This window comes from Arthrobacter sp. Ms25 (assembly GCF_059090365.1).
Genome location: NZ_JBNHFP010000001.1, coordinates 740486 through 794264 on the forward strand (window position 1 = coordinate 740486; position 53779 = coordinate 794264).

59 protein-coding genes (1 of these 59 only partly in view) are annotated in these 53779 nt (G+C 66.9%); 30 read left to right on the plus strand and 29 right to left on the minus strand.

Annotated features, from left to right (window positions below):
* The 3 genes in view from AC5RT8_RS03400 to AC5RT8_RS03410 are tightly spaced (at most 34 nt apart) and all read right to left on the minus strand, a layout consistent with a single transcriptional unit that may run on beyond the window.
* On the minus strand, positions 1-34 hold the beginning of the coding sequence (locus AC5RT8_RS03400) for a tyrosine-protein phosphatase (RefSeq protein WP_494094280.1). 761 nt of this gene lie to the left of the window's left edge; only the first 34 of its 795 coding nucleotides appear in the window; the start codon lies at positions 32-34; its stop codon lies off the left edge, out of view.
* Positions 27-641 carry a DUF2087 domain-containing protein gene (locus AC5RT8_RS03405; RefSeq protein ID WP_494094281.1) on the minus strand — a complete coding sequence of 205 codons (615 nt, stop codon included), beginning with the start codon at positions 639-641 and terminating at the stop codon, positions 27-29. The genes AC5RT8_RS03400 and AC5RT8_RS03405 overlap by 8 nt, the downstream gene beginning before the upstream one ends.
* Before the next feature lie 34 nt (positions 642-675).
* Positions 676-1014, minus strand: a complete 339-nt coding sequence (locus tag AC5RT8_RS03410) for a chorismate mutase (RefSeq protein ID WP_494094282.1) — start codon at positions 1012-1014, stop codon at positions 676-678.
* A gap of 133 nt (positions 1015-1147) precedes the next feature.
* On the opposite strand from AC5RT8_RS03410, the gene AC5RT8_RS03415 reads away from it, so the two are divergent.
* A complete protein-coding gene (locus AC5RT8_RS03415; protein WP_494094283.1) occupies positions 1148-1624 on the plus strand; it encodes a VOC family protein in 477 nt (158 codons plus the stop codon).
* On the opposite strand, the gene AC5RT8_RS03420 is transcribed toward AC5RT8_RS03415, so the two are convergent.
* Positions 1621-2397 (minus strand): SOS response-associated peptidase, encoded by a 777-nt coding sequence (locus tag AC5RT8_RS03420; protein WP_494094284.1) that lies wholly within the window; start codon positions 2395-2397, stop codon positions 1621-1623. The two genes, AC5RT8_RS03415 and AC5RT8_RS03420, sit on opposite strands and share 4 nt — an antisense overlap.
* Positions 2398-2532: 135 nt before the next feature.
* Between AC5RT8_RS03420 and AC5RT8_RS03425 the strand changes: the two genes are divergently transcribed.
* Positions 2533-2757, plus strand: coding sequence for a mycoredoxin (locus tag AC5RT8_RS03425; protein WP_494094534.1), 225 nt, complete (start codon positions 2533-2535; stop codon positions 2755-2757).
* Here AC5RT8_RS03425 and AC5RT8_RS03430 read toward each other — a convergent pair.
* On the minus strand, positions 2754-4982 hold the full coding sequence (locus AC5RT8_RS03430) for an MMPL family transporter (protein WP_494094285.1): 2229 nt from the start codon (positions 4980-4982) through the stop codon (positions 2754-2756). The two genes, AC5RT8_RS03425 and AC5RT8_RS03430, sit on opposite strands and share 4 nt — an antisense overlap.
* 226 nt (positions 4983-5208) lie before the next feature.
* Here AC5RT8_RS03430 and AC5RT8_RS03435 point away from each other — a divergent pair, with 226 nt between their 5' ends.
* From AC5RT8_RS03435 to AC5RT8_RS03475, 9 genes are all read left to right on the plus strand, one after another.
* On the plus strand, positions 5209-6294 hold the full coding sequence (locus tag AC5RT8_RS03435; RefSeq protein WP_494094286.1) for an S-(hydroxymethyl)mycothiol dehydrogenase: 1086 nt from the start codon (positions 5209-5211) through the stop codon (positions 6292-6294).
* Positions 6294-6935 (plus strand): MBL fold metallo-hydrolase, encoded by a 642-nt coding sequence (locus AC5RT8_RS03440; RefSeq protein ID WP_494094287.1) that lies wholly within the window; start codon positions 6294-6296, stop codon positions 6933-6935. Before AC5RT8_RS03435 ends, AC5RT8_RS03440 begins: the two co-directional genes overlap by 1 nt.
* 138 nt (positions 6936-7073) lie before the next feature.
* Entirely contained in the window at positions 7074-7739 is a 666-nt protein-coding gene (locus AC5RT8_RS03445; RefSeq protein ID WP_494094288.1) for an SDR family NAD(P)-dependent oxidoreductase, read from the plus strand.
* Between the two features lie 52 nt (positions 7740-7791).
* Entirely contained in the window at positions 7792-8619 is an 828-nt protein-coding gene (locus tag AC5RT8_RS03450) for an SDR family oxidoreductase (protein ID WP_494094289.1), read from the plus strand.
* Complete coding sequence (hxlB, locus tag AC5RT8_RS03455; RefSeq protein ID WP_494094290.1) at positions 8619-9206, plus strand: 6-phospho-3-hexuloisomerase; 588 nt, start codon at positions 8619-8621, stop codon at positions 9204-9206. Before AC5RT8_RS03450 ends, hxlB begins: the two co-directional genes overlap by 1 nt.
* Before the next feature lie 47 nt (positions 9207-9253).
* A complete protein-coding gene (gene hxlA / locus AC5RT8_RS03460; protein WP_494094291.1) occupies positions 9254-9877 on the plus strand; it encodes a 3-hexulose-6-phosphate synthase in 624 nt (207 codons plus the stop codon).
* A 475-nt stretch (positions 9878-10352) separates the two neighbouring features.
* Positions 10353-11546: a type 2 periplasmic-binding domain-containing protein gene (locus tag AC5RT8_RS03465; RefSeq protein WP_494094292.1), complete on the plus strand. Its 1194-nt coding sequence runs from the start codon at positions 10353-10355 to the stop codon at positions 11544-11546.
* A gap of 31 nt (positions 11547-11577) precedes the next feature.
* Positions 11578-12138: a TRAP transporter small permease gene (locus AC5RT8_RS03470; protein ID WP_494094293.1), complete on the plus strand. Its 561-nt coding sequence runs from the start codon at positions 11578-11580 to the stop codon at positions 12136-12138.
* The gene (locus tag AC5RT8_RS03475) at positions 12119-13621 is read left to right on the plus strand and encodes a TRAP transporter large permease (protein ID WP_494094294.1); all 1503 of its coding nucleotides are present in this window, start codon (positions 12119-12121) and stop codon (positions 13619-13621) included. The genes AC5RT8_RS03470 and AC5RT8_RS03475 overlap by 20 nt, the downstream gene beginning before the upstream one ends.
* 392 nt (positions 13622-14013) lie before the next feature.
* On the opposite strand, the gene AC5RT8_RS03480 is transcribed toward AC5RT8_RS03475, so the two are convergent.
* From AC5RT8_RS03480 to AC5RT8_RS03520, 9 genes are all read right to left on the minus strand, one after another.
* Positions 14014-15420, minus strand: coding sequence for an MFS transporter (locus tag AC5RT8_RS03480; protein ID WP_494094295.1), 1407 nt, complete (start codon positions 15418-15420; stop codon positions 14014-14016).
* A gap of 235 nt (positions 15421-15655) precedes the next feature.
* Positions 15656-16927, minus strand: a complete 1272-nt coding sequence (locus AC5RT8_RS03485; protein ID WP_494094296.1) for an MFS transporter — start codon at positions 16925-16927, stop codon at positions 15656-15658.
* Positions 16928-16945: 18 nt separating this feature from the next.
* Positions 16946-18157, minus strand: coding sequence for a cytochrome P450 (locus AC5RT8_RS03490; RefSeq protein ID WP_494094297.1), 1212 nt, complete (start codon positions 18155-18157; stop codon positions 16946-16948).
* A 71-nt stretch (positions 18158-18228) separates the two neighbouring features.
* Positions 18229-19083, minus strand: a complete 855-nt coding sequence (locus tag AC5RT8_RS03495; RefSeq protein WP_494094298.1) for an SDR family NAD(P)-dependent oxidoreductase — start codon at positions 19081-19083, stop codon at positions 18229-18231.
* 2 nt (positions 19084-19085) lie between these two features.
* Positions 19086-19379 (minus strand): 2Fe-2S iron-sulfur cluster-binding protein, encoded by a 294-nt coding sequence (locus tag AC5RT8_RS03500; RefSeq protein WP_494094299.1) that lies wholly within the window; start codon positions 19377-19379, stop codon positions 19086-19088.
* Between the two features lie 30 nt (positions 19380-19409).
* On the minus strand, positions 19410-20294 hold the full coding sequence (locus tag AC5RT8_RS03505; RefSeq protein WP_494094300.1) for an amidohydrolase family protein: 885 nt from the start codon (positions 20292-20294) through the stop codon (positions 19410-19412).
* 1 nt (position 20295) lies between these two features.
* A complete protein-coding gene (locus tag AC5RT8_RS03510) occupies positions 20296-21699 on the minus strand; it encodes an MmgE/PrpD family protein (protein WP_494094301.1) in 1404 nt (467 codons plus the stop codon).
* Entirely contained in the window at positions 21699-23165 is a 1467-nt protein-coding gene (locus AC5RT8_RS03515; protein ID WP_494094302.1) for an aldehyde dehydrogenase family protein, read from the minus strand. The genes AC5RT8_RS03510 and AC5RT8_RS03515 overlap by 1 nt, the downstream gene beginning before the upstream one ends.
* The gene (locus AC5RT8_RS03520) at positions 23159-23911 is read right to left on the minus strand and encodes an SDR family NAD(P)-dependent oxidoreductase (RefSeq protein ID WP_494094303.1); all 753 of its coding nucleotides are present in this window, start codon (positions 23909-23911) and stop codon (positions 23159-23161) included. The genes AC5RT8_RS03515 and AC5RT8_RS03520 overlap by 7 nt, the downstream gene beginning before the upstream one ends.
* A gap of 190 nt (positions 23912-24101) precedes the next feature.
* Between AC5RT8_RS03520 and AC5RT8_RS03525 the strand changes: the two genes are divergently transcribed.
* Positions 24102-25379, plus strand: a complete 1278-nt coding sequence (locus tag AC5RT8_RS03525; RefSeq protein WP_494094304.1) for a CaiB/BaiF CoA transferase family protein — start codon at positions 24102-24104, stop codon at positions 25377-25379.
* 86 nt (positions 25380-25465) lie between these two features.
* On the opposite strand, the gene AC5RT8_RS03530 is transcribed toward AC5RT8_RS03525, so the two are convergent.
* Positions 25466-26179, minus strand: coding sequence for a GntR family transcriptional regulator (locus AC5RT8_RS03530; protein ID WP_494094305.1), 714 nt, complete (start codon positions 26177-26179; stop codon positions 25466-25468).
* 345 nt (positions 26180-26524) lie between these two features.
* Here AC5RT8_RS03530 and AC5RT8_RS03535 point away from each other — a divergent pair, with 345 nt between their 5' ends.
* From AC5RT8_RS03535 to AC5RT8_RS03555, 5 genes are all read left to right on the plus strand, one after another.
* Positions 26525-27760: an NAD(P)/FAD-dependent oxidoreductase gene (locus AC5RT8_RS03535; RefSeq protein WP_494094306.1), complete on the plus strand. Its 1236-nt coding sequence runs from the start codon at positions 26525-26527 to the stop codon at positions 27758-27760.
* Between the two features lie 114 nt (positions 27761-27874).
* A complete protein-coding gene (locus tag AC5RT8_RS03540) occupies positions 27875-28699 on the plus strand; it encodes an N-acyl homoserine lactonase family protein (protein ID WP_494094307.1) in 825 nt (274 codons plus the stop codon).
* Positions 28700-28708: 9 nt separating this feature from the next.
* Positions 28709-29077, plus strand: coding sequence for an FmdB family zinc ribbon protein (locus AC5RT8_RS03545; protein WP_494094308.1), 369 nt, complete (start codon positions 28709-28711; stop codon positions 29075-29077).
* A 28-nt stretch (positions 29078-29105) separates the two neighbouring features.
* Positions 29106-29975 carry an SDR family NAD(P)-dependent oxidoreductase gene (locus AC5RT8_RS03550; protein ID WP_494094309.1) on the plus strand — a complete coding sequence of 290 codons (870 nt, stop codon included), beginning with the start codon at positions 29106-29108 and terminating at the stop codon, positions 29973-29975.
* Between the two features lie 125 nt (positions 29976-30100).
* A complete protein-coding gene (locus tag AC5RT8_RS03555; protein WP_494094310.1) occupies positions 30101-30919 on the plus strand; it encodes a DUF427 domain-containing protein in 819 nt (272 codons plus the stop codon).
* Positions 30920-30949: 30 nt separating this feature from the next.
* Here the strand turns inward: AC5RT8_RS03555 and AC5RT8_RS03560 are convergent, their stop codons facing one another.
* A complete protein-coding gene (locus AC5RT8_RS03560; RefSeq protein ID WP_494094311.1) occupies positions 30950-31339 on the minus strand; it encodes a VOC family protein in 390 nt (129 codons plus the stop codon).
* Between the two features lie 89 nt (positions 31340-31428).
* Positions 31429-32235 (minus strand): PIG-L family deacetylase, encoded by an 807-nt coding sequence (locus tag AC5RT8_RS03565; RefSeq protein ID WP_494094312.1) that lies wholly within the window; start codon positions 32233-32235, stop codon positions 31429-31431.
* A gap of 128 nt (positions 32236-32363) precedes the next feature.
* On the opposite strand from AC5RT8_RS03565, the gene AC5RT8_RS03570 reads away from it, so the two are divergent.
* A complete protein-coding gene (locus AC5RT8_RS03570) occupies positions 32364-33800 on the plus strand; it encodes a lipase maturation factor family protein (RefSeq protein ID WP_494094313.1) in 1437 nt (478 codons plus the stop codon).
* On the opposite strand, the gene AC5RT8_RS03575 is transcribed toward AC5RT8_RS03570, so the two are convergent.
* From AC5RT8_RS03575 to AC5RT8_RS03585, 3 genes are all read right to left on the minus strand, one after another.
* A complete protein-coding gene (locus tag AC5RT8_RS03575) occupies positions 33797-34570 on the minus strand; it encodes a pullulanase X25 domain-containing protein (RefSeq protein WP_494094314.1) in 774 nt (257 codons plus the stop codon). The genes AC5RT8_RS03570 and AC5RT8_RS03575 overlap by 4 nt on opposite strands.
* Before the next feature lie 100 nt (positions 34571-34670).
* Positions 34671-35411, minus strand: coding sequence for a lipoate--protein ligase family protein (locus tag AC5RT8_RS03580; protein WP_494094315.1), 741 nt, complete (start codon positions 35409-35411; stop codon positions 34671-34673).
* A 3-nt stretch (positions 35412-35414) separates the two neighbouring features.
* Positions 35415-36200 carry a thioesterase family protein gene (locus tag AC5RT8_RS03585; RefSeq protein ID WP_494094316.1) on the minus strand — a complete coding sequence of 262 codons (786 nt, stop codon included), beginning with the start codon at positions 36198-36200 and terminating at the stop codon, positions 35415-35417.
* Between the two features lie 103 nt (positions 36201-36303).
* Here AC5RT8_RS03585 and AC5RT8_RS03590 point away from each other — a divergent pair, with 103 nt between their 5' ends.
* Positions 36304-37278 carry an aldo/keto reductase gene (locus tag AC5RT8_RS03590; RefSeq protein ID WP_494094317.1) on the plus strand — a complete coding sequence of 325 codons (975 nt, stop codon included), beginning with the start codon at positions 36304-36306 and terminating at the stop codon, positions 37276-37278.
* Between the two features lie 11 nt (positions 37279-37289).
* Here AC5RT8_RS03590 and AC5RT8_RS03595 read toward each other — a convergent pair whose 3' ends face one another.
* Positions 37290-38843 carry an FAD-binding oxidoreductase gene (locus tag AC5RT8_RS03595; RefSeq protein WP_494094318.1) on the minus strand — a complete coding sequence of 518 codons (1554 nt, stop codon included), beginning with the start codon at positions 38841-38843 and terminating at the stop codon, positions 37290-37292.
* A gap of 81 nt (positions 38844-38924) precedes the next feature.
* Positions 38925-39629 (minus strand): SOS response-associated peptidase, encoded by a 705-nt coding sequence (locus AC5RT8_RS03600; protein ID WP_494094319.1) that lies wholly within the window; start codon positions 39627-39629, stop codon positions 38925-38927.
* A 91-nt stretch (positions 39630-39720) separates the two neighbouring features.
* Here AC5RT8_RS03600 and AC5RT8_RS03605 point away from each other — a divergent pair, with 91 nt between their 5' ends.
* Positions 39721-40050 carry a hypothetical protein gene (locus AC5RT8_RS03605; protein WP_494094320.1) on the plus strand — a complete coding sequence of 110 codons (330 nt, stop codon included), beginning with the start codon at positions 39721-39723 and terminating at the stop codon, positions 40048-40050.
* 2 nt (positions 40051-40052) lie between these two features.
* Here AC5RT8_RS03605 and AC5RT8_RS03610 read toward each other — a convergent pair whose 3' ends face one another.
* Genes AC5RT8_RS03610 through AC5RT8_RS03620 form a run of 3 tightly spaced genes read right to left on the minus strand, consistent with a single transcriptional unit; the run spans position 40053 to position 42180 of the window.
* Complete coding sequence (locus AC5RT8_RS03610) at positions 40053-40919, minus strand: NmrA/HSCARG family protein (protein WP_494094321.1); 867 nt, start codon at positions 40917-40919, stop codon at positions 40053-40055.
* Positions 40920-40967: 48 nt separating this feature from the next.
* Positions 40968-41312 (minus strand): hypothetical protein, encoded by a 345-nt coding sequence (locus AC5RT8_RS03615; protein WP_494094322.1) that lies wholly within the window; start codon positions 41310-41312, stop codon positions 40968-40970.
* 22 nt (positions 41313-41334) lie between these two features.
* A complete protein-coding gene (locus AC5RT8_RS03620) occupies positions 41335-42180 on the minus strand; it encodes an aldo/keto reductase (protein ID WP_494094323.1) in 846 nt (281 codons plus the stop codon).
* Positions 42181-42291: 111 nt separating this feature from the next.
* On the opposite strand from AC5RT8_RS03620, the gene AC5RT8_RS03625 reads away from it, so the two are divergent.
* From AC5RT8_RS03625 to arfB, 5 genes are all read left to right on the plus strand, one after another.
* Positions 42292-43281, plus strand: coding sequence for an NAD-dependent epimerase/dehydratase family protein (locus AC5RT8_RS03625; RefSeq protein WP_494094324.1), 990 nt, complete (start codon positions 42292-42294; stop codon positions 43279-43281).
* 86 nt (positions 43282-43367) lie between these two features.
* Positions 43368-43841, plus strand: coding sequence for a TM2 domain-containing protein (locus AC5RT8_RS03630; protein WP_494094325.1), 474 nt, complete (start codon positions 43368-43370; stop codon positions 43839-43841).
* A 249-nt stretch (positions 43842-44090) separates the two neighbouring features.
* Positions 44091-44513, plus strand: a complete 423-nt coding sequence (locus AC5RT8_RS03635; RefSeq protein WP_494094326.1) for a LexA family protein — start codon at positions 44091-44093, stop codon at positions 44511-44513.
* A complete protein-coding gene (locus tag AC5RT8_RS03640; protein WP_494094327.1) occupies positions 44506-45813 on the plus strand; it encodes a Y-family DNA polymerase in 1308 nt (435 codons plus the stop codon). Before AC5RT8_RS03635 ends, AC5RT8_RS03640 begins: the two co-directional genes overlap by 8 nt.
* Before the next feature lie 53 nt (positions 45814-45866).
* Complete coding sequence (gene arfB / locus AC5RT8_RS03645) at positions 45867-46289, plus strand: alternative ribosome rescue aminoacyl-tRNA hydrolase ArfB (protein ID WP_494094328.1); 423 nt, start codon at positions 45867-45869, stop codon at positions 46287-46289.
* Positions 46290-46309: 20 nt separating this feature from the next.
* Here the strand turns inward: arfB and AC5RT8_RS03650 are convergent, their stop codons facing one another.
* Complete coding sequence (locus AC5RT8_RS03650; protein ID WP_494094329.1) at positions 46310-46999, minus strand: M15 family metallopeptidase; 690 nt, start codon at positions 46997-46999, stop codon at positions 46310-46312.
* A gap of 122 nt (positions 47000-47121) precedes the next feature.
* Between AC5RT8_RS03650 and AC5RT8_RS03655 the strand changes: the two genes are divergently transcribed.
* Positions 47122-47688 carry an MOSC domain-containing protein gene (locus tag AC5RT8_RS03655; RefSeq protein WP_494094330.1) on the plus strand — a complete coding sequence of 189 codons (567 nt, stop codon included), beginning with the start codon at positions 47122-47124 and terminating at the stop codon, positions 47686-47688.
* 16 nt (positions 47689-47704) lie between these two features.
* Here AC5RT8_RS03655 and AC5RT8_RS03660 read toward each other — a convergent pair whose 3' ends face one another.
* Positions 47705-49105: a CoA transferase gene (locus AC5RT8_RS03660; protein ID WP_494094535.1), complete on the minus strand. Its 1401-nt coding sequence runs from the start codon at positions 49103-49105 to the stop codon at positions 47705-47707.
* 118 nt (positions 49106-49223) lie between these two features.
* Positions 49224-50219 carry a helix-turn-helix transcriptional regulator gene (locus tag AC5RT8_RS03665; RefSeq protein ID WP_494094331.1) on the minus strand — a complete coding sequence of 332 codons (996 nt, stop codon included), beginning with the start codon at positions 50217-50219 and terminating at the stop codon, positions 49224-49226.
* A gap of 101 nt (positions 50220-50320) precedes the next feature.
* On the opposite strand from AC5RT8_RS03665, the gene AC5RT8_RS03670 reads away from it, so the two are divergent.
* From AC5RT8_RS03670 to AC5RT8_RS03685, 4 genes are all read left to right on the plus strand, one after another.
* Positions 50321-50746, plus strand: a complete 426-nt coding sequence (locus AC5RT8_RS03670) for a VOC family protein (RefSeq protein ID WP_494094332.1) — start codon at positions 50321-50323, stop codon at positions 50744-50746.
* A gap of 126 nt (positions 50747-50872) precedes the next feature.
* Entirely contained in the window at positions 50873-51706 is an 834-nt protein-coding gene (locus AC5RT8_RS03675) for an SDR family oxidoreductase (protein ID WP_494094333.1), read from the plus strand.
* A 145-nt stretch (positions 51707-51851) separates the two neighbouring features.
* Positions 51852-52634 (plus strand): alpha/beta fold hydrolase, encoded by a 783-nt coding sequence (locus tag AC5RT8_RS03680; protein WP_494094334.1) that lies wholly within the window; start codon positions 51852-51854, stop codon positions 52632-52634.
* Positions 52631-53200, plus strand: a complete 570-nt coding sequence (locus AC5RT8_RS03685; RefSeq protein WP_494094335.1) for a DUF1697 domain-containing protein — start codon at positions 52631-52633, stop codon at positions 53198-53200. Before AC5RT8_RS03680 ends, AC5RT8_RS03685 begins: the two co-directional genes overlap by 4 nt.
* A gap of 15 nt (positions 53201-53215) precedes the next feature.
* On the opposite strand, the gene AC5RT8_RS03690 is transcribed toward AC5RT8_RS03685, so the two are convergent.
* Positions 53216-53770: a DivIVA domain-containing protein gene (locus AC5RT8_RS03690; protein ID WP_494094336.1), complete on the minus strand. Its 555-nt coding sequence runs from the start codon at positions 53768-53770 to the stop codon at positions 53216-53218.
* Between the last annotated feature and the right edge of the window lie 9 nt (positions 53771-53779).

A 53779-nucleotide genomic window follows, 5' to 3' on the forward strand; every position in this document is an offset into this window, starting at 1 on the left:
TATCGGGGGAAGCCGTATCGGGGGAATCAGGCAAAGTCCATTCCTTCCGCCGGGCGGGGACGGGTAAGCCAGTACTGGGTGCCTGCGGCGTCCCGGGCCACGATCCCTTCATCCACCAGGTAGCGGCGGATGGCAGCGGGGTCTGCGGTGAAGGCGGCCAGCCGGGTGGTGAGCTCCTTTTCCGTCAGCACCGGACGCAGCCCCGGCTCCGGCGGCCGGGCATGTTCAAAGACCTCCCCGGCCAGGAAATGGAGCAGTTCCAGCCGGTCGGAGCGTTTGCGCGGGTAGGACTCGAGCCGGCCGTTGACCAGGAAGCGCCGGGCAGAGGTCTCGGGCGGGCGTACCCCGGCAGCCAGCAGATCGGCGAAGACGGACGGTACGGGTTCCACCCCGCCACCCCCGGCGCGGAGCAGTCCGGCGTTCTGCAGCACCGCCAGCGACTTGGCTTCCGCAGCGGTGAGGTCCGCAGGGTCCAGGCGGGCGCCGTCGTCGGCCGCCAGCACGGCCCGGGCATACAGGTGCAGGCGGCGCCGGTCCGCCAGCGCCGCGGCTACGGGACGCCAGCGGTTTTCCTGCGGCGCCGGATGATTCATGGGTTCCACCGGACGGGACCAGCGGGCGTGGTGACCTTCATGGGCCATAACCTACCCGATGCTCCGGCCGGGGACCGTGCTCCTAGCTGCGGCTGAAGGCATCCAGCCGGCGCTGGGTCTCCATCTCGCGGCGGATCTTCAGTTCGTAGTCGATAAAGGCCTCGATCATGGCCTTGTACGTCCGTTCCACCACGTTGCAGTCGCCGTCCTGCTCTTCGGCCGCGTGGCGGACGTGGGCGATGACTTCTTCCATGCGCTTGGGCGAGCGGACGGCGTCGTCGTTGTCCTTCAGCCCGCCGGCGAGGCGGACAAGCCGCTGCCGCCGCCAGATCAACGCGACAATTTCCTCATCGATTTCGTCAATTGCTGCCCGGACGTCGTCCAGCTGTCCCGACCCCGATTTCTGTTCAGCTGCTCCCATGTTTTAAAAGTATCCGCCACCAACGGGCAGCAGCCGTAATTGCCGGACTGCGGCGGGCCCGGGCAGCAGGTTTCCGCCGCAGTGTTAAGGGCCGTAATGGGTATTCCCCGGCGGTTGGTGGCAGGATCAGCACATGTTTCCCTCCGTATCCGTGGTCACCGTAGGTGTGCGTGACCTTGAAGTGACATATGCGTTCTACGCCTCCCGGCTGGGCTGGACGGTGCTGCAGTACGTCCCGGAGGAGGTGCTCTTTTTCCAGGTCAACCACGGGCTGGTGCTTTCCTTCTTCCGCGCGGACCATCTGGCGGCCGAGGCCGGGCCGGTCGGCGACATCCGCGACGCCCCGCTGACCCTCGGCCACAACGTGGGCTCCCCGGCGGAAGTGGACACGGTCCTGGCCCGCGCGGCCGCCGCCGGCGGGGTGATCACCGCACCGGGAACCCAGATGAGCTGGGGCGGGTACTCGGGCTACTTCACCGACCCCGACGGCGTGCGCTGGGAGGTCTGCTTTAATCCCGGCCTGACGGTCGACGACGACGGCCGGGTGGCCCTGGCGGCCCCGGCTCCGGACGCCCTGGAGACGCCGGCACCGGACGGACAACCCGTTTAGAAGAGCACGTCCGTGTCTGCCGCGGCGGTGTCCGGATGCAGCAGGTACGCGCCGTCATTGCGGACGTTGCCCACGCCCGGATGGGCTGCGCCCAGCTGCCAGCCGGCGGCGGCCGCATAGGCCTGCCCGGTTGCCGCAGCCAGCAGCCCGGCCGCGGCCGTGCCGGTAAGCGCCGCGGGGTCGATCCAGGCAGCCATTGCCTCCGGGGACAGGGGCAGCGGCAGCCGGTCATGCAGGTCCGCCAGCTCCCGCAGCACCGGTTCGGGGCTGTCCGCCGGCGGTGACGCGACCGTGAGGATCGAGGTCGAGAGCAGCCATCGGTCCGGATCCTCCGGGGCCTTGGCCGGATCCCTCCACCATTCATAGAGTCCGGCGAAAAAGATGGGCCGTCCGTCGGTCCGGGAGACGTAAAACGGCTGCCGGGTCCTGCCGGGACCGGGCTTCCACTCGTAGTAGCCGTCCACGGGAACGGCGCAGCGCCGGGCGGCGACGGCGTCACGGAACGTCGGCTTCTCCAGCACCGTTTCGCTGCGCGCGTTGAATGCCCGCACCCCCACCGAGGCGTCCTTCGCCCAGCCCGGCACCAGGCCCCACCGGGCCACGTGCACCTGCCGGGCCCGCCGCCCGTCCACCAGGCGTTCGAGCACCACCGGGACGTCCGACGTCGGCGCCACGTTCCAGGAGGCGCGCAGCTCCAGGTTGGCGTCCGCTTCTGCTTCTGCTTCGGCCACCAGGTCCGCTGCGGCCCTGGCCATCACGTATCGTCCGCACATGCCTCCAGTCTGCCAGCGGGAATGCCTCCGGCCGGAATACTGTTAGACACAGGCAACGTGTCAACCGATCGACAAAGGAGCACCGCCGTGGCCGCCACAGCCGAAGCCTTCACCCCGGAAACCGGGACCATCACCATGTTCTCCACCAGCTGGTGCGGCTACTGCCGCCGACTGAAGTCGCAGCTTGACCGCGAGGGCATCGGCTACACCGAGGTCAACATTGAAGACGTGGAAGGCACCGCTGACTTGGTAGAGGCGCTGAACGGCGGCAACCAGACGGTTCCCACCGTGATCTTCCCGGACGGCACCTCCGCCACCAATCCCTCCGCCTCCGAGGTCAAGTCCCGGCTCGGACTCTAGCGCCGCGCCTCCGCGTTTGGCCCGGCTTCACGCCGGGCCAGCCGCGACGGCCACCAGATCCGCCGCCCGATGTCATAGGACAGCGCCGGCACCAGCAGCGAGCGCACCACCAGGGTGTCCAGCAGCACGCCGAAGGCGACGATGAAGGCCAGCTGCGCCAGGAACAGTACCGGGATCACGCCCAGGGCGGCGAAAGTCGCTGCCAGCACAATGCCCGCGCTGGTAATAACGCTGCCCGTGATCATCAGCCCGCGGACCACCCCTTCCCGGGTGCCGTGCCCGATGCTTTCCTCCCGCACCCGGGTCATCAGGAAGATGTTGTAGTCCACGCCCAGGGCCACGAGGAAGATAAAGCCGAACAGCGGGACGGCGGGATCCGCGCCCGGGAAGCGGAAAACGTGGTTGAAGACCAGGGCGGAAACACCCATGGTGGCGCCGAAGGACAGCAGCACCGTCAGGATCAGCAGGATCGGGGCCAGCAGTGCCCGCAGCAGCAGCATCAGCAGGAACAGGATCACCACCAGTACTACCGGGATGATGAGGTCCCGGTCATGCGTGGCTGCAGCATTGGTGTCGATGGTCGTAGCCGTTACCCCGCCCACCAGCACGTCCCCGATCCCGGCCACACTGTCCCGCACGGCCGTAACCGCCTCTTCGGCGGCGTCGGACTCCGCAGCGTCCTTCAGAGTGGCCTCCAGCAGGACCCTGCCGTCCACCACCTTCGGTGCACCCGAGGTTCCGGGCACCGGTGAGGCCTGCACCCCGTCGGCCGTCACCGGCAGACTCCCCGCCGGGGTGCCCGTGGCAGTCACGGCCAGGGAATCCACGCCGGGCACGGCAAGCACTGCGCCGGCGACGGCGTCCAGCTCGCGCTCGGGCGCGATGATCTGCGCCGGGCTGCCCGAGCCGGAGGGGAAGTGCTCTCCCAGGACCCGCTGGCCCTCCTTCGCGGAAGTCTGACCGAGCACAAAATCGCTCTGCGGCACTCCCGAGGCGCGCAGCTGCAGCAGGCCCGCGCATGCCACCAGCAGCACGACGGCGGGAATCGCCCACAGCCGGCGCGGGTGCGCCTTCACGGCCCGGGCAACGCGGGGCCAGAACCCCTTGGGTGAGCTGCCGTCCCGGTCCGGATGCGGGGAGCCGAAAGCGGGCCGGCGCGGCCAGAAGGCCGCACGCCCGGTCAGCATCAGCAGCGCCGGCAGCAGCGTCATGGCCGCCAGGAAGGCAAATCCGATGCCGATGGCCGCCACCGGACCCAGGGCCTTGTTGGAATTGAGGTCGCTGAGCAGCAGGCACAGCAGCCCGGCCACCACGGTGGCCGCGGAAGCCAGCACCGGTTCGATCGTTCCCCTGAGCGCCGCCCTGGTGGCATCCCACCGGCCTGCGTGGTCCCGCAGCGACTCCCGGTACCGGGAGACATACAGCAGCGAATAGTCCGTGGCGGCGCCGATGCCCAGGATGAACAGGATGCCCTGCACCTGGCCGTTGAGGGTCAGCGTCCCGGCTTTCGCCAGGTAAAAGACCACCAGGATGGCAGCCGACAGCGCGAAGACGGCGGTCAGCAGGACCAGGAACGGCAGCAGCGGTGACCGGTAGACCACCACCAGGATGACCAGCACCGCCACTGCCGCCACCAGCACCAGCGACGTGTCGATGCCGCCGAACGCCTCGGTGATGTCCGCCAGCTGCCCGGCCGGTCCGGTGACATAGCTGTCCAGGCCGGCGGGGATGCCGTCGCCGGCAACCCCGTCCAGGTCCTGCACGGTGGCCGATGCGCTGTCGTTGTCCTGCACCGGCACAAAGATTTCCGCTGCCTTGCCGTCGTTGGAGAACTGCGGAGGTGACACCGCGCCCGCAACGCCGTCGACCTCGGCCAAAGCGGAAGCCCTGGCGGTGATGAACGACCGGTCCGCCCCGGTCAGGCCGTCATTATTTGCATACACGATCACCGCCGGAATCGCGTCACTGTCAGTGAACTGCCGCTGCAGGTCCGCCACCTGCGTGGACTCCGAGCTGGCGGGCAGATACGAGGTCTGGTTGTTGTCCGCCACTTCGCTGATTTTGCCGAAGTACGGCCCGCCGATCCCGCCCACCGCCAGCCAGGCCAGCACCAGCAGCACCGGCAGCACGAAGATGAGCCCGCCGGTCCGGCGCCCCGTCCCGGAACGCTTCGTCGGGCCTTCGGGGGACGCCGGTACGCTGCTGCCGGACGCTGAGGCGTTCATTGGCCGTCCTTGGGGGGGGTAGTCGGTCCCGCCGGCGCGCTCGCTGCGGACCCTTTCCGCCTCCCATGCTAGGGCGGGAGCGGCGCTGGCGGCAGGCCCGGTGAGGGTTGCGCCGGAAGCGGAAGGGTAATTCCCGGCTTCGCCCCCGGTGAAACGCTTCATAGGATGGAAGACGGGATGCCGGATCCAGGCTTCCCGCCCGGACATCGAAAGAGGCAGCACACACATGGTTCATAAGGTTCAGGCCGTAGTCGTCAAGGAAAAGAACGCCCCCGTCTCGCTGGAGACCATCCTGGTTCCGGATCCCGGGCCCGGCGAGGCACTGGTGGACATCCTCACCTGCGGCGTCTGCCATACCGACCTGCACTACAAGCAGGGCGCCATCAACGATGACTATCCGTTCCTGCTCGGACATGAAGCCACCGGCGTCGTCTCCGCCGTCGGCCCCGGCGTCACCGAGGTGGCCCCCGGTGACCGCGTGGTGCTGAACTGGCGCGCCGTGTGCGGCGAATGCCGTGCCTGCCGCAAGGGCGAGCCGCAGTACTGCTTCAACACCGCCAACGCCACGCAGAAGATGACCCTGGAGGACGGCACCGAGCTGACGCCCGCCCTGGGCATCGGCGCGTTCGCGGAAAAGACCCTCGTGGCCGCCGGCCAGTGCACCAAGGTGGACGACGACGTCGATCCCGCCGCGGTGGGCCTGCTCGGCTGCGGCGTCATGGCAGGCATCGGTGCCGCCATCAACACCGGCGCCGTCCAGCGCGGCGAGTCCGTAGCCGTGATCGGCTGCGGCGGCGTGGGCATTGCCGCCGTCGCCGGCGCGAAGCTGGCCGGAGCCACCACCATCATTGCCGTAGACATCGACTCGGCCAAGGTGGACCTGGCCCTGGCGCAGGGCGCCACGCACGGCATCAACTCCAAGGAGCAGGACCCGGTCGAGGCCATCCGCGCCCTCACCGGCGGCTTCGGCGCCGACGTCGTGATTGACGCCGTGGGCCGCCCGGAAACCTACAAGCAGGCCTTCTACGCCCGGGACCTCGCCGGACGCGTGGTGCTGGTGGGCGTGCCGAACCCGGACATGTTGATCGAACTGCCGCTGGCGGACGTGTTCGGTCACGGCGGCTCGCTGAAGTCCTCCTGGTACGGCGACTGCCTGCCGTCGCGTGACTTCCCCATGCTGGTGGAGCAGTATCGGCTCGGCCGGCTGGACCTGGACGCGTTCGTCACCGAACGCATCGGCCTGGGCGACATCGAGGACGCCTTCACCAAGATGCACGACGGCAAGGTCCTGCGCTCGGTGGTGGAACTGTAATGTTCCGCATCGACAACGTGGTCACCTCCGGGACGTTTTCGCTCGACGGCGGCACCTGGGACGTGGACAACAACGTCTGGATCGTCGGCGACGACGCCCAGGTGATCGTCATCGACCCGGCGCACAACATTGACGCGGTGGCCGATGCCGTCGGCGACCGGGAAGTCATGGCCATCCTGCTCACGCACGGCCACGACGACCACATCCGCGCCGTCGGCCAGGCACGGGACCGGTTCAGCGCCCCGGTGTTCCTGCACGAGGCGGACCGGATGCTCTGGGACGCGGTGTTCCCCGACGAGGGACCGGATGACGTGATCGAGGACGGCGACACGTTCGAAATCGCCGGCCACACCCTGCGCGCCCTGCACACCCCGGGCCACTCCCCCGGATCGGTGTGCTTCTCGCTGGCCGCCGGCGAAGACGTGCCCGAGCCGGTGGTGTTCAGCGGCGACACGCTGTTTAACGGCGGCCCCGGCGCCACCGGCCGCTCCTACAGCGACTTCCCGACCATCATCGAGTCCATCAAGGAACGCCTGCTGACCCTGCCGGCGGAGACGAAGGTACTCACCGGACACGGGGATGCGACGTCCGTCGGTGCCGAAGGGCCGCACCTGGACGAGTGGATCGCCCGGGGGCACTAACCCCTCGGGGCAGGAAGGGGCGGACCGTGGTCCGCCCCTTCCTGCTTTCCCGTGCCGGATCAGGGGCCCGATGCCCTCAGCAAATGCCCCCGGTGAACCGGTCCGGAATTATACGGGCACCTAATCAGTTCCCTTAGTATGACGACAATCGCGATTATTGGAGCAGGACGGGGCCTTGGGGCCGCCGTCGCACGACGATTCGGCGCCGAGGGGTTCTCCGTCGCCCTCATCTCCCGCAACCAGGCCAAGCTGGACGCACTCGCCGAAGACCTCGGCAAGGCCGGCATCAAGGCCCGCGGCTTTGCCGCCGACGTCCGCACACCGGAATCGATCGCTGCGGCCCTGGAGGCCGCCGCCGAAACCCTCGGCCCGGTGGAGGTGCTGCAGTACAGCCCGCTGCCGCAGAAGGACTTTATGCGCCCGGTCCTCGAGACCACCCCGGCGGACCTGGTGGGTCCCGTCGAGTTCTCCATCTACGGGCCGGTCGCCGCGGTCCACCAGGTACTGCCCGGCATGCGGTTCCTCGGGGAGAACCGCGGCACCATCCTCTTCGTCAACGGCGGCTCCGCCGTTCAGCCCGGACGGAACGTCACCGGAACCTCGGTGGCCTTCGCCGGCCAGGCCGCCTACGCCCAGCTGCTGAACGAGGTCCTCGGCGAGGAAGGCATCCACGTCTCCCAGCTCATCATCGGCGGGCGGATCATCGAGGGCGATCCGGAGAAGGATCCGGACGTCCTCGCCGGCGTGCTGTGGGACCTCCACCACCGCCGGGACACGTTCCGCCGCCAGATCAGCGCGGACTGACCGCCACCGGAAAGCATGCAGTCCAATTTCGACACTTAGCAGGGAGTACAGCATGAGCAAGGTCTGGTTCATTACCGGAACATCACGCGGCTTTGGCCGCGAATGGGCGGAAGCGGCGCTGGAACGCGGCGACTCCGTTGCCGCCACCGCCCGCAGCACGGACAGCCTCTCGGCACTGGTGGATACCTACGGTGACCGCGTCCTGCCGCTTTCGCTCGACGTCACGGACCGGGACGCGGTCTTCGCCGCCGTCCGGCAGGCGCAGGAGCACTTCGGCCGGCTCGACGTCGTCATCAACAACGCCGGGTACGGGCAGTTCGGCATGGTCGAGGAGCTTTCGGAATCCGAAGCACGCGGCCAGATCGAGACGAACCTCTTCGGGGCGCTTTGGGTCACCCAGGCCGCCCTGCCGTTCCTGCGCGCGCAGGGCAGCGGCCACATCATCCAGGTCTCCTCCATCGGCGGCATCTCCGCCTTCCCTTCCGTGGGCATCTACCACGCCTCGAAGTGGGCGCTGGAAGGACTCAGCCAGTCACTGGCGCAGGAGGTTGCCGGCTTCGGCATCCACGTCACCCTGATCGAACCCGGCGGATTCTCCACCGACTGGAGCGGCAGCTCCGCGAAGCACGCCGAGCCCCTTCCCGCTTACGACGGCGTCCGGGAGCAGGCGGCGAACCGCCCGAGCCGCAGGGGCACGCCCGGGGACCCGCACGCCACGCGCGGACCGCTTCTGCAGATCGTGGACTCCGAGAATCCCCCGCTGCGGGCCTTCTTCGGCGAAGCCCCGCTGGCCATCGCCAAAGCGGACTACGAGTCCCGGCTCGCGTCCTGGGAGGCATGGCAGCCGCTGGCCCTCGAAGCCCACGGAGGCAGCAACTGATGCCCGGCCAATTCCCCCTGACCGTGGAGACCCCCGCGGTTCTTGACGCCGTGCGCCTCATCCAGGACGAGCTCGCCGCTGCCGCGGACGGCCTCCGGGAGGACCAGCTGACCGCGCTCACCGAGGAAATCCGGCAGGCCAAGCGGATCTTCGTCGCCGGCGGCGGGCGCAGCGGACTCGCCCTTCGGATGCACGCCATGCGCCTGATGCACCTGGGACTGACCGTGCACGTCGTGGGTGAGACAACGACGCCGGCCATCGGCGCCGGCGACCTGCTCGTCGTCGCCTCCGGATCCGGCACCACCGCCGGCGCCGTCGCTGCAGCGAAGACCTCCGTGTCCGTCGGTGCCCGGGTGGTTGCCCTCACCACGGACAGCGGATCAACGCTGGCGGAGACGGCGCACCGCGTGGTGGTGATCCCCGCGGCGCAGAAGACCGACCACAGCGGCGCTGCCTCCCGGCAGTATTCCGGCAGCCTCTTCGAACAGGCACTGCTCCTGGTGCTCGACGCCGCCTTCGCCGCCCTCTGGAAGGCCGACGGCACCCCCGCCGAGGAGCTCTGGCCCCGGCACGCGAACCTCGAATAGCTCGCTTCCCCCACAACTTTTCCATCCCCGCAACAAAAGGAAACACCATGAAACTGCAGCTCGCCATGGACGTACTGACCGTCGAAGATGCCCTCGAGCTCTCCGGAAAGGTCGCCGAGTACGTCGACATCATTGAACTGGGCACCCCGCTGGTCAAGAACGCCGGACTCTCGGCCGTCACCGCCATCAAGGAAGCCCACCCCGACAAGATCGTTTTCGCCGACCTCAAGACCATGGACGCCGGCGAACTGGAAGCCGACATCGCGTTCAAGGCCGGCGCCGACCTCGTGACGGTGCTCGGCGTCGCCGACGATTCCACCATTGCCGGAGCCATCAAGGCCGGCAAGGCCCACGGCAAGGGCGTTGTAGTGGACCTCATCGGCGTCGATGACAAGGCGGCCCGCGCCAAGGAGGTCACCGACCTCGGTGCCGAGTTCGTGGAGTTCCACGCCGGACTCGATGAGCAGGCCCAGGACGGTTATGACCTCAACACCCTGCTGACCGCAGGCAAGGAAGCCGGCGTGGCCTTCTCCGTCGCCGGCGGAGTGAAGCTCGCGACCGTGGCCGACGTGCAGGCCTCGGGTGCCGATGTCGCCGTCGTCGGCGGCGGAATCTACAGCGCCGATGACCCCGCCCTGGCTGCCAAGGAACTGCGCGCCGCCATCGGCTAACGCGCTGATCTCTCTCCGGCCCGGCTGGAGAGACTACGGAAGGCCGGCCCCTCGGGGCCGGCCTTCCGCCGCTTCCGGGGCGTTGCGGATCGCGGGAGGCATCCGCGGTCTCCGGTTGCTGCCCGTCGTACTTCGCGATCTGGTACTTCACGACGCCGAGAAGACGGCCGTGGTCATGGGTCCCGCCTTGGAAGACCCGGATAGTGTCGACTGAAACATGCCGCAATTCGGCAGAGTCCCCCGCATGTTCGCATTTTTAGGAGTATCCAAAACCTACTGTCGACACTATGCTAAGTTTGTGAGCAACATCACGTCTGCATACTCGTTTGTTGCGTCCACAACGAAGTGGTTGGCGGCCGCAGTGTCAACGCCAAAACCATGGGCCGTCCGCGGCCGACTCCTAGGGAGGAAGACATTGGGAATCTTCACAGCAATCCGCCCGGCAAGTAAGCAGGGACACCGGACACTATCTATCGTGGCGAGCGTAAGTGCGGTTGGCTTGCTTGCCGCCTGCGGCGGCTCCGGATCCACTTCGGCAGGTGGCCCCGACCAGGACGTCACTATCTCAGCCTCCGCCCCCTACGGCCCGGACCACATCTTTACCAAAGCCATGGTCGCCTTCGGTGATGCCACCACCGATGCGTCCAACGGCAGCATGGAGTTCGAGTGGAACTACGGCGACTCCGTGGTCAAACAACCCGAACTCGCAGCTGCCCTTTCCGACGGCATCATGGACGTAGGGTTTGTCGGTCCGGCGTTCACTCCCGCAGACTTCCCGGTCGACGGCTGGGCATCCCGGCTCGGCATCGGAGGTGACACCCGTCCAGTGGTGGGTGTCCTTGCTTCCGCCGGCGCCATGATTGAATTCGGCCTCACAGAACCGGGCCTTGCCGCCGAGCAGGAAGAGTTCGGCCTGCACCCGGTCATTCCGCGCTTTCAACACTTCGATAACTATCAACTGCTTTGCAATAAACCCGTAGACAGTCTGGAAGCAGCAGCGGGCAAACGGGTAAGGGTCGGAGGAGCGGCCTACGCCGCTGAAGCGGAGAATCTCGGCATGGTCCCGGTTTCCCTGAGCGGCGCAGAAATCTACGAGGGTTTTGAACGCGGCATCGTGGACTGCTTCATGGGAGGCGAGGTGGATATGCTCGGCCTGGGTCTCTCGGACATCGGAAAGAACTACACCTCAGTCAACCTGCCCGGCTGGAACAGCGTCTCCGTCGACGCCGGAGGAATGTTCTACGAGGATCTCTCCGAAAGCCAGAAGAGCGCCATGAACGCCGGCATCCCGGCCTTCCTGGAGGAAATGTTCGGCGGCTACATCAAGCAACAGCACCAGTTCTTCAGCGAAGGTGCAAAGGACGGCATCGCGTTCCACGAGGCTGATACCGACATGCAGAAGAAAATCGACAAGCACCACGAAAGCGTGCTGGCCGATTTGAAGGCTACCGCACCGGAAGGTGTCGAGGACCCGGCGGCAACGGTCGAGCGTTTCACGGAGCTGCAGGCCAAGTGGGTCAAGATCGTCGAAGACCTGGGCTACGACCAGGGTGTGGAGACCAAAGCCGAATGGGTTGAAAAGTACCCCGAACTGCCCGAAATCGACCTTGCTCCCTGGATCGAGGCGTTGAACGAAGAGGTTCTGGCCGAGTACCGGCCCACGTCCTGAAAATCTCCTGAGGAATAGGTAGGGCAACGTAATGGCTAAAGGTACGGGAACGGGAGCGTTGGAGACGACGACTCTTCGGTTGACCCAGGCCCTGACGGTCCTAGCGGGCATCGCGGCGCTCGGGCTGGCGGCACACATGGTGGTGGACGTCTGCCTGCGGTTCTTTGCCAACGCACCCATTGAAGGCACCATCGAGTATGTCACGTACTGGTGGATGCCGGTGATGGTCTTCTGCGCAATGGCAATCACGCAGCGCCGAGGCGAGCATATCGACCTGCCCATGCTGTATGAGCGGCTTCCGCACAGGATGCGGGCGATGGCTACCGCGCTCGTCAACACCGCGACTCTCGTGTTTGTCGGGCTCATCGGGTGGTACGGGGTGGAAAACGCCTTGGCGCAAACGGCCGTCGGAGAATTCACCTCCGCCACAAACACCCTGGTCTGGCCAACCCGCTGGATCGTACCGGTCGGCATCGCGGTCCTGGTGTTGCAGCTCATTGTCGAAATAAAGCACGCGGTGCAGGCAGCACGCGGAAAGGAAATCCTGACCTCCCAGGAAGAGGTGAACAACGGTGACCTCCCAGCTTTCTAATGACGTCTCCGTTTCCCGGCCCGCAGGCATCGGGCGGAAAACGAAGCAACCGGTCAGCAGTATTTCCAGCGTCGCTTATTTGGCCCTCCTGGGCTTGGCTGTCCTGCTTGTCATCGGAATTTTCACCCTGGACGGCCGGGAGCTGAAGGCCAGCCTGGCTATTATCCTCATGCTGGACCTCCTCATCCTGAAGTTTCCCATTGCCGTAGCCATGGGAGCCTCGGGCATACTCGGGGTGTGGGCCATCAGCGGACAGCGTGCCGTGATCCGCACCTTGATGGACGTTCCGTACGGTACCGCGGCCAGTTGGTCCATGAGCGTGTTGCCGATGTTCATTCTTCTCGGCATGATCCTGTGGCGTTCCGGCGCCACCGCCAAGGTCTTCAACGCCGCGCGGGCGTGGCTTGGCTGGCTGCCCGCCGGCCAGGCGATTACCACTAACCTCGCGGGAGCAGGTCTGGCCGCCGCCAGCGGATCCACCATCGGCATCACCTACGCACTGGGCCGGATCGGCATTCCGGAGATGCTCCGCTCCGGCTACGACCGCCGCCTCGCCGTCGGGTCCGTCATCACCGCAGGCCTTCCCGGACAGCTCATTCCGCCGAGTCTGCTTATGGTCGTGTACGCAGGAATTGTCAACGCTCCGGTGGGCCAGGCGTTGCTGGCCGGTATCGTGCCCGGGCTAATGGTGGCTGCCGTCAGCATCATCATGATCGTGCTTTTGGCTGTTTTTGCAAAGGGCATGGTTCCGCGCGGCGCCAATGCCTCCCCCAAGACGAGCTGGGATGAACGGTGGCGGACGCTCACGCAGGTTGCACCCCTGCCGTTGCTGATCGTCATCGTCATGGGCGGCATGTACGCGGGATTCTTCACCGCGACCGAAGGGGCTGCCTTTGGTGTGCTGGGTGCGTTGCTCATCGCGCTGCTGTCCCTGGGCTGGAAGCGGTTCATCACCTCGGTCAGGGAGTCCGTCGTCGCCACTGTTGCGGCCACCGGCGCGATCTTCCTGGTCCTGATCGGGGCCGGGTTGCTCAACCGGCTGATGTCCATGAGCGGCATTGCCAACTGGTTCGCCGGAGTTGTTCAGGACGCCGAACTGGGCGCGGTCACCTTCACCCTGCTCTGCCTCCTGGTCTTCCTGATCCTGGGCATGTTTATCGAGCCCATGAGCATGATGCTGCTGAGTATCCCCATCCTCATGCCCACGTTGCTGGATCTTGAGATCAACCTTCTCTGGTTCGGCGTCCTGACAGTGCTGATGGCGGAACTGGGAGGCATTACCCCGCCCGTGGGCGTTCTCAGCTTTGTCCTTTACAAGCTGGTCCAGGACCCGGATGTGAACCAAGGCCAGAAGATCAGGCTTTCGGACATCTTCATAGCCGGTGCATTTGCATTGCCTGTCGTCGGTTTTGTGGTTCTGATGCTGTTCCTGTTCCCCGAACTTGTGACGTGGCTGGTTGACTCCGCCAGCGTTAAGGGCTGACCGCCGGTACTTAGTGCGCGGTTGCACGCTTCGGCGGGCAGGACAGTGTCCTGCCCCCCGAAGGCGTCTCCGGGTGGTCCGTGATCATAAGGGTGAAAGTTCGGCACGGCAGAAAAATCCCGGCGGGCATTGGCTGCCCGGCGGGATCCGCCCCGTCGCCCAGTGCCGGCCTCGATGGGGATAAGGTCTGGTGCCGACGCCGGCAAACCGGCGCTGCCCGCCGCTTCTCCCCGATCCCCCGACGCGCAGGATTCACGGGCACCCATTCGGCCCGGGTCCACGTAGAGAACCCCGGCCAGCCTCTGGCGCATCCCTACCGGTTTGGAGAGGGATACACCGGGGCTGCCGGGGTGGGTGCGTCACCAGCATCGCTGAGACTATAGCGGCCCGCGTCAGTCCAGGCGCGCCACCTGGGGATCCCTGTGGGGGGCGAAGAGGATCAGCACCCCACCCAGCAGGACAGGCACGACGCCGGCGATGAAGGCCGTGCGGGTCCATGCCTCTCCGCTGGACAACAGTGTGGTGACGATGAGCCCGGCGAGGATATTGCCGATCATTCCGCTGGCCGTGATGATGCTCGTTGCAGTGGCACGGATGGTTGAGGGGAAGCTCTCCCCCGTGAAGAACATCAGGGCCGAGAACGGGCCGATGAGGAAGAACAGGCCCACGCTGTAGAGCGCTACAACGGGAACAAAGTCGCCCTGGGGCAGCATCAGCATGGCTCCGTAGGATACCGAGGCCATGATCCAACCCAGCGCAATGGTATTGCGGCGGCCGATCCGGTCGCCTAACCAGCCGTGGAAGAGGTAGCCAAGGAAGGCCATCCCGTTGGAGATCAGCAGGATGAGGAGGGCATTGGTGAAGTTGATGCTCATGCCGGTTTCAGAGGTCAGCAACGACGTGGCCAGAATCTGGAAGACCAGGGCGCCCATGCCGTTCAGGAGGTAGGCGGGACCGATCGTCAGCATGGGGCGCAGGGATTCTCCCCGGAAGACCTCCATCACGGAGGTCCGCTCAATTTCTTGGACCTCGATGCCGAACTCGGCTGCCAAGGCCTTGGCCTCCTCGGTACGCCCGGCGTTTTGAAGCTTTTGAATCTGCTGGCGGGCGGCGAACTGCGGGCTTTCCTTCAGTTTCCGGGCGGCCCACGTAATGAAGACGGCCGGCACGGCAGCGACCACGAAGCACAGCTCCCAGCCACCGATCGGGAGCAGCAGGGCCACCGATCCTGCAGCGACCGCTGCGCCCACCGGCCAGCCGGACTGCACCAGTGAGTATGTCAGTCCGCGGCGGCGCAGCTGTGCGGGTGTGGCCGCGGTAGTGGCGTACACCTCGGAGAGGTACGTGGCATTGACGGCCATCTCCGCATAGCCCAGTCCGGCAACGGTCCGGATGAGCACCAGGGCCACCAGTCCGAGTCCGGCGAACAGGCCGAAGATCAGCCCCGTGGTGGCGGTCAACAGGGAGGCGACGGCGGCTCCGGCCACTGCGATGATCAGCCCCTTGCGGCGACCTACCCGGTCAACAACGCGGCCTAGGAAGTAGGCCACCACAGCCGTCCCGGCGGTGATCCATGTGTTGATGCCCGTGGCCCCCGATTCGTCGAGCCCGAAGTCCGCTGCGATAACGGGCAGCAGGTTGCCGAACAGGATGAAGTCATAGACGGCTCCCGCCCACGCGAAGAAGCACAGCCAGTTGGAAAAGCGGACGTCCCGCGGTGAGAACTTTGGTACGAGGTGGGCTCCGATGTCGGAAAATCCCTGCCAAGACCGACTCCTAGAGTCGACACTTAGTGTCACAGTAGTAACAGACTCTTCAGCTCCGGTCCCTTCCGGCGGTCGATCCGACGGTCTCTCTATTCGCCCGGAAGTATCTTTGGACACGCCCCAACTCCTTTGTATGCGTGACATGGATCGGAGCCTGGGATATAAGTGCGAGTGCTCCAAATCGCGGTGAGAACAGCACTATATGCACAGATGTGTCGACACATCTACTATTCGCACAATGTTTTCGAGAAGCGGGAGCCGGACTTTTTCAGGAAGCGGAGCGGACCGGTGCCGGTAGGAGGGTCCGGAACATTACGCCGGCCACGGCGACAAAGCTGCAGCTGATGAGGATCGTCGCGGTGGTCCCGATACCGTCCACGAGGGCCCCAAGGAGGAAGGGGCCGACGCCAAACCCGAGGTCCACGAAGAGGAAGTACCAGACGAACGCCGTGCCGGACTGCTGACGCGGCAGCAGCCCCATGGCGATGGTCTGTCCGGCGGGGAGGAGACTGCCGTAACCGATGCCCAGCAGGGCGGCTCCCAGAAACAGGACGGGAGGCGACGGTGCGGTCGCCACCAGGACGAGGGCCACGGCGTACAAGGCTGCCGAAGGATAGAAGACCGACGCCGGACCACGCCGGTCGATGATCTTCCCGGTCAGGAGGCGCACGAGGATAACCGCCGAGGCGTAGACGAGGAAAAAAGATCCGGCCAGGGCACCGAGCCCCAGGGCAGTAGTGTGGACGTCCATGAAGGCCGCGACGCCGGCATACGCTATCGACTGGAAAAAGGCGATCAGGCCAATCGGCAGGATACGACGCAGAGTCTCCAGCAGGGGCGGAGCTGCGGCCGGTGTAGGACCCGGTTCTTCCGGTGACCGCTGCGGGCCGGGTGCCGTGTTCTCCGGCCGGTGCGCACCTCGCACGCGCAGGAGCAACCCTCCTGCCAGGGCAGCCGCGAGGACAGTGGCAACTGCAACGAAGAGCGCCGAATAGCCGCCGTGAGCCACGGCATGCAGTCCGGCGAACGGCCCCAGCGCAGTCCCCAACGTGGCAGCGGTGCCAAAGTAGCCGACGCCCTCTCCTCGTCGCGCGAGGGGTAGGACGGACTGTGCGATTGATCCAACGGCCGAATGGGCCAGGCCGAAGCCGGCCCCATGAAGGAACCGCACCAGAAGCAGCACCCACAGAGGTTCGGCCGCGAGGTACAGCAGGGAAAACAGAAAGGAGAGCGGGGCACCGATGACGAACAGACGCATGGCCCCGACGCGTCCGAGGAGAACGGTCGAGAGCAAGCGGCAGGCCAATGCCCCCAGAACGAAGATGGACGCGGCCAGCCCCGCCGTGGTGCCGTCCGCACCGAACCTGCCGATGGCATAGACCGCCGTCGTGGTCATCAACATGTAGAACACGAGGTTGAACAGGAAGTTGACGACGACGGCGGTCAGGAAGGTCACCGACCACAGGGGCGGGCCATTGAGCGCTCGACCCAAGCGCTCTTCAGTGCCCCGTCCGGGGCGGACCCGTCTGGGTGTGCTCACCGGGTAACCTTCTGCGGGTCAGTGTTTCTTCGGGGTCAGCCGGATCGGGACGTACTCGTGTCCGAAGGCCTGGTAGTTCAAGGCGCGACGGGGCTCGCCCACCAGCTCAATGGTTTCAACCCGCTCCAGCAATGCGCGCAGCAGCGTGCGCGCCTCAAGGCGGGCGATGAGGTTGCCGGCGCAGGTATGGATGCCGAATCCAAAAGACAGATGGCCGTTGGACATGTCCCGGTCAATTCTGAATTCGTCCGGGTCCTGGAACTGCCGCCCGTCGCGGCCGGCTCCCAACCACATGGTGAGAATCTTGCCGCCCTCGGGGATGCGGATGCCGCCCAGCACAACCTCTTTCTTGGCGATCCGGCCCCCGTAACGGGAGGCGGGATAGAAGCGGATGGCTTCCTCCCAGGCATTCTCCACAAGGTCCGGATTCGCTTTCAGCTTCTCCCATTCCCCCGGGTTGTCTGCAAAGGCGCGGAACATCGACGCGATCGAGGCTGTAGTGGTGTCGAAGCCGGCGGAGAAGATGGACTTCAGAATCTGCTGGGCGACCTCCCCGGAGAGCTTTTCCTCATCTGCCATCTTGTAGAGGTCGGCGCCGATGCTGCCTTCCTCCTGAAGCTCGCGGTCGGTGTTGGTCTCGATCCAGTCCTGTGCCTCGGCTGCCCGGGCCAGCTTGGCCTTCTGGAAGTCGTTGGCGGGTCCGAAGACGTTGAAGACGCCGTCACCGAAGGCGAGCAGGGCTTCCCTGCCCTCCTCCGGCAGTCCCAGGACATCGGGGAATACCTTGAGGACGTATCGTACGGAGAGGTCACGGAAGCCGTCGATCTCGGCCGGGCCGTCCGCGAGGATCTCGTCGATCATCTTTTCGGCCTGTTCCTTGAAGTACGGTTCGAACTTCTTCAGGTTGTCGCCGGACAGCACTGCCATGGCGGCGTTTTTGGAGATCGTATGGGTGGGCGGGTCCTCAAGCACCAGGACGGTGGGGCGGAACGGGTTGGGTGTGTAGAAGGGGCGGTCCGCGGAGCCGATCCTGCGCCAATCCCGCAGAGCCTTCTGCAGTTCCGCGAAACGCGTGATGGCGTAGTAGTCGTACTTCTCCACGTAGACAACCGGCGCGAGTTCGCGGGCCAGGCCGTCATAGTGGTGCGGATCGTTGAGTGCCTCCATGGAGAAGGGATCGCCGTCGAAGACGGGCGCGTCCCGGACCTCATCGCTTACGTGTGCAGTCATGGTGCTGTCCTTTGGTAGTGCCGGGTCTTCCCCGGCGGGGTGTGGGAGAGGGATGCTGTTCGGGTGTAGCTTCAGGCTCCGGCCGTCCGCGGGGCCGGCGGGGTTCCGGTTTCCATCCAGGCAAGCCGGGTCCTTACCCCCTGGACGGCGATGTCCGGGTGAGTGAGGATGAAGAATCGGTTTTCGCGGATGGACTCGGCCACCATGTCGGCGACTTCCGCAGGCTCCATTCCGGCCTCGGCGGTCTTCCGGGCCAGGTTCTCGATAACCTTTCGGCGCTCCGGGTCTGTGGACACCGTCACCGAGTCCGGCTTGTTCCGCTCCGCCTCGGTCATCCTGGTCTTCACCGGCCCCGGTGCCAGGACAGAGACCCCCACCGTGGAGCCATGCGAACGCAGCTCGATCTCCAACGATTCGGAGAAACCCAGGACGGCGAATTTGGAGGCGCAGTAGGGGGCCATCGTCGGGGTGCCGGTGGCGAACGCGGCCACGGACGCGGTGTTCACGATGTGTGCTTCGGGGCGTTGTTCCAGCAGCGGCAGGAAGATCCGGCATCCGTTGAGTACTCCGAAAAAGTTGACATCCATGACCCACCGCCAAGCCTGCTCAGTGACGTCAATGATCGGACCGCCCGTCTCGACCCCCGCGTTGTTGCACAAGATGTCGACCCCTCCGAAGGCTTCGACGGTTTTGTCCGCCAGCTGCTGCAGGCTCTCTGTGGAACTGACGTCCGTTCGTACCCCCAAGACCCTTTCGCCGGTTGGGTCCATGTCCCGCACCGCCGTGTCCAGCGCGGACTGTTCAATGTCGGCGATGACCACCTTTGCCCCGTCCGTCAGGAAGCGCCGTGCCATGGCAAGGCCCATGCCGCTGGCGCCGCCGGTGACCACGGCAACCTTGCCGCTGAAGTCCCTGATGCCGGGCATGCCTAGATGTCCAGTTCCAGCCGGGGACCCCGGCAACGGGAGACACAGATCATCATGGTTTCATTCGCCTGCCGCTCCTCTTCCGAGAGGACCGAATCACGGTGGTCGACCTCGCCGGAGAGCACCGGGGTTTCGCACGTCCCGCAGGTACCTTCCCGGCAGGAAAAGATGACCGGCTCGCCGGCCTCCTCGAGGACCTGCAGGATGCCTTTGTCCGCAGGCACCTCATAGGTTTTCTCCGACAGCGACAGATGCACCGTGAACGGGGCATCTGAGTGGGTGATGGTGTCATTCATGGTCGTGGCCTTTCCAATAATTGCGGCGGTTCAGGATAGGTTGAAGAGACGGATGGCGTTGTCCTTGAGGATGAGCGGGCGCACCGCGTCCTTGAAGGGAGCCTCGGCGAATTCCGTCAGCCACCGGTCGGGGGTCAGCAGCGGGAAGTCGCTGCCGAAGAGCACCTTGTCCTTGATCAGCGAGTTCGCGTGCTGGACGAGCTTGGGGTCGAAGTACTTCGGGGACCAGCCGGACAGATCGATGTACACGTTCTGCTTATGGCGGGCGACCGCAAGTGCCTCGTCCTGCCAGGGGAAAGACGGGTGCGCAAGAATGATCTTCAGATCGGGGAGGTCCACGGCGATGTCGTCGTAGTACATGGGGTTGGAGTACTTCAACCGGACCCCGCCGCCCCCGGGCGAGGTACGCCCGATTCCGGTCTGGCCCGTGTGGAACAGGGCTACCTTGCCGCGCTCGGCAATGACCTCGTAGAGCCTGTACGCCACCGGGTCGTCCGGTGCGAAGCCCTGCACACTCGGATGGAACTTGAAGCCCTGGATCCCGTGGTTGTCCATAAGGTCGATGGCTTCGGCAATTCCGGCCTTGCCGCGGTATGGATCGATGCTGGCGAAAGGGATGAAGACGTCGTCATGCTCCCGGGCCGCTTCGGCTACTTCGTAGTTCGGGACGGGCTTGTCCCCCATGTAGCGCTCGGAGTCCACACCGAACAGGACCGCCATGATCCTGCGGCTACGGTAGTACTCTGCCGTGCCGGCGATATTGATGTTGATCAGATCCGTCTTCCACCGCTTGGCCTGATCGGCCTTGGTGGCGTTGCCTGTCTCGTCATCGCCGTGGTCGTGGCTGCTGTTCAGTGCGTGGGCGTGGACATCGATGGCCACCACGTCATCCAGCGCAAGTCGTTCAGTCGTCATGTCAGTCAATCCTTTGTGCCAGGCCAGCTGTTGCGGGCCGGTCGTCTGTTTTTGTTGCGGGGGCCGATGCAGCCAGGAGGGCTGCTACGGGTGTGCTGCCGGTACCCGCCAGCCGTGCCAGTGCGGCGGCGCGGCCGCCTCCCAGCACGGGGCCCGCCAGGCTGGTGAATTTGTCCATGAGGGTCCCGCGAAGTACCTCAAGGTCCTCAACTGGTCGTCCCCGGTCCACCCGGTGAACCACCGTCTGTCCGGAAGACAACTGTGCTTCCAGGACAATGCGTGCCTCATTGCCCGCCAGCTCCTGCGCGTACTGCAGGGTGATGCGGGAGAGCAGGGACCGGTACGCGCCGCCGGTCAGCACATCCGGGCGATACGTGGACTCGTCCGCCATGTCATGGCCGCCGAGGGCCAGCGCCGTCGTGGCGTGCAGGCTGAACTTTGCGTCCAGCCCTGTCCGTGGATCCGCAATGGCGCACACATCCCGAAGTTTCGGGCTCACCGTCAGCGTGACCGCCTCAACCTCCTCCGGCGGGATGCCCGCAGCCCGCAGCCGCAGTGCTGCGTCCACGGAGGCCTGGGTCATGAAGCAGGACGCATAAGTCTTGTAGAGCATGCCTTCAATCGCCCACGCGGTGGCCGGAACCTCCACGGAGGAGGGATTGCCGCCGTGAATGGCAATGAACCCCTTCGGCCCAAGCATGCCCTGGCCGTCCGAATGTGCCCCGGCGGCCGCCATTCGCCCCGCCAGGGCCCCTGCCTGGGCGGCGTTCGCCGCGTGCAGGGGTTTACCGGCGGTTCCGAACAACTCGCGCAGTCCGCTGGCTTGGGTGGCGGCCAGGTCCAGTGCGGTAACCCACTGGTCCCGGCTCAAACCCAGCAGGTGGGCCACGCCGGCCGCAGCGGCAAGTGTGCCGACGGTGCCGGTGCCGTGCCAGCCGTCGTCGTAATGACCCGGCATGACGTACCTCGCAACCCAGGCACCGATTTCGACGCCGGCAGCCAGCGCCTCGACGACGTCCGCCACGGTGGCTCCAATTTCCGCTCCGAGGGTGATCATCGCCGGCAGGACCGCGGCACTTGGATGGCCGGACATGGCCGGCAGCATGTCGTCGAAATCAAGGGCATGCCCCTGTACACCGTTGAGCACCACGGCATCCCGCCATCCCACGGACAAGCCGGTGCCGATGACCGTCGCATCACCGACACCGGGCGCCAAGGCCTGGAACATCTGCCGTGCCTCCGGAGTGTTTCCTCCGGCGACAGTGCAGCCGAGCCAATCGAGAAGGCTCAATGTCCCGACCCCGCGTGCGCGACTGGACAGCCCCGCGGAGGTGACGCCGCGGGCCCGTTCCACAGCCTTGACCCAGGCTTCTCCGGGGGTTGATGCCGTGGGCTCGTGGACCATCAGAGCTTGATGCTGACGGTCTTGGTCTGCAGGTACTCGGACAGGGCGTGGGTTCCCTTCTCACGGCCGAAACCGCTGTTCTTGTACCCGCCGAAAGGTGCTTGGACTCCCCCGGCGAAGAAGTCGTTGACGGTGACCTGACCCGCCTCAATCTGCGCCGCCACACGATGGGCACGGCCCAGATCGCGGGTCCAGAGACCCGCCGTCAGCCCGTACTTGGTGTCGTTGGCGATCCGCACGGCGTCCTCTTCGGAGTCGAAGGGGATAACGCTCAGCACGGGCCCGAAGATCTCCTCCTGTGCAATGCGCATCGAGTTGTCCACCCCGGTAAAGATGGTCGGCTGGATGAACTGGCCCTGTGCCAGCTCCCCCTCGGTGGCTGCACTGCCGCCGACGACGGCGCGGGCACCTTCCGTCTTTCCGATCTCCAGGTATTCCTGGATCTTGGCGTACTGGGCGGCCGTGGTGATGGCGCCCATGGACGATCCGGAGGCAGCCGGACCGAGTTTGACCTGGCGGTTCAGGGCGACAAGGCCTTCAACCACTTCATCGTGCAGGGAGCGGTGCACCAGCAGGCGTGATCCTGCGGCGCAGACCTGGCCTGCGTTGATATTGATGGCCATCAGAGAACCTGGAATCGCGGCCTTGAGGTCGGCATCCTCGAAGATGATGTTCGGTGCCTTACCGCCGAGTTCAAGGGTCAGCGGATTGAGGTGTTCCGCAGCCGCCCGCATGATGGCCTGGCCCGTGGGCACCGATCCGGTGAAGGTGATGCGGGAAACGTGCGGATGGCTCACCAGCGCGGCACCGGTGGTGGATCCCAGACCGGTGACGACGTTGAACACCCCGGCAGGCAGTCCGGCCTCGAGGGCCAGCCGGGCCATGACGAGGGTGGAGATGGAGGTGTCCTCTGCGGGCTTGACCACGGCGGTGTTGCCGGCGGCGAGGGCCGGGGCCACACCGCGCGCCGCCTGCTGGAAGGCGGCGTTCCAGGGAACAATGTGCGCGGTGACGCCGAACGGCTCAGGACGGGTGTAGGAGATGTGGGTGCCCGGCAGGGGAATGGTTTCGCCGCCCAGCTTGTCAGCCATTCCGGCGTAGTACTCGAAGTACCGTGCCGCGGTGATGACGTCGAAGGTGGCGTCCATCCGGGACTTGCCGTTGTCCAGGCTCTCCAGGGTGACCAGCAGGTCTTGGTTCTCCAGGATCTTCCGGCTGATCGCCAGGAGGATCCTGCCCTTTTCCACGCCGGGGAGGTCGCGCCAGGCCGGGAAGACTTCACGCGAGTTGGCCACGGCCTGGTCGACGAGAGCCTGGCCGCCTTCCTGGATGACGGTCAGGACCTGGCCGTTGGCCGGATTACGGGTCTCGAAGGACGAGGCGGCCGATTCGCCGACCTCCTCGCCGTTGATAAAGGAGCCGTAGAACTCCCGTACAGCCGAATCAGTGGTGGTAGCGGTCAGCAAAGGGAGCCTCCGTCAACGGGCAGGTTGTGGCCGGTAATCATGCCGGCTTCGCGGGATACGAGGAAGAGCGCTGCGTTGGCCATGTCTTCGGGGACGGCCAGGCGTTGCATGGGGATACCGGCGATGATCTTCGGCTGGATCTCATCCTTCAGGCCGCCGGGGGTGAACACATCCTGCATGGGCGTCTGGGTAGCGACCGGGCAGATCGAGTTGACACGTACGTCCGGGGCGAACTCGATGGCCAGCGCGCGGGTGAGCTGCACGGCGGCTCCCTTGGTGGCCGAGTAGGCGGAGTTGCCCGGGCGTGCGGTCAGGCCTGACAGGGAGGCGGTGATCAGCATGGATCCCTTCTCCTTGGCCAGATGCGGCATCGCAGCTCGGGCCATGTTCCACGGGCCGTAGACATTGACGTCCTGCATGCGGCGGAACACTGCCTCGTCCGCCTCGGCAAGGGGCTGGACCTTGGTCGCCAGGCCGGCATTGGCCCACACAATGGAGAGCTTCCCGAACTCTTCGAGGGCGGCGTTGACAGCCCTTTCATTGCCCTCTAGTCCGGAGATGTCAGCGGCAACGGCAATTGCCCGGCCGCCGTTGTTCCGGATGTCCTGGGCAGTCTTCTCCGCGGCTTCGCCGTTCAGGTCAACCACCACGACGGCGGCACCTTCCTGGGCGAATCGGATCGCTCCTGCCTGGCCCATTCCCGAGCCCGCACCAGTGATCACTGCCACTTCATCCTTCAGGCGCATAGTCCTGTCCTCCCACTCATAAAGTGTCGACGTTTTCGGCACATGTTCGATTTGAACCCTAACTATGAGACGTAGATCACGTCAAGTGTCGACATAAGGGCGACTTCCGGGTAGTTTTGGGGCAACAAATCACTGGAGATCCCCGTGCAGGCAACGGCACCGGCGTCACATGAAAGAGCAGGAGTCCTCCATGGCATCAGCACAACAGTCCGCAGCACGACCGCCCGGCCCCCTGGGCGGCGTTCGGGTCCTGGACTTCACCCAGTTCCTCTCCGGGCCCTACGGCGTGCAGATGTTGGGCGACATGGGTGCAGAAATCATCAAGGTCGAATCACCCTCCGGGGACCTGAGCCGCACCGTCCCGCCGCACTTCATCCGCGGGGACAGCGCCTATTTCCACACCATCAACCGGAATAAGAAGTCCATCGTCGTGGACCTCAAACATGAAAGCGCACCGGAACTGATCCGTTCGCTCATGGATCAGTGCGACATCGTGGTGGAAAACTTCCGACCAGGCGTTCTCGCCCGGCTCGGCGTCGATCGTGAAATTGAGATGGAACGCCGGCCGGAGCTGATTTGGGCCTCAATCAGCGGCTTCGGCCAGACCGGACCACTGCGGGACCTGACCGCCTACGACATGATTGTCCAGGCCCTCTCCGGCACCATGAGCCTCACCGGTGAGCGTGGAGGTGATCCTGTCCGGACAGGCCTGCCGATCGGCGACCTCGCCGCGGGCCTCCATGCCGTTATCGGCATCCTCGCAGCGCTGAACCGACGGACCCGGGAAGGGGTCGGGGACTACATCGACATCTCCATGCTTGACTGCTTGGTGTCGATGGTCGACTACCAGGCGACTTACTACCTGGAATCCGGCCAGGTCCCCGGACCCCAGGGCAGCGGCCACGATTCAATTCCCACCTACCGCATGTTCCAGGCCGGAGATGGCCGCGCGATCGTCACCACGGCGAATACCGAGCGTATGTGGCAGGCGATGGCCAAGGTCCTCGGATGCCCAGAGCTCATCGAGGATCCGCGTTTCGCCCGCAACGCGGACCGGCTGCGCAACAAGGAGGCGCTGTGGGCCATCATCGAGCCAGCGTTCCTGCAGCGCACGGCCGACGAATGGGTTGACTTGTTCAACGAGGCGGCCATCCCGGTCGGCACCGTCAACGACGTGGCCTCCGCACTTAACAGCCCACAGGTGGCCGCGCGCAACATGGTCGTCGAACTGTCCGACGGCGAGGGATCCACCGTGCGAACAGTGGGAAATCCAATCAAAATGGCCACACTTCCGGAAGGCCGCAACAGTTTCCCGCCTGCCCTGGGGCAGGACGGACCGGCTATCCTTCACTCCGTTCTGGGTATGGCCGAGACGGACATCGCCGCTTTGGTGGACAGCGGGGTGATACGCCCCCCGACTCCGGTTCCAACCGGCGCCGAGGACAAGGTGCCCGCATCAGCGCATTGATTCCGTAGCCGGCGGCCCGGCCCGGCGTCCGGAGAGGTGTCCACTCCGAACGCCGGGTGCGGATCACCTGCCATCAATCCCAGCGGTTATTCCCCGTGGGCACCCATACCGCCGGAAAGCGCCCGGTAGGCGTCGCGGATAATCGCTCCGGACAGGGCCCGTGCCAGGTCCCCGTCCCTGACCTTGTAGGCGAGGAACAGCCGATCGTGATCGGCCAGGGAGCGCTCCATTCGCAGCGGCGGTGACATTGATCGGCGGCGCAGCTGCAGGACCCGCAGGCCCAGGGAATCGATCAGCTCAGCCAGCACCGGATTACGGGCCACCGAGGTGACTGTGTCGTTGTAGCTGACGTTGGCCCAGAAATAGGCCTGGACATCGCCGGATTCGCACGCTTCCCGCATGCGTTCGAGGCCCTCCTTCATCCTAGCCAGGTCCTTGGCTGTCCGCCTCGCGCACACCAGCTCCGCGATGTTGCCACTGAGGAGGGACCGAACATCATAGATATCCTTCACCGGCGTGCGGGACAGGTCCACCACCGTCGGCCTGCGCCTGGCAGGAATCTCCACTAGGCCCTGTTTCTCAAGGAGTAACAGGGCCTCCCGAACCGGCGTGCGGCTGGTGCCGAAGCGCTCCGAGAGCTCCACTGAATTGACGTCGCTGCCCGGAGCCAGTGTGCCCTCGATGATACGGGTGCCGACATCCAGGGCGATCTTCGCGACGAGTGAGTCGGCCCGATCCTCCAACCGAAGCATCCGTGTCATCAGCTGAACGGAAAAGTCTTTCCCGTTTTCGTCCTCCATGAATTTCATTCCTGTCTCACACACCGTTGCGGGCAAAGCCGACACGTCGCCAGCCAGCAGCCCTGCCACGAAGGAAGTCTGTCTGTACGCGTGCCTCCACGCTAAACGCGCGGCACGTTGCCGTGGGTGTGCCACGCCGCGGCGCCCTCCCCTCGCAATTGCAGGCTTCGCCGGCCCCGCGAGCAGCTCCCCTCCCATTGTGTCGACACTAGGGTTGACCAAAACCCTACAATTAGGCAGTATGTGATCCAGTTCATAAAATAAAGGCGACAGTTTATGAGTCGTTGATCGGCAGGTGAAATGCGGCTCCTCCGCCTGCCAGGCAAATCGAGAGTGGGTTAGAGCATGAACGCAGTAGCGATCATCGGTGGGGGGCAAGCCGGCATCCAGGCGGCCGCTTCATTGCGTCAGGAGGGTTATGCCGGCGCACTCACGGTGATCGCCGCGGAAAGCGGCATCCCGTACCAGCGCCCCCCGCTGTCCAAGGAGTTCATGAAACCGGGACAGGAGGGAGACATCCTGTCCCTGCGGGAACCGGACTTCTACTCCACCCACGGCATTGACCTATTGACCGGGGTACGCGCCGATGCCATCGACCGGGCCGCCCATACGGTGGTGCTCGATAATGCCGCCAAGGTGCCCTACGACCGCCTAATCCTCGCCACCGGCACCAGGAATCGGCAACTTAGCTGCGGCGGATCCGATCTCCCGGGAATTCATGGCCTCCGCGAACTCAGCGACGCCAGGATGCTGCAGGAGGAACTCAGGACCGCCCGGAACGTCGTGGTCATCGGAGCGGGATTCATCGGCCTCGAGTTCGCAACCGCGGCCCTCGCATTCGGTGTTTCCGTCACCGTGCTCGAGTTTGCCCCGCGACCAATGGGACGGGCGCTGACCCCGGTGATGAGCGAATGGTTCGCCACGGAACTCCGGTCCATGGGCATCGACCTTCGGCTCAACGAGGGAATCCGGGAATTCATTTCCGGACCGGACGGACGAGTGGCCGCGGCGGTTTCCACCACAGGTGACACGTATGCAGCAGATCTTGTAGTGGTGGGTATCGGCGTCATCCCCAACGTCGAGTTGGCCGAAGCCACCGGCCTGGCAACCGGGAACGGCATTGTGGTCGACGAAACCTTGCGGAGTTCGGACCCGGACATCTTCGCGATTGGCGACTGCGCCGCCTTCCCCAGTGTCCATACCGGTGGCATGATCCGCCTGGAATCCGTGCAGAACGCCACTGATCAGGCCAAACACGTAGCAAAGGTGCTAACCGGTAATGAGAGTCCTTACGCTGAGCTGCCGTGGTTCTACTCCCACCAAGGCCCGCTGCGGCTGCAGATGACCGGTCTCCTGGGACCGGATGAGGACTATGTAGTGCTCGGTGATCCGGGCGCCCGCAGGTTCTCCATCCTTGGGTTCAGGGACGGCCTCCTCGCTGCCGTCGAATCGGTAAATATGCCCGGCCACCAGAACATCGGCCGCCGCCTCCTGACAACCGGGCCATGCGTCACCCTGGACCAGGCCCGCGAGCCCGGATTCGACCTTCGGCAGGCGTTGAAGGCCACAGCCCCCGCCTGAGCCCGGCCCGAAACCCGCCAGAACCATGACCATCCCGAACGTTTAGACCGGTCATACCTCCACACCCTCCGGCACCGCCCAATTGCACCTAGCCAAGATGGGATCCTCCTCACCATGACCTCTCCCGCGACCAGGTCCGCTTCGGCGGCCCAGACATCCTCCGCCACCCGACTGTGGGGACTGGACTCCCCCACCATGCGCATCGATGCCGCCCACCTCGTTATCGGCGCCGAAGGCACCGTGGACATTCCACTACCCTCCTACCTGATCGAGCATGAGCAGGGCCTGGTCCTCTTTGACACGGGAATGCACCCTGACGTGTGCGAGGATCCGCGCCTGGTTTTCGGCGACCGCCCGGAATCCACCATGGTCACCGGCTCCCCCGAGCAGCGCTTGGACAACCAGCTGCGGATGCTCGGATATGACACCACCGACGTCACTCATGTCGTACTCTCGCACACCCACACCGACCATGCCGGGGGGCTGTTCATGTTCCCGCACGCCAAGTTCTTCATCGGCCCCGGGGAGTACGACTATGCCAAGAACCCCCCTGCCGGGTCGGCCCATCTCGTCATGCATCAGGACATTCTGAGGGCCGAGATTCAGGACTTTGACTGGACGACCATCGATTCCCCCGAATACGACCTGTTCGGCGACGGTTCCATCCAGCTCCACCACTTCCCCGGCCACACGCCCGGTGAGCTCTCCACTCTGGTGCGCCTGCCGAGCCAGAACATCATGCTTACCGCCGACACCGTGCACCTGCGCGAGGCTGTCGACTGGCGTGAAGCCGATCCAAGCGACTGGAACCATGAGGTTGGACGGGACAGCATCGACCGAATGCTCGCAGTCACCGAACGGGAACAGGCAAGGCTCTGGATTTCGCACGATGAACGGGACTGGGCCGACTTCGGCGGTCCGCGTACGGAACTGAAGTAAGGACGTTCGATGAGAAGACTGTTCGATTACCGATGCCGGGCCTGCGGATGGCAGGGTGAGGCCTTTGTCACCGTCCCCGCTGCACCGACCCTCGACTGCGGATCCTGCAACGCCCAGGCGGACCGGGTGTACTCGATAGCTGGGCTTCTGCGGTCCGGGGCCTCCCTGAGCACCATCGCCCCCGCAGGTGGAAGCACCGAGTGCAAGGACAACCCCGACGTACCCGGCCTGTGCCATGTGGCCCCGGCAGCCCGCCGCTCGCTGATAGCCCAGCACCGCGGCGATGACCACACGCTGTCCCAGGAGCAGGCCAAACAACAACGACGCTTCGAAGAGAAGGGACCCGTGCCCCTCACCGACGTCATCCACGCCCACTGAACCACCCGACCAGGAATTGGAGTTGCCCGTGGAGGCAAAAACCACCGCGCAGGACGCACCCGCCCTGCCGCATAGCGATGAACGACGGCTGACCACCCTCGGCAACCTCTTCGACCTGCGGGGACGCGGGGTGGTTGTAACGGGAGGTGGCAGCGGTTTGGGCCTGCGGATGGGGACCGTCCTGGCGCAGACCGGCGCCACGGTGATCCTGATCGACCGCGATCAGGACAGTCTGGCGGCAGCTCAGGCAGCGTTGGCCGAGGACGGCCTGGCCGTCTCTGTCCGCGTCGTTGACATTACCGATTTTGATGAGATCGATGCGGCGTTCAAACAGATCGCGGTGGAATTGGGGCTCGACGTCGTATTCGCCAACGCCGGCATCAGCGCGGGCATCGGCCCCCGGTTGAAGAGCGGGCGTATCACCGATCTCGACCAGCAACGATGGCGGCAAGTGCTCGATGTCAATCTCAGCGGTGCCGCCTTCACCATGTCCGCCGCGGCCAGGCATATCCGGGACGGGGCCGGCCGCATCATTGTGACCTCATCCCTGGGCGGAGTACGGGCCGACCCGATGGTGGGCTATGCCTACGCCGCCACCAAGGCGGGAGTGGTAGCCCTGGTCCGCAACGCGGCCCTGGAACTGGCCCATCGCGGAATCAATGTCAACGCGCTGGCGCCGGGACTGTTCGACACGAATATCCGCAAGGCCAATCCCGTGGCCGAGGCAATGACCGGCGACTTCCGGAAAATCTCAGCTCTGGGCCGAGGCGGGGACCTGTCGGAACTCGAGGGGCTGGTGGTCTACCTCGCATCGAAAGCCTCCAGTTACATGACCGGGGCTGTGCTCAACCTGGACGGGGGTGGCCAGCACGTCGGTCCCAACCAGGTTGAAATCTAGAACCCCCGCCCTCCAGGATTAGGTGCACCCGGCTTTCGTTTCCAGGCTGGACTGGCATTGCGGGCCGGCCGCGGCCCTTTCCGAAGCCCCTTGAATCGGTTTCCCTGCCGCAAGACACTGGGCACATGGCACTGCAGATCAGCCCCACGTTCTGGAAAATCCTGCCCGAACTGCGCTACGAACCCACGCCGCGGCGCATCCGGGCCCAGCTCGGCGGCAACACCGTGGTGGATTCCACCGGCGCGGTGCTGGCCTACGAGCCGAGACGGGTCACGCCCATCTACGCTGTACCCGCCGCGGACATTGCCGCGGAGCTGGTTGCCGCGGATGCCCCGGAGCAGGACCCGCTGGCCGCGGTGCCCCCGGACGCCCTGATGGACCCGCGCTATCCGTTCTCCGCACACACCGCCCCCGGCCAGCCACTGGACCTGCACGCCGGATCGCACGAGCTGCCCGGCGCCGGGTTCCGTCCGGACGATCCGGACCTTGCCGGCTACGTGCTGCTGGACTTCAATGCCTTCGACCGGTGGCTGGAGGAGAACCAGGAGGTCCGGGGCCATCCGCGGGACCCGTTCCACCGGGTGGACGCCGTGCAGTCTTCGCGCAGTGTGCGGGTCCACCTGGGCGGGACACTGCTGGCGGAGACCCGCGAGCCGCTGTTCGTCTACGAGACCATGCTCCCGCCCCGCACCTACTTTCCGCGGAACGACGTCGACTGGGACGTCCTGAGCTCCTCGCTGAAACTATCGGTCTGCCCGTACAAGGGCACGGCCAACTACTGGTCCGTGACGGGCCGGCCGGAGGGCACCGACCTGGCCTGGTCCTACGAAACCGTGCTGCCCGATTCCGCGCAGCTGAAAGACCGGGTCAGCTTTTTCGACGAGCGCACCAGCGTCTTTGTGGACGACGTCCGGCAGGACATCAACTCACTGTTCCGGTTCTGACCAACCCCGACGGTCGGGTCCCGCCGGCGTCTACCCGTTATTGGCGGCAATCTGGATCAGGTTGCCCACTGTGTCCGAAAAGACCGCCGTCGTCATCGGTCCCATCTGCACCGGCGGTTGGGTGAAATCGACCCCCAGGTCCCGGAGCCGGTCGTATTCGGCCTGGACGTTGTCCACCTCGAAGGACGTGAACGGAATTCCGTCCGCCACCAGTGCCTGCGTGAACGGTGCCACGGCAGGATGGCCGGCGGGTTCAAGCAGCAGTTCCACGCCCCCTTCCTCCCCGGCAGTGCCCACGGTGAGCCACCGCGCACCGCCCGTCGGAACATCTGCGCGCTTCTCGAATCCCAGCACCCGGGTATAAAAGTCCAGTGCCCGGTCCTGATCCTCCACGAAAACGCTCGTCACCACGATTTTCATGTCCGCTCCTGTTCCGTCGCTGTCCGGCCGCTGCCGCTGTCCCGCCGGGCCCCAGTATGGGCGGCGCCCGGCGGATGCGGCAGGGTACTTCACTCCAGATCTTCGAAAACATCCCCGAGGACTGCCGCCCCCGGCGCCTGCGGCGGCCAAGCGATGGCCAGCATCTCGGAGCTGACGGTGCGTCCCCAGCGGTCATCGTCCTCCACGTCCGGCGGCACGCCGGGCGAGACCACGTGGCGCTGGGTCCGGTGCTCCATCAGGCCCGCCACCACCCGGTGAGCCACGCTGCCGACATCGACTTCGATCCCGATCAGCTCGTCCGGGATCGGATGCACGTCGTACACCCTGTCCTCGTGCCAGGGCGCCAGTCCGCGCCGGATCCGGCTGCGGTTCCACCGGTCCCAGGTTGAGCGGCGGACGCCGCCGTGCAGCAGGCGCTGCAGCCCGGGTCCGCCGTCGGCCTTCAGGCGCCCGAAGGCCGCGTCCGTTGCCGCGCCGACGGCAATGTGGTCGGGATGCCCGGTCAGGCCGTCCGGACCGAAGGTGGCGACGACGTCCGGCCGCTCCTGCGCCAGGATGCCGCCGATCCGTTCCACCAGCTCCCCGAAGGGAACCCGGGCCACCGCGCCGTCGTCATAGTCCAGCCATTCGTGGCGGTCCGGCGGCCTGCCGTGCGCCATCCAGGCGGCCTCCATTTCACGCCGGCGGATCTGCCCGAGCGGTTCGTTGACCGGAGGGTAGGACGGGTCGATCTGCCCGGCTCCGCCGTCGGTGGCGTGGACCAGGACGAAGCGGAACCCCGGATCAAATTCATGCAGTGCGACCGTTCCGGCCAGCCCGTAGGCGTCATCGTCGGGGTGGGCGACAACGAGGGCAAGGACATGTGATCCGCTCATTTCCGGCACCTCCCGGCAGAGGATTCCGCTACCGTTCCAGCGTAGGACTGCCGACATGGTGCCGCACCAGTCTCCCGGCACCGGGAACGGACGGCGCCGGTCCGACGCCGCAGCTAGGCTGGACTGCCATGGAGTGGTTCAGCGCCGAAGGATACGAATTCGCCCGCCAGGTCCTGCAGCGCGGCATTGCCGCGGTGTACCTGGTCGCGTTCCTGAACGCCGCCGCCCAGTTCCCGGCACTGCTGGGCGAGGACGGGCTGCTGCCGGCGCCGGGGTTCCTGGCCCGGATCAAGGGCCGGGGCATCCCCACCCTGTTCCACTGGCACTATTCCGACCGTTTGCTGCTCGCCGTCGCCTGGACCGGCGCCCTGGTGTCCGCCCTGCTGGTGGCCGGGGTGCCGCAGTCCGGTCCGTGGTGGCTGCCGATGCTCGCGTTCCTGTTGATCTGGGGGCTGTACCTGTCCGTGGTGAACATCGGGCAGACGTTCTACGGGTTCGGCTGGGAATCGCTGCTGCTGGAAGCCGGATTCCTGGCTGCGTTCCTGGGCTCCGACGACGTCGCCGCACCGGTCGCGGTGCTCTGGGCCTTCCGCTGGCTGGTGTTCCGGCTGGAGTTCGGTGCAGGCCTGATCAAGCTGCGCGGCGATAAGGTGTGGCGGGACCTCACGGCCCTGTACTACCACCACGAGACCCAGCCGATGCCGAATCCTGCCAGCTGGTTCTTCCACCACCTGCCGAAACCGCTGCACCGGGTGGAGGTGCTGGGCAACCATTTCGCCCAGCTGGTGGTGCCGTTCTTCCTGTTCTTCCCCCAGCCGGTGGCCTCCATCGCCGCGGCCGTGGTGATTGTTACCCAGTTCTGGCTGGTCCTCTCGGGGAACTTCGCCTGGCTGAACGTGCTGACCATCCTGCTCGCGTGCACGGCGATCAGTGATTCGGCCGTGCAGGCGGTGCTCCCCGCAGCGCAGTTCGCCGCACCGGACCCGGGGGCAACTCCCCTGGTGTTCGCCGTCGTCGTCGCAGCCGTGACCGCGGCGGTGCTGTACTGGGCCTGGGCGCCGCTGAAGAACCTGGTTCGCAGCAACCAGCTGATGAATGCCAGCTTCAACCGCTGGCACCTCTCCAACGCCTACGGCGCGTTCGGCAGCATCACCCGGCACCGGAACGAGGTGGTCATCGAGGGCACCAATGATCCGCCGGGGCCGGACGCCCGCTGGCAGGAATACGAATTTCGGGGCAAGCCCGGGGACCCGCGCCGGATGCCGCGCCAGTTCGCGCCCTACCATCTGCGGCTGGACTGGCTGATGTGGTTCCTGGGTCTGGGCGCGTCCGGCGCCTGGTTCCCCGAGCTGCTGCGGAAACTGCTCGCCGCCGACCGCCGGACCCTGCGCCTGCTGCGCAGGGATCCGTTCGGCGGCGTTCCGCCCCGCCGGATCCGTGCCCGGGTGTACCGCTACCGCTTTTCCACGCCCGCGGAACTGCGCCGCGAACGGGTCTGGTGGGTGCGGGAACCGGCCGGAATCCTGGTGGACCCGGTCGAGGGACCGGGACCGGATTCCGCTTAGGCGTTGACGTCGGACCTGGCGACCACGTGGTGGGTGGCGTGGTCATACAGGAAGGTCAGCGGACCGCCTGCGTGCCGCAGTTCCATGTTGCCGCCGTCGCGGTGTGCGTCGGCCCCGTAGTTCTCATCCCAGGAACCGTTCAGGGCCACCTTGTAGCTGTACGTGCCCTCGGGCAGGTCCAGCGTCAGCTTCCACAGTTCGTCGTGGCGGTCAAAGGCGAACTGCGCCCCGGCCGGATCCCAGTCCGCGATGCCGGCCGCAGTGCCGAAATCGCCGGCGAGGGCAACGGACTCCGGCTGCGGGAAGGACGGCTCCGGCGTCTCGGCCCCGGGGTGCGCACCATGCTGCTCGGCGGGTGCCGCGGGGACGGCCACGGCGTCGCGCAGGGCTTCTTCCACCACGTCCTCCGCCGGGGAGGCTGCTTCGGGTGCGGGCTTGCCGTGCAGGGCGGCGGACAGATGCGCCGGCTCCGGAAAGTCCTTGAGCGCCTGCCGGCCCTCGTTCGTGATGCTCCAGCCTGCGCGGGCTTCCTTGAGGATCCAGCCGGCCTTAACGAGTTTTGTGGTGGCATTCACCAGGGCGCGCTCACCGCGGGTGGTGCCGCTGGCCAGGGTTTCCGCCTCGCGTCCGGCAAGCGGCACACGGTCCAGTGCGGCGCCGAGTACCTTCGCCTTGCTGACCTTGCCGGCCGACGACGGGTCCTCTGCAGCGAGGATTTCAAGGACCGCCCGCAGCCGCAGCGCAGTGTTTTCAACGGTGTCTGAGCCCAATGGAATTCCTTTGTTACGAATGAAGATAGCGGCTTCTGATAAGCCCGCTGACCGTCTTCAACCCTATCGCCGGTAACCTCCGGGACGAAGTACCGCCGCCCTAGTGTTGCGTAACTCTCGCCCTCAGCCGGGCAAAAGACCCCTCGACAAGGGGCGCGTAGCCGGCATAGGCAGCCAGGACCGCGTCCTGCACCTGGGCAAGGTCCACCGCGGGGACCAGGTCCCGGGCGGCGCCGGCGGTGGCCGGGTTCCAGTCCAGCCCGAGTTCGGCGTAGCAGTCGGTGAGGACCCCGCGCAGCGGGGCTGCGTTTTCCACCACCAGCACCGAGGAAAACAGCCAGCCGCCGGCGACCACCCGCTGGGCGGTGCCCGCCAGTTTAATCCGTTCCCCGCCGGGCCCCTGGCCGTAGACGGTGAACTCCCCCGGACAGTACTCCCCGGGGATTTCCCCTACCCCGGCTTCCAGCCCGGCCTTGCGGAAGGCCTCGGCCAGGAGCTCGCCGAAGTCGGCGAACCGGCCCCGGGCACCCGGGAGCGCACCGGCGTCGGGCTCCACATGGTCCAGGATCAGGCAGCCGTCGTGGTAGGCGGCGGCCCGCCCGCCGGCCTTGCGCACCAGGGGTTCGAAACCGTGCTGCCGGCAGGCCGCCTGCGCCGCGGCGAACCCGGGCAGCCGGGCATCACGCTGCCCCAGCGCCACCGTGGGGCGGGGGCGGTAGATCCGCAGGGAAGGGCCGAGCCCGCCGCGGCGGACGGCGTCAAGCATGCCGAGCGCGAAGTCCAGGTCCTCCGCGGCTCCGAGGGAGTCGTCCTGCCGGAAGACCTCCAGGACGGCGGGCACGGGCTAGGCTCCGCCGAGCGGGCGGACGGTCAGGATCTGCTCGCTGCGCCCGAACGGTCCGTGGACGTCATGCAGGACGGTGGAGGTCAGGCCGATGCCGTCCGTGCCGAAGGTGACCCGGGTATCCAGGCCCAGCCACTCTCCGCGGGGGTCACGGTGCAGATGCAGCTGCAGGTCCACGTTGGGGAAAATGTAGCTGTCCCCTCCCGGCGGGACGCGGGTGGAAATGCCGTTGGCGGTGTCGGCCATACCCACCAGGCGGACCAGGTCGGGGGTGGGCATGCCTTCCACCATTTCGTGCGGAGTCCGCAGCCAGGCCCGGCCGCGGCCCGGACGCAGCCCCGGCAGCGCCCGCTTCTCCAGGGACTCGATGAAGGCGCCGGGCCACGCGGTCATACCTTCGTGGCCGTCGGCTTCCGCCGGACCCGGCATGGCGTCGTCCTCCACCGCCGCCACCTCCGCCGTCGAGCCGCGGGCAATGCGCCAGGCGGTGGCGCGCACGGCCGTGCGGCCCTCGGCCACCAGGTCCGCCTGTACCAGTTCGATGGTGCGGCCCGGACGCAGGACGGAGGTCTTCACTTCAAAGGCGGTCCGGGGGATCAAGCCGAAAATGTCGTAGCTGATCCGGGCCATGCGCAGTTCCGGCCGCGGACGGAACTGTTCCAGGCAGTGGGCGAGAAGGCCGGAAACGGGTGCCATGTGCTGCTCCTGCGGATTCCAGGCCCCCTGCGTGTGGATGGTGGCTTCATAGGCGCCGTTGCCCAGTGAGCGGTAATACGATTCAGCCACGTGCGTCGCTTCTCCCTGCCGGTTGCGGAAATCCGAGCCTTCAGGCTACCCCAGCCCGCCCGGACGGCTGGTCCCGGAACGTAACGCAGGGCACACTGGCCGAATGGAATATACGCATCTGGGCCGCTCCGGCCTCTCCGTGTCCCGCCTGTGCCTGGGCACCATGAACTTCGGCCCGAAAACGGAGGAGGCGGATGCCCACGCCATCATGGACTCCGCCCGGGACGCCGGCATCAACTTCTTCGATACCGCCAACGTGTACGGCTGGGGCGAGCGCAAGGGCTGGACCGAACAGATCATCGGCCGGTGGTTCGCCAAGGGCGGCGGCCGGCGTGAAGACACGGTCCTGGCCACCAAGCTCTACGGCTCCATGAGCGAACGCCCCAATGACACGTTCCTCTCCGCCCTGAACATCCGCCGCGCCCTGGACGCCAGCCTGCAGCGGCTGCAGACGGACTACATCGACCTGTACCAGTTCCATCACGTGGACCGGAACACGCCCTGGGACGAGATCTGGCAGGCCATGGAAGTGGCCGTCGCGCAGGGAAAGATCATTTACAACGGGAGCAGCAATTTCGCCGGCTGGCATATTGCCCAGGCCCAGGAAAACGCCCGCCGCCGCAACTTCTCCGGCCTGGTGAGCGAGCAGTCCATCTACAACCTGATCAACCGGTCCGTGGAACTGGAAGTCCTTCCCGCCGCGCAGCAGTACGGGCTGGGCATCCTGCCGTGGTCGCCGCTGCAGGGCGGGCTGCTGGGCGGGATCCTGGCGAAGGAGGCCGACGGCGGCGGGCGGCGTGCCGAGGGCAGGGTGCGGGACCTGCTGGAGAAGCACGAGGAGCAGATCCGCCAGTACGAGGATCTGGCAGCGGAACTGGACATCCTGCCCGGCGTCCTGGCACTGGCCTGGCTGCTGCACCAGCCCGCCGTCACGGCTCCGCTGGTGGGACCGCGTACCCAGCACCAGCTGGATGAAGCCCTCCTGGCACTGGACGTGACGCTGGACGCACGGACGCTGGCCCGGCTGGACGAGATCTTTCCCGGGCACTCGCCGGCCCCGGAGGACTATGCCTGGTGACCGGCGCCCGGCTACGCGGCGGTGAAGCCGGGCAGGGCGAAGAATCCCTGTGGATCCGCTGATGAGCGGATCTCCGCCAGGCGCCCGGCATTGCCGCCGAAGTACGCGGGGCCTGGATCGGCAATCGAAGGGTCGAGGTAGTTGAAGTACGCGCCCTTGCCCCACGACGGTTCCATGGCCGCACGCGATGCCCGGACGAAGGCGTCATACGGGGCAGGGTCCGCAGTGTCTTCGAACGTGGCGGTGTACTGGACCGTGGCGTAAGCGTCCCTGTGGGCGAAACCCGTGGCGTCGGCGGGCACGTCCCGCACGGCTCCGCCGAGCGCGTCGAGGGACACCGAAACCTCCCTTGCACCGGCCAGCTGCTGGCCGAGCATGCACCTCTCGACGAGCACGGCAGCACCGTTCCCGTCGAGCAGGTCCTTCGGTACGTGGGAGGCCGCGCTGAAGGCTTCCCGCTGCAGCACGCCGCCGTCGCCGGTGGTGCACTGCGCCACGGCCGCACCGGCGCACCCGGCGTAGGAAAACATGACGTCCAGGTACGGCCGGTCCGGTTGGACCGCGTTCGCCGTCGGCAGGACACCGGACCCCTCATGAAGCGCAGCCATATGTGCCTCCAGTTCGGCTGACGGGCCGGTCCACGTTGCGGTCAGCTGGATGGTCGGGGCGGCATGCCGGCCGCCGCTGAGGAGCTTTAACGTCGACCAGAGCCGGGGGTCGGCGCCGGGCGCCCACGCCTGCCAGGCCAGGATCACGGGGACCGCATCAGCGAAGGACCATTCCAGGAAGGCCGTGGTGATCGTCGGCGCGGGAACAGTCTCGAACGTCAGGGAGGTTACGACACCGACTTGCCCGCCTCCTCCGCGGCAGGCCCACAGGAGGTCCGGGTTCTCGTGGGCGCTCGCCGTCATCCGTGCGCCCTCTGCCGTCACCAGGTCAACCGAGCGGAGTGCATCCGAGGTCAGCCCGAAGGCGCGCGTCAGGACACCTACGCCGCCGCCGAGGGTCAGGCCGGTGATCCCCACCGTTGCGCAGGACCCGGCCGGGAGGGCACGGCCCTGCTGGCCCAGCGTCTCGTACACCTGGATGAGCGAGGCTCCGGCACCGATGGTGGCCGCGCCGTCGGCGGCGACGCTGATCTCCGACAACCCCCGCACATCGACGACGAGGGCCGCCTCGCCGCTCGAATAACCGGCATAGCCATGTCCTCCCGACCGCAGGGCAACCGGCAGTCCCGACGCGGTGGCGAAGGTGACGGCCTCCGCCACGTCCTGGGCCGATGCAGCTGAGAGCACCGCCAGTGGCCGGGCGCCGTCAAAGCGCGGATTCTCCACCAGGCGCACCGCCGGGTAGGCGCCGTCGCCGGGTAGGGACAGCTGCCCTTGGATACGGGAACGCAGGCCTTCCCAGTCGGGCGGTCCCGCGGAGGCCGTGGCTGTCCCGGACGGTGATGCAGCAGTCGTGGCCGGTGGTGACGGGGCCGGTCCGGCGCATGCACCGAGGCCGGCCACCGCTGCTCCCCCAAGGGCTGCTGCGAGTAGGTTTCTCCGTGTGATCTCCGCCATGGCGGACACCCTACGCCTGCGGCTGCCTGCTGTTCGGACCTCCCGGCGGCGCGTCCCGGACGGGGTCTGCCTCAGGGAGCGTCAGGCGCTCGCAGGCTCAATCAGCTGCGGCCCGTTGTTGCGTACCGAGTTCACCTCGGTGGAGACCACCCGCGGGGTCAGCGTGGGTTCGGGCACGGCATCGAGCAGTTGGGCGACGTCGGCCCCGTCCGTGAGTTTCGGGTCGAGCCAGTCCGCGTAGAGGTCCGGCGGGATGATCAGCGGGGTGCGGTCGTGGATGTGCCCCAGGGCGTCGGCGGCCTTGGTGGTGATGATGGTGACGCTCAGCAGCCATTTGTGTTCATGGTCCTCCGGCAGCGCCGGGTCGGGCCAGAATTCGTACAGGCCGGCGAACGCCAGCGGATCCTGCGCGGCGGAGGACAGATAGGTGGGAATTTTGCCGTCCGCGGACTTTTCCCATTCGTAGTAGCCGTCCGCCGGCACCAGGGCGCGGCGCTTCACGGCCGCCTTGCGGAATGCCGGTTTCTCCAGGAGGGTTTCGCGCCGGGCGTTGATCATCCGGGATCCGATTTTCGGATCCTTCGCCCAGACCGGCACCAGCCCCCACTTCGCCGTCGCCAGCCGCCGGACGGCGGCTTCATTTGCGTACCGTTCGGTGACTATCCGCACGTCGTCCGTGGGCGCCACGTTCCAGGACGGCAGCACATCCGGCCCCACGGCCTGGTCGACGGCGAAGGCCGAGACCAGGTCCGACGTCGCCCTTGCCATTACGTAGCGTCCGCACATGGCACCTATTGTGCACCATGCCCTGCGGCAGCGGCTCCGATACGGCCGGGCCGGTTACCGCTCTTCGAACATATGTTCTAGCGTTAAGGGTATGAACCAGGACGCCGTCGAGCGGCTGGCGGCCCGCTACGCGCGGCGGGCCGAGCCGATCAGCCTTACCCCGGAAGAGCTGGACTTCGAGCACAATCCGGTCACCACGTCGGTGCCCGGCGTGCCCGTCTGGGCCTGGATCCGGTTCCCCGGAGCGGCGGAGCGGGTCAAGGGCGAGGCGTGCAGCTGGTCATCCCGGGCGGTGCAGGTGCTGTGGGAGGACGCCGGGGTCCGGCGGGCCACCTGGGTGTGGGCCTCTGCGGTGACGCGCCGGAGCAACAACTCCCGCAGGGAAACACTCGGTGACCGCACCTCCCGGAACGCGGAGTGAGGTCAGTCCGCCGTCCAGCCCGAGGCCCGGATCCAGGCGGGCAGATCCAGCGGGGCACCGCCCAGCAGGGTCCGGGTCGCCTCAAAATCGCCCTGGTATGCGGGAGTCTGCCCGAACCAGCGGAACATTGCCGCCAGGTCCTGGGACGCGACCGCCTCCAGCGGCAACGCCTCGTAGCGGGCCGGCAGCCCGGCGGCAGTACCGAAGGCGGCGGCGATCTGTGGGCCGCTGCGCTCGTCCCCCGCGATTTCGACGGCGCCGCCCTCCACGCCGCTGCCGCCCAGCAGGATCGCGGCGGCCGCCCGGCCGACGTCGTGCACCGCCACCATCTGCAGCGGAACGTTGTCCGGCAGCGGCATCCGCACCACTACTTCGCCGTCCTCCGTGCTGACGCCGAAGCCGGAAAAGTTGTCCGTGAAGAACACCGGGCGCAGGAAGGTCGCGTGCAGTCCCAGGTCCTCGATGTGCTCTTCGACGCGGCGCTTGCTTTCAAAGTGCGGCACTTCCGACTGCCGTTCGGCTCCGCCGACGGAACTGTAGACCAGATGCGGCAGACCGGTCCGCCGGGCCGCGTCCGCCAGGGCTATGCCGTTGGCGGTTTCCTCTTCCGTTCCGCCGGGCCCGGTCATAGTGGCCATTGCATAGGCCGCGTCCGCTCCCTTGAGGAACGCATCAAGGCTGTCCGGGTCCGCCAGGTCGCCGGAAGCCAGTTCGACGCCGCGGTCCGCGAGCGCCGCAGCCCGGGGTGAGCCGGGGTCCCGGACCAGGGCACGGATCCGCGCGCCGCGCTCCAGCAGGGCGGCCGTAACGGCGCCGCCTTGCTGTCCGGTGGCACCGACAACGGCTATCAGGGGGGCTGAATCATTCACGGCAATCTCCTGTTCCAGGGTGGTGCACGGTAAGAGCTGGTTGCCGTGCTAACCCGGAAGGCCGCGCACATATTCCAGCGCTTCACGGGTCAGGGCCGTCCAGCGCCGTGCGGTGGCTGCAGGGTCCGCACCGGCCGGCACCTCGATCCACTCCCGCATGGTGCGTGTGCCCATGGTGACCGGACCCGCGGTCCCGGCGGCAAGGAGTTCCCGGGCGCGGGCCTGCGGCAGCTTCACGATCAGATAGTCGCCGGAACCGAGGAAGGCCACGATTTTGGTCCCCGTGCGCAGTCCGGGGCTGCGGAACATGGTGCCCAGGGTCAGCGGGCCCTGATCCTGCAGCTCGGCTGCGACTAAGTGCAGGAGATCCAGGGCTTTCTGCGACGGCACCATCGATCAGCCTCCTCTGTCCGGGTCAGAGCTGGCTGAAGTCCGCCGTCGCCGGGTCGGCCCCGATCCGTCGTCCGCCGTCCAGCCCGTCCAGGAGGTCAAGCTCCTCCTGCGTCAGGTCGATCTCGACGGCGGCGAAGTTCTCCCGCATGCGGGCGGAGTCGGCCGATTTGGGAATGACGATCCGCCCCGACCCCAGGTGCCAGGCCAGCACCACCTGCGCCGGAGTGGCAGCGTACTTCTCCGCGAGTGCGGCCACTTCCGCCCCCGCCAGTTCCCTGCCCTGACCCAGCGGACTGTACGCCTCCACGGCGATGCCGCGGGACACGGTGTCGGCGGCGAGCGCTGCCTGCTGGAAGCCGGGATGCAGCTCGATCTGGTTCACGGCCGGCAGCACCTGGCTTTGCTCGTACAGGGCATCCAGGTGGTCGGCAAGGAAGTTCGACACCCCAATGGCGCGCATATACCCGTCCCGGTACAGCCCCTCGAGTTCCTTCCACGCCTGCACGAACATCCCCTGCGAAGGCACCGGCCAGTGGATCAGGTAGAGGTCGACGACGTCGAGGTTCAGCGCTCGCCGGCTGTCCAGGAACGCGGCCCGCGCCCTCCCCTGGTCTCCGTTGCGCAGCTTGGTGGTCACGAAGATCTCGGACCTGGGAATGCCCGACGACGCGATGGCCGCTCCGACGCCGGCCTCGTTGCGGTAGGCGGCGGCGGTGTCGATGTGGCGGTACCCGGCAGCCAGGGCATCTTCGACCACTTCCTGCGTCCGGTCCGCCGGAACCTGGAAGACGCCGAACCCCAGCTGGGGAATCCGCACGGAATTGCCGAGCGTCAGCTCCGGAACAGGGGTGGAGGAACTCTCTGTCATGGTGATGCCTTTCCTGCCGTGCGGTCATCTAGGCTGGGTGCAGTTCGGAGCCGGGCACCTCCACCTAAGCCCGGCGCCCGCCCCCAGTCAAGGAAACTAAGGAAACCTGCCATGACGCATCCCGCGGCACTTGATCTGCTTTTTATCGGCGGCACCGGCGTGATCAGCGCAGCCGCCGTCGCGCACGCTTCCAACCTGGGGCACCGGGTGACCGTACTGAACCGGGGCGTTTCCACCCTGCGCCCGGTACCGGCCGGCGTCGAGGTCCTCTCCGCCGACGTCCGGGATGCCGCTGCCGTGCGCAGCGCCCTGGGGAGCCGGACGTTCGACGCCGTGGCGGACTTCCTGTCCTTCACGGCCGGGCATGTGGCAGCGGCGGTGGAGCTGTACCGCGGCCGGACCGGGCAGTATGTGTTCATCAGTTCGGCCTCGGCCTACCAGAAGCCCCCGGCCAGCCTCCCGGTGCGGGAGTCCACGCCACTGCGCAACCCCTTCTGGCAGTACTCCCGGGACAAGATTGGCGGCGAGGACATCCTGGTGCAGGCCTACCGGAACGAGGGCTTTCCCGGGACGATTGTGCGCCCCTCCCACACCTACGACGCGACAATGGTGCCGCTGTCAGGACACTGGACGGACATCCACCGGATGCGCTCCGGACTGCCGGTGGTGGTGCACGGGGACGGCACGTCGCTGTGGACGCTCACGCACAGCCGGGATTTCGCGAAAGCCTTCGTGGGACTGCTGGGCCGTCCCGCCGCCGTCGGCGAGAGCTACACCATCACCTCCGATGAGTTCCTGCCCTGGGACGCGGTCTACCGCTCCCTGGCGGCGGCCGCCGGCGTCCCGGAGCCGCTGCTGGTCCATGTGGCATCGGAAACAGTTGCCGCCCACGATCCCGGCCGCGGCCCAGGCCTGCTGGGGGACAAGAGCCATTCGGTCATCTTCGACAACGGCAAAATCAAAGCCCTCGTGCCGGAGTACCGGGCGGTGATTCCGTTCTCCGAAGGTGCCCTGGAGATTGTCCGCTGGCATGACGGGCATCCGCAGGATCTGGACACGGACTGGATGGAGCTCAGCGACCGGCTGGCGGCCCGGGCCTGAACCGCCGCCACGCTTCGAAACTAGTTCCATTGTGCCCCCGTGTTTGACTGTAGTGACAAGCACCAGCCACAGGAAAGGCAGGAAAAATGTCAGAAAACAACCCGTTCGCGGGACTAGGTGATGACGCGCGGTCCCGCTCAGGAGCGGACGGCGATCAATACGCCTACCCGCAGTCAAGCGAGCCGCGGCCGGCGCCGGCGCCCACAGTTCCCCCGCAGCAGCCCTCCTACCAGCAGTACCCGAACCAGTACCCGAACCAGTACCCGAACCACCAGCAGCAGGGACAGAACTACCCGGACCAGCATGTGCAGGGATACCCGAACCAGGGCTACCCGGCACAGAAATCCCGGGTAGCCGCCGGTCTTCTGGGCGTTTTCCTCGGCTCTTTCGGCGTGCACCGCTTCTATCTGGGCAACCCGGGGATCGGTGCGGCGCAAGTGGCGGCCACCCTGGTCACCGGAGGCTTCGCCGGCGTGTGGGGATTCGTCGAGGGCATCATGATCCTCTGCAACGCCGCACCTTTCCGCACTGATGCGCGGGGCATACCGCTCAAGGCTTAGGCCACTCCGTGCCGTCCCGCCGCCGAAAAACTCCCCCGCTGCCCCTGCCCTAAAGAAACACCCGAGAACCAGGTAAAAGAACCCCAACGACCTGACGGCGGACACATCCGTGATGGTGAACCTTTCGGCGGGATCCAACAGCGCGGTGCTACGCTGGGTATTCGAACGTTTGTTCTACTGCGTGTGATTGGTCCAGGGTTCGAATCAGGGTTCCGTTCAGAGTTTGGTTGAGCGTCGGGAGGCTTCGGCATGGCGGTGTTCTCTTCAGCGGACCGGTCCCGCCGTCCGGCACCGCCCGCAGAGACCGACGCCGCCACGGCGGCAGGCTTTCCCAGTCCTGCCCGCGACTATTTCGATGGCCGGATTGACCTGAACCGGCACCTGATCCGCGACCCCACCTCCACCTACGTGGTGCGGGTGGAGGGCGATTCCATGGCCGGTACCGGAATCTGCACCGGGGACGAACTGATTGTGGACCGTTCACTCACCCCGCGGGACGGCGCCGTCGTCGTCGCCGTGGTGGACGGCGAACTCACGGTCCGCCGCCTGCTGCTGGACGGGCACCGCATCGTGCTGCGGGCCGAAAGCCCCGGATATCCGGACATTGTCGTGGCGGAGCCGTCGGAACTGTCCGTGTGGGGCGTCGTGACCCGCTGCCTGCACCATGTCTGATCCGTCCCCGGCGTCCAACGGCAGCCAGCGGATCGCCCTGGTCGACGTCAACAGCTTCTATGTTTCCTGCGAGCGCGCCTTCGACCCGAAACTGGCGGGAGTGCCGGTGGTGGTGCTCTCCAACAATGACGGCTGCGTGGTCGCGCGCTCGGATGAGGCGAAGGCCCTGGGCATCAAGACCGGCACGCCGTGGTTCAAGCTCGCCGACTCCGCCCCGCACGTGGGCCTGATCCAGCGCTCGAGCAACTACGAGCTCTACGGCGACCTCAGCTCGCGGGTGATGCAGCTGCTGGGCCGCTACGCCCTGTGGCAGGAGGTCTACTCCATCGACGAGTCCTTCCTCGGACTGGCCGGCACTCCCCGCGGTCTGGAGGCGCAGGGTGCCGCCATCCGAACCGCCGTCGCCCGTCACACCGGACTGCCGGTGTGCGTGGGGATCGGCACCACCAAGACCCTGGCCAAGTTCGCCAACCGGATTGCCAAGCAGAACCGGCACCTGCAGGGGGTCTGCAACCTGGAGACCATGGACCCGGCCGCGGTGGAGGCGATTATGTCCCGGGTGCCCGTCACCGGCCTGTGGGGTGTGGGATCCCGGCTGGGTACGAAGCTGGACGCGATGGGGATCTCCACCGTCGCTGATCTGCGCGCCGCCGACCCGGCCCTGATCCGCCGGAAGTTTTCCGTCACCTTGCAGCGCACCGTGCTGGAGCTCAACGGCACCGCCTGCATCCCGCACGAGGACGAGCGCGCGGACCGCAAGCAGCTGATCTTCTCCCGCAGCTTCTCCACGCCGGTGACCACCGGCGCCGAGATGCGCCAGGTCATGAGCATCTACGCCCAGCAGGCCGCCGCGCGGCTGGAGCGTGAGGGACAGCAGGCCAGCGTGCTGACCGCTTACGCGGGCACCTCGCACTTCAGTGAGCGGGCGGCGTCGTTCCCCTCCGCGACCGTGCGCCTGCCCAGCCCGACGTCGGACCCCGTGGTCCTGAGCCGGGCCGCCGTCGGCGCCCTGGAGTCCCAGGTGGTCGAGGGGGTGCCGTACACCAAGGCCGGGGTGATGCTCAGCGGACTGGAGTCCGCCGGTGCCCAGCCGCTCCTCGACGGGTTCGTCTCCGCGCAGGAGAAACGGAACCTGGGGGAACTGCTGGGCAAGGTCACGGACAAGTACGGGGCGGCCAGCATCGGGCTGGGACTGGCAGGGATGTCAACAGCCACACCGGAGTGGACCATGTCCCGCAAGTACTCCTCGCCCCGGTACACCACCGAGTGGAACGAGCTGCCGGTGGTGAAGGCGGTCTGAGGACGTTCGCTCCCCTGCGCCCGAACCGGGCGCTTCCGTGCGACGCTGGACAGATGGACTTGGTGGTATCGCCCGCACTCACAATTCCCGCGGCCGAACTTGAGTGGCGGTTTTCGCGTTCTTCCGGCCCCGGCGGGCAGCATGTGAACACTTCGGACAGCAGGGTGGAGCTGCTGTGGAATGTTGCCGGGTCGGCGGTGCTTTCGGAGGAGCAGGGCATGCTGCTGCTCCGGCGGCTGGAACGCCGACTGGTGGCCGGCGTGCTGACCGTCACGGCCTCCGAGCAGCGCTCGCAGCTGCGCAACCGGGAGATCGCCCGCGCCAAGGTGGCCGCACTGGTGGCCGGCGGACTCGCCCCCGAACCGCCGAAGCGCCGCAGGACCAAACCCACCCGGGGCTCGAACTACCGGCGCCTCGATGCCAAGAAGCAAAGATCCGCCACGAAACAGCAGCGGCAGAAGCCTCCGCGGGACTAACACCGCAGCTGCCCCCGGGCTCAGTAGCCCGGAGCGGCCGGAAGCCCGAGGAATTCCTCCAGGGTCAGTCCCGAGGCGAAGATGTTCCCGGCGGCCTCCGGGCCCACGTACCGCAGGTGCCACGGCTCGTAGGCATACCCGGTGATGTGTTCTGCCCCGGCCGGATAGCGGACAAGGTACCCGTAGCGGTGGGCATTGGCCGCCGCCCAGGCGCCTGCGGCGGTTGCCTCGAAGCAGGTTTCCAGCGCGCACGCTCCGTCCGGATTTCCCAGGTCCACGGCCAGCCCGGTCTCATGCTCGCTGTACCCGGGCCGCGCGGAGAGGGAATCCGCACCTTCCTGGCCGTACTGCTCAATGTAGGACGTGTGCAGCCGGGACTGCTCCTCATGCGACCGGTAGCCGCTGACCGGGGCCAGGGGAACGCCGTCGGCCGCTGCGTCAGCCACCATGCGGACATAGGCTGCAGCTGCCTCGGACCGCAGCAGCAGCCCGCCCGCATCGACCAGGTCCTGCGGGGCATAGCCCGCGGCGAGCGGCCGGGTCTTGTTGACCACGAGGATGGAGCTCTCCGCCGGCCCGGCACCGGGACCGGCCGCGTCGGCGGCAGCCGGGGTCCGGAACGGGTATACCAACACTGCGAGCGAGACCGCCAAGCAGGCACAGAGCAATGCGGCCATCGTTGCGCACGTCGTGAGGTACGGGTACCGCATGGTTCCTCCGCCACCCCTCGTCAAGCAGTCCGCCCGGTCTGGGCGCCATCCTCGCACACGCGGAGCGCACCGCCCGGCACCGGCGCGCCTGGCCTCCGGAGGGGAGACGATAGCGTGGAGGCATGAGCTACGCGTACGACGTCGAGATCCTGCACCTGCTCGTCTCCCCCGCGCACGCCTACTTCGGTCGGGCGAAGGACGGCCCGGCCGACGTTGCCACCACCGACGCGGACACGGCCGAAGTGGTTGCCGGCAAGGGAATCATCGGTGACCGGTTCTTCGGCAAGGCCGCCCACATGGATGCCGCCGTCACGTTGTTGGCGGTCGAGTCGCTGGAAGCCATCGCGGCCGAGCTTGGTGCGGATCCGTTCGACCCCCTGCTGGCCCGCCGGAACGTGGTGCTCCGCGGCGCCGAGCTGTCGCCTTTGCTGGGCCAGGACTTTGTTCTCGAATCCGCGCAGGGCCGGGTGGAGTTCCACGGCGGACGGCAGGCCCACCCCTGTGCGTGGATGGACCGGGTTTTGGCTCCCGGAGCCCACAAGGCGATGCGCGGCCGGGGCGGGCTGCGCTGCCGGCCGCTGAGCAGCGGTACGCTTCAGCGCGGACCGGCCGTGCTCCTCAGCCCGGTCCCGCTGGATCCTGCCGGGGCGGGTACGGCCTCCCTGCTGCGGCCCGGCAGGCTTCCCTGACCGGCCACCCGGCTACTCACTGCCAGACGAGGCCGGCACTGCCGTAACGCGGCGGGGGCCACCCGTATTCAAGCTGGTTCCCGTCGACCAGCAGCGGCGGGGGCACGAACGTCAGCTTCCCGTAGGCACTGGGAGAGCTCCGCAGCTCCGGTTCCAGTTCCAGCGGCCGGGCATCCGAGGGCGGACCCGGCCGCCGCAGCAGCTCCAGAGCGGTCCGCGCCAGCGAAAGATGCGCCGACCCGCTGATCCCCCGGTTCCGGGCACCCAGGAGTGCCACCGCCGCAGCAGCCGTCCCGACCCCGGTGGCGTAGTCCAGAGCCTGGACCGGCAGTGCTCCCGGCCGGCGGGAGTCCCCGTCGCCGCCGGCGTACAGGGAGGCGATGCCGCTGGCCGCCTGCACAATACTGTCGAAGCCCCGCCGGCCCGCCCAGGGCCCGGAATCGCCCCAGGCATCCAAGCTGACGACGCCGAGGCCCGGATAATCCGCCCGCAGTGCCTCTGCATCCAGGCCGAAGCGGGCCAGTGCCCCGCCCCGGTACCCCAGCAGCACGACGTCGGCCGCGGCCAGGAGGCTGCGCACCCTCCGGTGGGCGTCCCGCTCGGCGAGGTCGGCTACGGCGCTGCGCTTCGCAAAGCCCGTGTCCAGATACTGCTCTTCCAGTTCCGGCATCCCGGGCGGGTCGATCCGCAGCACGTCGGCGCCCAGAGCGCCCAGTATCCGGCTTCCCGAGGGTCCGGCGATCACCCGTGTCAGGTCCAGGATGCGCAGACCGTCCAGCACACCGCCGGGCCCTCCGCACAGCGCTGCCCCAACGGTGCGCGGCCGCGCCGGAGCCGGTGCCGTGTCCACCCGGATCCACGGTTCGCCCTGCAGCGCCCGGCCCGCACCGGAGCCTGCCCACTCCTCCGGACTGCGGACCGCAGCGGCCACGCCCCCTTCCGCCACTACGCGTTCCTCCACCTCCAGGGCGGACAGCCGCAGCAGGGCGGCGTCCACGGCGTCCGGTGCCGCAACGCCCAATGCCGCGAAAAGGGCCCGCTCGTGGTGCGGATAGTTGGCGTGCAGGCGGACCCAGCCGTCGGCGGTGCGGCGGAAGCCGGACAGCGGCGCGAACCCGCCGATCGCCTTGCCCTGCACCCGCAGATGTACATACGAGGCAAACGCCGCGGCCGCTCCTTGGGCAGTCAATGCCAGCTCCCGGGACGTCCCAGCGGCGGCGGTTCCGGCGGCAAGCGCGGTGGCCAGGGCCTGGAGGGAACCGAGTGCCAGGCCTTCCACATCCAGCGGGCCTGCCCACCACCAGCGCGGTCCGGACCAGGGTGCCGGCACGGCGGACTCCGGCAGCACGCCGGCCAGGTCCCGCCACAGGGCCCGCACCGGTTCGCCGTCGCCGTCGCCGTGCCGCGGCCCTAGCATGCGGTCCACACGTCGATGTCCGGCCGGGTCTTTTCTTCGGGCCCCTCAATATGGCGGACCGGATGACTCATGACGCTCCCTTCGGCTCCTGCCTGTCCCGGCAGTATGCCCTCCGGCGCTAGGTTGCGGGAAGGGAGTCGGCTGCGGCAGCGCCGTACCGGGCCGCCAGCTGCGCACAGGCAGCTGCCAGTGCGGGCGGTCCCTCCACCCGGAACCCGGCATCGAACCTGCCGAAGGACGCGGCCAGCGCAGGCCAGGACCAGGCCCCCGCCTCCAGCCGGCACCGCTCCGGTCCCAGTGCCTCCACGGTTCCGTCGCCGGCAAACGGGACAACCGCGGCCGCCGGCAAGTCCAGGACCACCGCACCGTGGCAGGGCCAGGCAGACCCGGACCTGCCGCCCGGTTCGGCACCCCGGAACCGGGCGGACACGAAGTCGTGCACACTGCCGCCGGGCAGTTCCCGCTCCCGGAACCGGGACCCGGCGGGAGTCCGCGGAGTGATCCGGTCCGCACGAAAGATCCGCCAGTCCTGCCGGTCCAGGTCCCAGCCCACCAGGTACCAGCGGCCGCGCCAGGCCACCAGATGGTGGGGCTCGGCCCGGCGCGGCGGGCCGCCGTCGTCCCCGCCTTCCGTGCGTGCGTAATCGAAGCGCAGCACCTGCCGGGACCGGACCGCGGCGGACAGTTCCAACAATAGTGCCGATGAAACGTTTCCGGTCCCGCCCGGACGGCCCGGCAGGGCGGTGAACTGCAGTCCCGACAGGCGGTGCCGGAGCCGGGAAGGCATCACCTGCCGGACCGTGGCCAGCGCCCGTAGGGCTGCCTCCCCGATGTCCGTTCCGGTCAGCGGCGCGGACTGCAGGGCAACGGCGAGCGCCACCGCCTGGTCATCGTCGAAGAGCAGCGGCGGCAGCTCGGCACCGGCCTGCAGGCGGTAGCCGCCGTCGGGCCCTTTGAGCGCGGAGATGGAGTAGCCCATCTCCCGCAGCCGGTCGATATCGCGGCGTACCGTCCGGGGGCTGGTCTCCAGCCGGTCGGCCAGGACCCGTCCCGGCCAGTCCCGGGGTGTCTGCAGGAGGGACAGCAGCAGCAAGAGCCGCGAGGTGGTGGTCATGGGATTCAAGATAGGCGAAATAGCGGCCAGAACCTGACCTCTACGGGGAGAAGAGTATGTGTCGCCGGGACACGCCCGGACCATTGCAGAAGGAGCCTCCCATGTCCGTCACCACCACGCCCCACCTGAACTTCCGCGGCGACGCCCGCGCCGCGCTGGACTTCTACCACCGGGTCTTCGGCGGTCAACTCGTCATCGTCACCAACGAGGACGCCTACAGCGTCGAGATTCCGGAGGAGGCCGGCCAGGTCAAGTTCGGGCAGGTCCTCGGGGACAACGGATTCTCCATCATGGCCTACGACGTTCCCTCCAGTCAGTCCTACCACCCGGGCGAGAAGCCCTTCTTCGTCTCGGTCCGCGGTGATTCGGCGGAAGAAATCACCGGTCTCTGGCAACGGCTGGCAGAAGGGTCCACCATCCTGGAAGATCTGGCGCCTTCGGCCTTCTCCCCCGCATACGGGATGGCGCGGGACCGTTTCGGCATCACCTGGGTGCTCGACGTCGCCGTGGCCTACAACCCGGCGTGACCTGACTCCGGCGGCGGACCACCGTCCGCCGCCGGAATCCCCGCTCCGCAAGTGCCGGGCCAGCGGCTATTGTCGGATGAACACCTCCGGCAATTCCCGCCGGAGACCCTTGGATGAAGGAGCATCATGGCTTCGGAAGTACTGGTAATCATCGGCATGGGCGGCATGGGACAGGCTGTCCTGCGCCGCTCGGGTGCAGGCCGGAAGGTGCTGCTCGCCGATTTCAACGAGGAACTGCTGGAGAGCGTTACCGCCGCAGCCATGGGTGACGGATACGACGTCGTCTCCCGCACCGTGGATGTCTCCTCCCGCGACTCCGTTGCCGCCCTCGCCGCAACGGCGCGCGAGTTGGGGACGGTGACCGGTGTGGTCCATACTGCAGGCCTCTCCCCGGTCCAGGCGCCGGTCGCGGCCATCTGGAACGTGGACCTGGTCGGAGTGGCCCTGGTTCTCGAAGAATTCGAGAAGGTCATCGCCGAGGGCGGTTCCGGCATCGTCATATCGAGCATGGCCGCGTATCTCGGGGGCGCGGATATCCCCGCCGATGTGCTCGCCGACCTCGCCGCCAAGCCTGCCGACGATCTGCTGCTGATCCCCTTCGTAGCCGGAATCGACAACCCCGGCTATGCCTACAGTGTGGCCAAGCGCGCCAACCAGGTCCGCGTCCAGGCTGCCAGCGTGCGCTGGGGCGGGCGCGGTGCACGGGTCAACACGATCAGCCCCGGCGTCATATCCACGCCGATGGGCCAGCAGGAACTTGCCGGCGAATCCGGTGCCCAGATGCGCGCCATGATCGAGGGCTCGGGAACCAAGCGGGTGGGCACCCCGGCCGATATCGCCAATGCGGCAGCCTTCCTGCTCGGACCGGATTCCAGCTTCATGACCGGAACGGACCTGCTCGTCGACGGCGGCGTGGTGGGCGCCGTCGCCAGCGGACAGCGGGCCCGGGTGGCCGGCTAGCCGTCTTCCGCTGCCGCCCCTGGCGCTCACCAGGGGCGGTTCCGCGGGCTTCCGGGGGAGGGCACCACGAGGGTTTGGAGAAAATCCGGACCGAATCCGGAACCACCAATTGCCGGGGGCACGGCGGTGTGGTCGAATCTGGGACATGTTGTACGCGACCTCCGCAGACGGCACCCGCATCGCCTTTGAGCAGACCGGCCACGGCATGCCGGTGGTCATTGTCGGCGGGGCCTTTTCCACTGCCGACGCCGGGGCATCCCTGGCCGATGCCCTAAGCGCCGCCGGCTTCTCGGCGGTGACCGTGGACCGCCGCGCCCGCGGGGAAAGCAGCGACACCGCACCCTACTCCCCGCAGCGGGAGGTGGAGGACCTCGCGGCGGTCCTGGACGCCGTCGGCGGGGACGCGGCCGTCCTGGGGCATTCCTCCGGGGCCATGCTGGCCCTGCTGGCTGCGGCGGAAGGAGCACCGATCAGCCACCTGTTCCTGTCCGAACCGCCGTTCCTCTTCGGCGAGGGGGAACCGTCAGCGGATCTTCCGGAGAGGCTCCAGTCGCTGGTAGATTCAGGCAACCCGGCCGATGCCGTCACCACCTTCCAGCGGGAAGGCATCGGCCTGCCTGATTCGATGATCGAACACATGCGGACCAGCCCGTTTTTCCCGTCCCTGCTGCCGTTGGCCCAGTCCGCCGTCTATGACGCACTCCTTTCGCAGGCGGTATCCACTCCGACGACGGCGATGGCGGAGGTTTCGGTGCCCGTCACGATCCTGCGCGGGGCCACCACCTACCCGGTGCTTATGGACGCTACCGAGAAGCTGGCCAAGCTGATGCCCCAGGCTGTGCTGGTGACCGTGCCGGAGTCTCACGACCACTCCCCCGATCCGGGCGGCACCGTCCGGGAGATCCGGCGCCGCATCCCCGTGCAGTGACGGACAGTCCCGGCGGCGACATGTCTTCCTACCTGGCCCTCCTGCGCGGCATCAACGTCGGCGGCCGCAACAAGGTGCCGATGAAGGCGTTGAGGGGGCGGCTGGAGGACCTCGGCTTTGCGCAGGTGTCCACCTACATCGCGAGCGGCAATGTCTTCCTGGCATCGAACGACGACGCCGCCTCGGTCGGCCGCCGGATCGAAGCGGCCCTGGTTGACCATTTCGCCCTCGATGACGAGCTCGTTAAGGTCCTGGTGCTGGACCGCGCGCAGCTGCAGGCCGTCGTCGAGCACCGGCCGGAGAATTTCGGTGAGCGGCCGGACCTCTATCACTCGGATGCGATCTTCCTCATGGACATCGATGCCGACACTGCCCTGGAAGCCTTTCGCCCGCGGGAAGGCGTCGACTCGGTCTGGGCGGGTGAGGGCGTGATCTACTCGCAGCGGCTCAGCGCCCAACTGACCAAGAGCCGGTTGAATGCCGTGACTGCTTCCCCGCTGTACAAGTCGATGACCATCCGCAGTTGGAACACCACGCGGAAGCTGTGGGACCTGCTGCCCGAGTGATTCGCCGGGACCGCGTTAGTTCATCGTCGATGTTCCGTACTGGGGTGTTTCCCCGGAAGCCTGCGTCCGAAGCTGATCGTTTTCAGCAGCCCGCTGCCGAAGACCCGCGGCAAGGTCTTTCAGGAAGCCGTCTACCTCGCCCTGCGAATAACCGGCGCGGAATTTCGTTGGTTCAAACCTCGAATTCATCACCTGTTCGGGGGTGAGAACCGCAGGGGTGCGGGGAACCATCCGTCCCAGGGGAACGGCCTGCTGCAACTGAAGCCGTTCCTGGTCGAGCCGCTCGAATTCCCGGCCCGTTTGCTCAAGGAGCTTATCCACCTGCTTCTGGTCATAGCCTTCCTGGAACTTGGTGGGCTGGAACAGTTTAGCGGCGACATCAGCTGCGGTGAGGGGTATTCCGGATGGTTTGGCGGATGCCCTTTTTCGCCGGAATATCCTAGAGCACACCTGGAGAAGCACGATCGCCGCAAACATGGCCAGCAGGAATTTCCAGTCGAGCTCGCCTCCACCGGAGCCGTAATACTTTGCTGGAATTTGTCCCAAAAACATGTTCGGCCCGGCTTTCAATGTAGTTGA

Coding starts and splice junctions, on each gene's coding strand:
- AC5RT8_RS03405 (WP_494094281.1), bottom strand. CDS start 641: ATGGCCCATGAAGGTCACCACGCCCGCTGGTCCCGTCCGGTGGAACCC.
- AC5RT8_RS03410 (WP_494094282.1), bottom strand. CDS start 1,014: ATGGGAGCAGCTGAACAGAAATCGGGGTCGGGACAGCTGGACGACGTC.
- AC5RT8_RS03415 (WP_494094283.1), top strand. CDS start 1,148: ATGTTTCCCTCCGTATCCGTGGTCACCGTAGGTGTGCGTGACCTTGAA.
- AC5RT8_RS03420 (WP_494094284.1), bottom strand. CDS start 2,397: ATGTGCGGACGATACGTGATGGCCAGGGCCGCAGCGGACCTGGTGGCC.
- AC5RT8_RS03425 (WP_494094534.1), top strand. CDS start 2,533: ATGTTCTCCACCAGCTGGTGCGGCTACTGCCGCCGACTGAAGTCGCAG.
- AC5RT8_RS03430 (WP_494094285.1), bottom strand. CDS start 4,982: ATGAACGCCTCAGCGTCCGGCAGCAGCGTACCGGCGTCCCCCGAAGGC.
- AC5RT8_RS03435 (WP_494094286.1), top strand. CDS start 5,209: ATGGTTCATAAGGTTCAGGCCGTAGTCGTCAAGGAAAAGAACGCCCCC.
- AC5RT8_RS03440 (WP_494094287.1), top strand. CDS start 6,294: ATGTTCCGCATCGACAACGTGGTCACCTCCGGGACGTTTTCGCTCGAC.
- AC5RT8_RS03445 (WP_494094288.1), top strand. CDS start 7,074: ATGACGACAATCGCGATTATTGGAGCAGGACGGGGCCTTGGGGCCGCC.
- AC5RT8_RS03450 (WP_494094289.1), top strand. CDS start 7,792: ATGAGCAAGGTCTGGTTCATTACCGGAACATCACGCGGCTTTGGCCGC.
- hxlB (WP_494094290.1), top strand. CDS start 8,619: ATGCCCGGCCAATTCCCCCTGACCGTGGAGACCCCCGCGGTTCTTGAC.
- hxlA (WP_494094291.1), top strand. CDS start 9,254: ATGAAACTGCAGCTCGCCATGGACGTACTGACCGTCGAAGATGCCCTC.
- AC5RT8_RS03470 (WP_494094293.1), top strand. CDS start 11,578: ATGGCTAAAGGTACGGGAACGGGAGCGTTGGAGACGACGACTCTTCGG.
- AC5RT8_RS03490 (WP_494094297.1), bottom strand. CDS start 18,157: ATGACTGCACACGTAAGCGATGAGGTCCGGGACGCGCCCGTCTTCGAC.
- AC5RT8_RS03495 (WP_494094298.1), bottom strand. CDS start 19,083: ATGCCCGGCATCAGGGACTTCAGCGGCAAGGTTGCCGTGGTCACCGGC.
- AC5RT8_RS03500 (WP_494094299.1), bottom strand. CDS start 19,379: ATGAATGACACCATCACCCACTCAGATGCCCCGTTCACGGTGCATCTG.
- AC5RT8_RS03505 (WP_494094300.1), bottom strand. CDS start 20,294: ATGACGACTGAACGACTTGCGCTGGATGACGTGGTGGCCATCGATGTC.
- AC5RT8_RS03510 (WP_494094301.1), bottom strand. CDS start 21,699: ATGGTCCACGAGCCCACGGCATCAACCCCCGGAGAAGCCTGGGTCAAG.
- AC5RT8_RS03520 (WP_494094303.1), bottom strand. CDS start 23,911: ATGCGCCTGAAGGATGAAGTGGCAGTGATCACTGGTGCGGGCTCGGGA.
- AC5RT8_RS03525 (WP_494094304.1), top strand. CDS start 24,102: ATGGCATCAGCACAACAGTCCGCAGCACGACCGCCCGGCCCCCTGGGC.
- AC5RT8_RS03530 (WP_494094305.1), bottom strand. CDS start 26,179: ATGGAGGACGAAAACGGGAAAGACTTTTCCGTTCAGCTGATGACACGG.
- AC5RT8_RS03535 (WP_494094306.1), top strand. CDS start 26,525: ATGAACGCAGTAGCGATCATCGGTGGGGGGCAAGCCGGCATCCAGGCG.
- AC5RT8_RS03540 (WP_494094307.1), top strand. CDS start 27,875: ATGACCTCTCCCGCGACCAGGTCCGCTTCGGCGGCCCAGACATCCTCC.
- AC5RT8_RS03545 (WP_494094308.1), top strand. CDS start 28,709: ATGAGAAGACTGTTCGATTACCGATGCCGGGCCTGCGGATGGCAGGGT.
- AC5RT8_RS03555 (WP_494094310.1), top strand. CDS start 30,101: ATGGCACTGCAGATCAGCCCCACGTTCTGGAAAATCCTGCCCGAACTG.
- AC5RT8_RS03560 (WP_494094311.1), bottom strand. CDS start 31,339: ATGAAAATCGTGGTGACGAGCGTTTTCGTGGAGGATCAGGACCGGGCA.
- AC5RT8_RS03565 (WP_494094312.1), bottom strand. CDS start 32,235: ATGAGCGGATCACATGTCCTTGCCCTCGTTGTCGCCCACCCCGACGAT.
- AC5RT8_RS03570 (WP_494094313.1), top strand. CDS start 32,364: ATGGAGTGGTTCAGCGCCGAAGGATACGAATTCGCCCGCCAGGTCCTG.
- AC5RT8_RS03590 (WP_494094317.1), top strand. CDS start 36,304: ATGGAATATACGCATCTGGGCCGCTCCGGCCTCTCCGTGTCCCGCCTG.
- AC5RT8_RS03595 (WP_494094318.1), bottom strand. CDS start 38,843: ATGGCGGAGATCACACGGAGAAACCTACTCGCAGCAGCCCTTGGGGGA.
- AC5RT8_RS03600 (WP_494094319.1), bottom strand. CDS start 39,629: ATGTGCGGACGCTACGTAATGGCAAGGGCGACGTCGGACCTGGTCTCG.
- AC5RT8_RS03605 (WP_494094320.1), top strand. CDS start 39,721: ATGAACCAGGACGCCGTCGAGCGGCTGGCGGCCCGCTACGCGCGGCGG.
- AC5RT8_RS03615 (WP_494094322.1), bottom strand. CDS start 41,312: ATGGTGCCGTCGCAGAAAGCCCTGGATCTCCTGCACTTAGTCGCAGCC.
- AC5RT8_RS03620 (WP_494094323.1), bottom strand. CDS start 42,180: ATGACAGAGAGTTCCTCCACCCCTGTTCCGGAGCTGACGCTCGGCAAT.
- AC5RT8_RS03625 (WP_494094324.1), top strand. CDS start 42,292: ATGACGCATCCCGCGGCACTTGATCTGCTTTTTATCGGCGGCACCGGC.
- AC5RT8_RS03630 (WP_494094325.1), top strand. CDS start 43,368: ATGTCAGAAAACAACCCGTTCGCGGGACTAGGTGATGACGCGCGGTCC.
- AC5RT8_RS03635 (WP_494094326.1), top strand. CDS start 44,091: ATGGCGGTGTTCTCTTCAGCGGACCGGTCCCGCCGTCCGGCACCGCCC.
- AC5RT8_RS03640 (WP_494094327.1), top strand. CDS start 44,506: ATGTCTGATCCGTCCCCGGCGTCCAACGGCAGCCAGCGGATCGCCCTG.
- arfB (WP_494094328.1), top strand. CDS start 45,867: ATGGACTTGGTGGTATCGCCCGCACTCACAATTCCCGCGGCCGAACTT.
- AC5RT8_RS03650 (WP_494094329.1), bottom strand. CDS start 46,999: ATGCGGTACCCGTACCTCACGACGTGCGCAACGATGGCCGCATTGCTC.
- AC5RT8_RS03655 (WP_494094330.1), top strand. CDS start 47,122: ATGAGCTACGCGTACGACGTCGAGATCCTGCACCTGCTCGTCTCCCCC.
- AC5RT8_RS03660 (WP_494094535.1), bottom strand. CDS start 49,105: ATGCTAGGGCCGCGGCACGGCGACGGCGACGGCGAACCGGTGCGGGCC.
- AC5RT8_RS03665 (WP_494094331.1), bottom strand. CDS start 50,219: ATGACCACCACCTCGCGGCTCTTGCTGCTGCTGTCCCTCCTGCAGACA.
- AC5RT8_RS03670 (WP_494094332.1), top strand. CDS start 50,321: ATGTCCGTCACCACCACGCCCCACCTGAACTTCCGCGGCGACGCCCGC.
- AC5RT8_RS03675 (WP_494094333.1), top strand. CDS start 50,873: ATGGCTTCGGAAGTACTGGTAATCATCGGCATGGGCGGCATGGGACAG.
- AC5RT8_RS03680 (WP_494094334.1), top strand. CDS start 51,852: ATGTTGTACGCGACCTCCGCAGACGGCACCCGCATCGCCTTTGAGCAG.